The organism is Streptomyces sp. NPDC089919, from assembly GCF_040684615.1.
GTDB lineage: Bacteria > Actinomycetota > Actinomycetes > Streptomycetales > Streptomycetaceae > Streptomyces.
Genome location: NZ_JBFBGK010000076.1, coordinates 1 through 43,859, shown reverse-complemented (window position 1 = coordinate 43,859; position 43,859 = coordinate 1). Strand labels below are relative to the sequence as shown.

Below are 43,859 nucleotides of genomic sequence, written 5' to 3'. Positions count from 1 at the left end.
GCAGGGGGGACCCTGTGGGAGAGTAGGACGCCGCCGAACAATCATTGTGGGAAAGCCCCGCACCTTCTGGTGCGGGGCTTTTCTGCGTTCTGGGCCGAATAAGGAGGGGACGGCCAGGACGGTGCCGCCTAGGATCGGCCGCATGGATCACATCATCCGCGCCGTGCGCGCCGACGAGTGGGAGAAGGCCAAGGAGCTGCGGCTGGTGGCGCTGCGGGATCCGTTGGCCCGGCTCGCCTTCCACGAGACGTACGAGACCGCCCTCGAGCAGCCGGACTCCTTCTGGCAGGAGCGGACCGAGCGGGCGGCCGAGAGCGCCACCGTCCGGCAGTTCATCGCCGAGGCGCCGGACGGCAGCTGGGTCGGGTCGGTGACCGTGCTCGTGGAGCCGGCCGGGGTGCCGTCGCTCCTCGGTGACAGCGTGCCCGAGCAGGACCAGGCGATGATCGTGGGGGTCTTCGTCCGGGCCGAGAACCGGGGCAGCGGACTGACCGAGGCCCTTTTCGAGGCGGCGGTGGGCTGGTCCTGGGAGCTGGCCGAGCCGGTGGTGCGGCGCGTACGGCTCTACGTACACGAGGACAACCACCCGGCGGTCGGCTTCTACCGGCGGTTCGGCTTCGAGCCCACGGGGGTGACCCTGCCGGCGCCCACCAACCCCGACGAGCGGGAGCTGGAGCACGCGCTCACGCGCTGACCGGCTAGCCGACCGTCTCGGCGGTCAGGGCCGGCCAGCGCGAGCGGGCCTGCTCCCGGCTGCGCAGCAGGGCCAGCAGGGGCAGCGCGCCCGGGCCGGTGCCGGCCAGCAGCTCGGGGAGCTGGGGGAGCGGTGCCACGGCGGCCAGGTCGTCGAGGACCAGGGTCAGTGGTGGGTCGAGCCGACCGTCGGATGACCGTACGGCCATGCGGCGGCCGTGCTCGACCACGCTTGACGCGAGTGCGGTGAGCAGGGGCATCGCCCCGGGTGCCGTCCGGGGGTCCTCCACGGGCTCACCCACCAGGTAGAGCGTGCCCCCTTCGTCGAGGAACGATGCCAGCGTCAGCGAATCCGTTCTGTTCGGGGTGCAGGCGTCGCGGATGTGGATCGAGGACAGGCAGCCGAGCGCACGGGCCGTCAGTTCCCTGGCGATCTCGCGGCGTTCGGGATGCGCGGTGAGGGCGTTCTCGAGCTCGCCGGCCATGCCGGGGGCGGCCTTGGGGTGGGTGCGCAGGATGCGGACCGGTTCCTGGGTGCCGGAGCCCTGGGCCCAGCGGTGCAGCTGCTTGAAGGGGCGGTCCTCGAGGGCGGCGGCGTGCAGCCAGCTGCGCAGGAGCGTTTCCGCCGTGTCGGCGACCGCGGCGTCGATGCGGGCCTGGGGGCGTACCGGGGAGAGCAGGGCGGTGGCGCGGGCGGTGGCGGTGTCGCGGTCGGTGCAGCCGGTGCCGGGGTGCCAGTGCAGCCGGGCCGGGGTGTCGCACAGGTGGGAGGGGTCGTAGAGCAGGACCGGGCCGAGCTTGGCGCGGGCGTCCTTGGTGTCGGCCCACAGGGCGGGCGAGGAGGTGACGACCAGGGCGGCCCCCTCGGCCTCGGCGATCCGGCGGGCCGCGGCCCGGTGCCGGTCGGCCGGGCCGCCGTACAGGAGGCGGCTCTCGGAGCCGGCGGACCAGGGTTCGGCGGAGACGGGGGAGACCGGGGCGGCCTGGTCCCGGGCCCCGGGGGCGTAGCCGAAGCCGTAGCGGTAGGCCTCGTCGGTGGGTTCGGTACGGGGTTCGGGCGCGGGGGCCGGGACCACCGGTTCGGGCAGGGCCTTCTCGGTCGCGGCGGGCGCCGGTGGCGGGACCGCCCGCCGGGGCGCCGGGGCGCGGACCGCGGCCGGCTGGGCCGCGCTCTCCTCGGGTCCGGGGTCCTGCGGTGTCGGTGCGGCCTCCCGGCGGGCCGCGCGCCGGGCCTTGGAGCGGGCGAGGACACCGATGGTGAAGAGGGTCAGGACGAACAGCACCATCAGCTCGCTGATGAGCAGGCCCCAGAAGAGGCCCCAGCCCGAGAGGGCGGTCGGTGCGGTGTCGGGCCAGGCGGCGGCCAGGTCGTGCGGCCGGGTGGCCAGGGCCCGCATGGCCATCGGCGTACGGGTGAAGCTGACGGTGGCCGGCCAGGAGCCGCGGGCGAACAGCGCCGCGAGCCCGGTGGCCGACCAGACCAGCAGGGTCAGGCCCAGCAGGAAGGCCAGCAGGCCCACCAGCAGGGAGTCCGGGACGCCCCGTGCGGGCTCCGTGTCGTACCGCCCCCGTGCGCCGTGCCCCCGGCCGTCCCGCGGCATCTCACGCCACCGTGGATTCCGTGGAGCCGCCGTGCATCTGCTGCTCGATCAGCAAGGCTCTCTCCTCCGCTTCGAGTTCGGCCGCGAGCAGGTCCTCGGGCAGTCCCCGGTCGGCCGGGGCCGAAGACTCCGTCATGGCCCGGTCGGTGTAGACCAGCGGCCGTTCCGCCTCGGTGATCAGGTGTTTGACCACTTGGACGTTGCCGTTGACGTCCCAGACGGCGATGCCCGGGGTGAGGGTCGGGATGATCTCCACGGCCCATCGGGGCAGGCCGAGGACGCGTCCGGTGGCGCGGGCCTCGTCGGCTTTCTGGGCGTAGATGGTGCGGGTGGAGGCCATCTTGAGGATGGCCGCGGCCTCCCGGGCCGCCGCGCCGTCCACCACGTCGGAGAGGTGGTGGACGACGGCGACGAAGGACAGGCCGAGGCGGCGCCCGAACTTGAGCAGCCGCTGGAACAGCTGCGCCACGAAGGGCGAGTTGATGATGTGCCAGGCCTCCTCGACCAGGAAGATCCGTTTCTTCCGGTCGGGGCGGATCCAGGTGTGTTCCAGCCAGACGCCGACGATCGCCATGAGGATGGGCATGGCGATGGAGTTGCGGTCGATGTGGGACAGGTCGAAGACGATCAGCGGGGCGTCCAGGTCGATGCCGACGGTGGTCGGGCCGTCGAACATGCCCCGCAGGTCGCCGTCGACCAGCCGGTCGATGACCAGCGCGACGTCCAGGCCCCAGGCGCGCACGTCGTCTATGTCGACGTTCATGGCCTCCGCGGACTCCGCCTCGGGGTGGCGGAGTTGTTCCACGATGTCCGTCAGCACCGGCTGGCGGTCGAGGATGGTCTCGTTGACGTAGGCGTGGGCGACCTTGAGGGCGAAGCCGGCGCGCTCGTCCAGGCCGTGCCCCATCGCGACCTCGATGATGGTGCGCAGCAGGGCGAGCTGGCCGGTGGTGGTGATGGCCGGGTCGAGGGGGTTGAGGCGGATGCCGCCGTCGTTGGCCGCGACCGGGTCCAGCCGGATGGGGGTTATCCCCAGCTGTTCCGCGATCAGGTTCCATTCGCCGACGCCGTCCTCGCCCTGGGCGTCGAGGACGACGACCTGGCGGTCCCGGAAGCGGAGTTGGCGCAGGACGTAGGTCTTCTCCAGCGCGGACTTGCCGTTGCCGGACTCGCCGAGCACCAGCCAGTGCGGGGCCGGGAGCTGCTGGCCGTACAGCTGGAAGGGGTCGTAGATGTAGCCCTTGCCGCTGTAGACCTCGCGTCCGATGATGACGCCGGAGTCGCCGAGGCCGGGGGCCGCGGTGGGGAGGTAGACGGCCTGGGCCTGCCCGGTGGAGGTGCGGACGGGCAGCCGGGTGGTTTCGACCTTGCCGAAGAGGAAGCTGGTGAAGGCGTCCGTCAGCGCGGACAGCGGATCTCGCATGGCGGGTCTGCCCTCCAGCTAGCGTCGGATGCCGGTGGCGAACGGCAGGGTGTTCACGAAGGCGCGGTGGTGCTCGCGGTCGCACCATTCGAGCTTGAGGTACGACTTGCCGGCCGAGGCGCGGATGGTCCGCTTGTCGCGGGCGAGGGCTTCGGGCGATCGCGAGGACACCGTGATGTACCCGACCAGGTTGACCCCCGCCGCACCACTGGCGAGATCTTCACCCCTCTGGTCGAGCCGGCCGTGGGCGGCGATGTCGCGGGGGTCGACGGTGCGGTTCATCTTGGCGGCGCGGGAGGCGTCGGCCTCGTCGTTGGTCTTCTCGGTGAGCATGCGCTCGATGGCGACCTCGGTGGGCTCCAGGTCCATGGTGACGGCGACGGTGCGGATCACGTCGGGGGTGTGGACGAGCAGCGGGGCGAGGAAGTTCACGCCGACGGGGGTCATGGGCCATTCCTTCACCCAGGCCGTGGCGTGGCACCAGGGCGCGCGGGTCTGGGACTCGCGGGTCTTGGCCTGGAGGTAGGTGGGTTCGACGGCGTCCAGTTCGGCGGGCCAGGCGTTGCGCTTGGTCATGGCCTGGATGTGGTCGATGGGGTGGTCCGGGTCGTACATGGAGTGCACGAGGGAGGCGAGCCGGCCCTGGCCGAGGGGCTGGCGGACGCGGATGTCGGCCTCGGCGAGCCGGGCGCAGATGTCGGTGAGCTCGCGTGCCATGACGACGGCGAGGCCGGCGTCCTTGTCGACCTTGCGGCCGGCCCGGGGGGTGGCGGCGCGGGCCATGGCGTGGGCCTCGGCGGCGAGTTCGCGGGTGTAGTGCATGCAGGCGACGAGGTAGGCGCGGTGCTGCTCGCTGGAGGTGGAGACCATGGACTGGAGCTGGTCGTAGGAGTCGCGGAGCCAGCCGGGGGCCTGGGTGTCGCCGCGCTGGGCGACGTCCTTGGCGTGGGCGTCGGGGTCGGCGGGCAGGGTGCGGGCCAGCATCTGGAGGCGGGTGACGAAGCCGTCGCCGTTGGCGACGTGCTTGAGGAGGGTGCCGAAGCGGTCGACGAGGGCTTCCTGGTCCTCGCTGTCGCGCAGGCCGACGCCGGGGCCCTCGATCTCGATGGCGGCGGTGACGGTGCGCCGGTCGGCGTGGAGCAGGACGGCGATCTCGTCGGGGCCGAAGGGGGCGGCCAGCCAGCTGATGCGGCCGATGCCGGGCGGCGGGCCGACCTCGACCTCGGCGCCGTCGGCGGCGCGGGTGCCGGACTCCATGGCGGCCGAGCGGTAGGTGGTGCCGCGGCGCAGGCTGCGCTTGTAGCTGCGGTTGACCTCGAACCACTTGTAGAAGGTGCGGTGCTTGTACGGGACGTAGACCGCGGCCAGGGCGAGGACCGGGAAGCCGGCGAGGCAGACGATGCGGAGCATCAGCTGGGGGACGAGGAGTCCGCTCATCATGCCGAGGAAGGCGCCCGCGATGATCAGTGCGATCTCGCCGGTCTCGCGGTTCTTGCCGACGATCGCGTTCGGCCGGGCGCGGCCGATGAGATACGTGCGGCGGGGCGCGACCGGGTGGATCTGATGGGACTGGGTCGTCAACGCCCGTCACCTCCTGTGCCTGTGGTCCTGCTGGTGTGCGGGGTGTTCGCGCCGGAGCCGCGGGGCGGGGGTGCGGCGGAGGGGACAGTTCCGCCGCCGACCCCGGTCCCGCCGGAGGTGCCCCGGCTGCTGTGGGCCGCCACGCCGCCGGCGAGCGGGTTGGCGGGGCGTGGCTCGGCGCCGCCGGCCCGGTGGGCGCCGCCCCGGCTGCTGTGCGTCTTGATGCCCTGCGAGACGAGCGAGGCCGGGGAGCTGATGACGGCGGCTGCCTGGGCGCCGTCGGTGGCCTGCTTGCGGTTCGTACGGGCGGAGGCGATCTCGTCGCCGAAGCCGGGTACGAAACGGTAGATCATCGCGGAGGCGAAGATCGCGAGGAGGATGATGGCGAGTCCCGAGACGACGGCCGAGAAGGCGTCGGGGCCGTTCTCGCCGGCGAGGGCGCCGGCCAGGCCGAGCACGATCACGATGACCGGTTTGACCAGGATCACCGCGATCATGATGCCGGCCCAGCGGCGGACGTGTCCCCACATGTTGCGGTCGACGAGTCCGGCGTAGACGGCGGTTCCGAGCAGGGCGCCGACGTAGAGCAGGGCGGCCCGGATGACCAGCTCGAGCCAGAGGACGCCGGCGGCGAGCACGGTCACCAGGGAGACGACGATCAGCATGATCGGGCCGCCGCCGATGTCCTGGCCCTTCTTGAGGGCTTCGGTGAAGGAGCCGAAGAAGACGTCGGTCTGGCCGCCGGTGCCGCTGGCGATGACCTCGGTGACGCTGTCGGTGGCGGAGACCAGGGTGTAGAGGATCAGCGGGGTGAAGGCGGAGGCGAGGACGGTCAGCCACAGGAAGCCGATGGCCTCGGAGAGCGCGGTGGTCAGGGGCACGCCACGGACGGCCCGCTTGGCGACCGCGAGCAGCCACAGGACGAGCGTGAGGACGGTGGAGGCGGCGAAGACGACGGCGTACTGGCGCAGGAAGGCGGCGTTGGTGAAGTCGACGTCGGCGGTGCCCTTGATGGCCTCGCTGAGCTTGCCGACGATCCAGGCGCCGGCGTCCGCGCAGCCCTTGGCGAGGGAGGTGAGCGGGTCGACGGCGCTGTTGGGGTCGGGGGCGGGTGCGGGGGCCTTGTTGCCGGGCTGGCGGCCCTCGCAGATGTTGCGGGCCTGGCCGCCGAGGAGGCTGCACGGGTTGGGTGCGGTGGTGGCGGTCGGGGCGCCGCGCTCGGGCGGGGTCGGTGTCGGGGTGGGCGCGGCGGCGGCCCGGGACGCGAGCAGCACGAGGGTGCCCTGCAGGGCGGCGAGGGCGGTGAGTGCGGAGCGCAGCGGCCGGCGGGGGGCCGAGGGGCTGGCGGGCCTACCGGGCATAGGTGAACCCTCCGAATTCGTTGACCGCGCCGGCGATGTCGGCGGAGCCGGAGACGGGGTTGTCGCCGGTGACCGGGGTGGGCCCGGTGCGCTGGCTGGTGCCCAGGACCTTCCAGTCCGAGCCGTTCCACTTCAGCTTGACGGTGAGCGTGTACCAGGCGCTGGTGACGGGCTTGGTGGACTTGTCGCCGGTGAGCCCGAAGAGGCCGAGGGACCAGACGTCCACGTCGGCGGCGTCCTCGGCGTAGCGCAGGACCTTGGAGCCGACGGGGGTGGTGCGGCTGACGAAGGTGGCGCCGGCCGGGGCGGTGCCGTCGGCGGTGAGGCCGATCTGGTCGAAGAGGGCGCGCGAGTAGGTGGCGTCGTACGCGGCCTGGAGCGCGGTGAGGGAGCCTTCGTCGGCGACGGCGGCGATCAGGCGGTGCCGCTGGTCGGCCGGGTACATGCCGTCGGAACCGAGGACGGCGGCGTAGTTGGCGGCGGCGGACTGGGCGCCCTGCTCGGTGTGGGCGAAGCCGGCGGGGACGCCGTTGTGCCGGCCGGCGACGGGGCGTTCGCCGGTGGCGGCGGTGGAGCCGGCGGCGGGGGCCTTGGGGTCGGTGCTGCCGGGGTCGTCGGAGCCGCCGCCGTCGCCCTGGTTCGCGAACGCGATGGCGGCGATCAGCAGGACGAAGACGCCGACGACGGTGAGCAGGCCGCGGGAGGCGCGGGCCGGGCGGCGGGCGGTGCCGTAGGGGTCGCCGGGGGCGTCGGGCAGGCGGGTGCGGGTCTGTCCGGTGCCGCCCACCCGGTCGGTGTCGGCGTAGCCCGGTCCGTCGTCGTGGCTCATGCAGCCCCCGCCCCCTCAGCCGTGTCGTGGTACGACGGTAGCCGGGCTGGTTCCCGCGTGGGCGTGGAGTGGTGAGTCGTCATCAGGAAACGCAACCTCGGCCGGTGGGCGGTGGGCCTGCAAGGGGGAGATCGGGTGGGGGAGTGCGGGAGGCTGCGGGGGTGCCGCCCGGGGCGGCCGGTGGGGCCCGGCCCGTCGGGGCCGGGCCGTGGGCCCGCTAGACGGCCATCCCGTACACGATGGTGAAGAGGGTCCCGAGCGATCCGATGATGAACACCCCGGTCAGGCCGGCGACGATGAGGCCCTTGCCCTGTTCCGCGCTGAACGTGTCGCGCAGGGCGGTGGCGCCGATGCGCTGCTTGGCCGCGCCCCAGATGGCGATGCCGAGGCAGAGGAGGATCGCCACGGCCATGACCACCTCGATCATGACCTTCGCTTCGTTGCCGAGACTGCCGAACGGCCCCCAATTGGGGGCGATTCCGCCGATGATGGTGGTGATGTCGCCCTTTTCGGCTGCCAGGATCATGTAACTCACCGCCCCTGTTGGGTAGTTCCGTCAGCCCGTGCCCGTCGGCAGGGGTCACGCACTATCTTCGCTGATGAAACCGCCGTCGTATGTCGACTTGGCGGCTCTCTTTGTGCGAACTCTTGCCGGGCCGCTCGCCGGCCGCCGCTCCGACGCCCTGACCTGGGGCGCGGTCCGGTCGTATGCGAAGACACGTACGGTCACTGTGTGTATCACGCGGGTTGACGCCGGGCAATGAGGGCGAGTGGCGGGGTGCCGCCGCCCGTTCGGAGCAGCCGCGGGGCGTGCCGTTCGTCCGATGCGCTGACAAATGTCCGACATTCCGGCTGTCGTTCCATCGGTGTGCCCGGCGGCGGGGGATGCTCCGGGTGCTCCCGGCCGGAGCGCCTCGAGTGTTCGGTACCAAGAAGGAGCTACGTATGGGTCCTGTGACCAGGACGAGACGCCGCACCCGGCTCGTCGGCGGGCTGATCCTGCCGGTGGCGCTGGGTCTCGCGGGCCTCGCCTCGCCGGCGTTCGCCGAGACGGGTACGGGTACGTCGGCCACGGCGGCGGAGCAGCGGGCGGGCGGCGGCGGTGGCGACTGCCCCAAGCCGCGGCCGCGGCACGCGGCGGCCGGATCCGCCGCGCAGGCGGCGCCGGCCGGTGGCGGCGGGCACGGCTGTCCCGGGCCGCCCGGTCCGCCCGGGAAGCCCGGCAAGCCGGGTCCCCAGGGGCCGCCCGGACCGCGGGGCCCGAAGGGCGACAAGGGTGACAAGGGCGACACCGGGCAGACGGGCCCGCAGGGCCCGGCCGGGGCCCAGGGCCCGGTGGGCCCGGCGGGACCGCAGGGCATGCCCGGCCCGGCCGGCATGCAGGGTCCCCCCGGACAGGCGGGTCCGCCCGGACAGCAGGGCCCGGCGGGTCAGGCCGGTCCGCAGGGCCCTCAGGGGCCGACCGGTGCCACGGGTGCGACCGGTCCGACCGGTCCGACGGGGCCCACCGGTGCGACCGGCCCGTGCGTGGCCTACGACGGGCTGATGGACCAGAACTCGCAGGAGTTCGGGATCGCGCTCAAGGGCACCAAGACGTGGATCGGGCGTCGTGGCCGGGTGATGGGCGGTGGACTCGGCGACTTCGCGTGGCAGGACCTGTCGATCGCTCCCCACACCGACTATCCGTCCGGCGTGTGCGACGTGTCGATGACCCTGCAGGGCAATGACGTGTACGCGTACGCCATCACCACGGGCGGGGTGCTGTACCGGACCCACTGCAGCATCAACGGCATGGTCCCGCTGGTGTGCACCGAGCCGTGGGCGGCGGTCCAGGCGCCGCTGCCGTAGCGGCGGGCGGTACGGGCGGCGGTCGGCGGTACGGGCCGGCGCCGCCGGGGAGCGCGGGGCGCTCCCGGCCGGGGCACGAGCCGGCCGGGGGCGCCCCGCGCCGCGTCCGGGGTCGGCTCTAGCCGAACCAGACGCTCCGCTTGACCAGGAGGAAGGCCGTGTCGCCGGGCGGGATGATGCCCAGCTGCGGCCCGAAGCAGTACGGGTAGGCGAAGACCACGGCCGGGTTGTCGGTGTGGTTGGTGACCCGGCTGAAGTTGCCGAAGGTGTAGCAGCCGTGCGGCTCGTGGAAGGTGTAGCCGTTCAGGTGCAGTTCGTCGGAACCGGACGAGGCGTGGGCGGAGCCGCCGAGTCCGATGACGAGGACGGCAGCGGCCGCCAGGCTGCCGAGGGTCGAGATGAAGCGTCGCATGGGTCAAACCTCCGTGTGCGCCGGAAATTGACGATCAACTTCCGGTTGCGTCGCTCACGGTATGCGGGAGGATGCGGATGGTCACGGGGCGTGCGGAAGCGCCCCGGGGGCGCGTCCGGTGATCACGTGCGCACGGCCGTTCCGGTGAACGGCCCCCGCCTCCTGACGGGTGGTCAGGCGGCCCAGTGGCCGGGGCGGTCCAGGCCCGGCGGGATCCGGGTGGCGGCGTCGCCCCGGGCGGCGTTCAGCTGCGCCTGGGTGAGGAAGAGGGCCCCGGTCAGGTCCGCCCCGCGCAGGTCCGCGTCGCGCAGGTCCGCCCCGATCAGGTCGGCCTCGCGCAGGTCGGCCCCGGAGAGGTCGGCGGCGATCAGGTAGGCGCCGCGCAGGTTGGCGCCGCGCAGGGCCGCGCGGGCCAGTCGGGCGCCCATGAGGTCCGCGCCGCGGTGGTTGCGCTTCTTGCCGGGGACCTTCGCGCGGACCAGTTCGCTGCTCTCCAGCAGCAGTTCGCTGACCTGCCCGCGCAGGGCGGGTACGTCGGCGGCGGCCAGTTCGGCGGCCTGGCCGCGGGTCAGCTCCTCGATCCCGGCCCGGGCGCGCGCCAGGGCGGGGTGCACCGGCCGGGCGGCCGGCAGGGCCAGCGCCTCGGTGAGGTACCAGAGGAGTTCGTGGAGCTGCCGCATGACGGGGAAGACCTCGAACATCAGCCGGGACTCCTCGGGGTGCGCCCGCCAGTCCCGGCCGACGAAGGTGACCTGGGAGACCTTCTGTCCGGCGCCGAAGCAGTCGAAGACGGTGCAGCCCTTCCAGCCCTGTTCGCGCAGGGAGGTGTGGATGCCGCAGCGGAAGTCGGTGCGGAGGTTGCCGCAGGGGGTCCCGGCGCCCTTGTCGCGGGCGAAGTCGGCGGAGGCGGCGAAGGGCAGCGCGACGCAGCAGAGCCCGAAGCAGCTGCCGCAGTCGGCGCGCAGCCCGGCGAACCCGTCCGGGGCGGGCTGCGGAGAGGACTGCGGGGCGGACTTCGCGGCGGACTTCGGGGAGGGCTTCGGGGAGGGGGACATGGGACGGACGCTCCAGGTGAGACGGGATCGCCCCATTGTCCCCTGCGGGCCGCTCGATCTCCGTTGATCTCCTCGCGGGCCCGCGAAAGGATCTGTCCATGACAGAACTGATCGCCGTGGCCGTCATCACCGTCCTTGCCGTCATCAGTCCGGGCGCGGACTTCGCGATGGTCGTCCGCAACAGCTACCTCTACGGCCGCACCACCGGGCTCTTCGCCGCCGCGGGCGTGGGCTCGGGCGTGCTGGTGCACGTCACGTACACGATGCTGGGCGTGGGGCTGCTGATCGCCTCGTCCACCGCCCTGTTCACCGCCATCAAGCTGGCGGGCGCGGGCTACCTCGTCTACGTGGGCGTCCGGACCTTCCGGGCCCGCGCGGAGCTGACGGTGGACCTGGAGTCCAAGCCGCAGCTGACCGCGCTGGGCGCCCTGCGGACCGGCTTCCTGACCAACGTCCTCAACCCCAAGACCACGCTCTTCGTCGTCTCCACCTTCACCCAGGTCGTCGGCCCGGACACGCCCGTGTGGCGGCAGGCCGGCTACGGCCTCTTCATGGCCCTGGCGCACGTGGCGTGGTTCTCCGCGGTCGCGCTCTTCTTCTCCACCACCACCCTGCGCGACCGGATGCTCAAGGCCCAGAAGACGCTCAACCGGGCCATCGGGTCCGTCCTGGTGGGTCTGGGCGTGACCCTGGGCCTGGCCCGCTGAACCCTGGCGTCCGCGCCGTACCGGTGGGTAGCCTGCCGGGATGGCTGAGGCGTTCTACGAGCGGGTCGGCCCGCAGGAGTACGCGGCGTCCGCGTACACGCGCGGGCCCTGGGATGCGGGATCACAGCACGCCGGACCGCCGGCGGCGCTGCTGGGGCGGGCGCTCGAGGGCGGCCGGGAGGGACTGCGGCTGGCCCGGGTGACCTACGAGATCCTGCGGCCGGTGCCGATCGGGGCGCTGCGGGTGACCACCGAGGTGGTGCGGTCCGGGCGCAGTACCGAGATCGTCGAGGCGGCCCTGGTGCCCGAGGGGGCCGAGGGGCCGGTGATGCTGGCGCGCGGGCTGCGGATCCGGACGGCCGGGGAGCCGGGCCCGGCGGTGGCGCAGGGCCCCCAGGTCCCGCCACCCGGGGAGGCGGCCGGCACCCCCTTCTTCCCCGTGCCGTGGGACACCGGGTACCACACCGCCATGGAAGCCCGCTTCACCGAGGGCGCGTTCACCGAACTGGGCCCGGGCACCTGCTGGATGCGGATGCGGGTGCCGCTGGTGGCGGGGGACGAGCCCCGGCCGCTGGACCGGGTGCTGGTCGCGGCGGACTCGGGCAACGGCATCGGGAACGTCCTCGACTTCGGCCGGTACGTCTTCGTGAACCCGGACCTGACGGTGCACCTGCACCGGCACCCGGTCGGCGAGTGGGTCTGCGTCGAGGCGCGGACCAGCACCGACCCGGCCGGGATCGGCCTGGCGGACGCCCGGCTGCACGACGAGAAGGGCCCGATCGGCCGCAGCGCGCAGAGCCTCTTCATCACCCCCCGGTAGCGCCGCGGGTCCGCGCCGGCCCCCGGCGCGGGCCTTCCGGTGGAAATCCACGCCCCCGAGCCCCGTTTCCGGCCGGCGAACGGGCTGTCAGGACGCCCTGCATGAGGCAGTGTTGACGGGTGCGAAAGTTCTGGATGGCGGGCGGGATCGGGATCGGGCTGTGCCTGGGTTTCATCGGGCTGCTCGTCGTCGGCACGTACTCCGCGGCGGCGGGGGCGCTGGGCGGCGGCCGGTCCGTCGCGCTCGCCAAGGGCTCGGTGCCCGCGTTGTACGCCCCGCTGGTGCAGCGCTGGGGCAATCTGTGCCCGGCCCTCAACCCGGCGCTGCTGGCGGCGCAGTTGTACCAGGAGAGCGGCTGGAACCCGCGCGCGGTCAGCCCGGCCGACGCCCGGGGCATCGCGCAGTTCATCCCCGGTACCTGGGCCACCCACGGCATCGACGGCGACGGCGACGGCGACCGGGACATCTGGGACCCGGCGGACGCGATCCCCTCCGCGGCCTCGTACGACTGCGAACTGGCGGGCTACGTCAAGAAGGTGCCCGGGAACGTCAGCGACAACATGCTGGCCGCGTACAACGCCGGCGCCTACCGGGTCATCCAGTACCAGGGCGTCCCGCCGTACCGGGAGACCCGGGACTACGTGCGGATCATCCGCAGCCTGGAGAAGAGCTTCGCCGCCCCGGTCGGCCGGGTGGCGCCCTCCCAGCAGGCCGCCCAGGCCATCGACTTCGCCCAACGGCAGCTCGGCAAGCCCTACCTGTGGGGCGGCGAGGGCACCCCCGAGCAGAACGGCCGCTTCGACTGCTCCGGGCTCACCCAGGCCGCGTACCGGACGGTGGGCATCGAGCTGCCCCGGGTGGCCAACGACCAGTACAACGCCGGGCCGCACCCCTCGCGGGCCGAACTGCTCCCCGGTGACCTGGTCTTCTTCTCCGACGACCTGGCGGACTCCCGGGCCATCCACCACGTCGGCATCTACGTCGGCGGCGGCTACATGATCAACGCCCCCTACACCGGGGCGGTGATCCGCTTCGACAAGATGGACACCCCGGACTACTTCGGTGCCACTCGTGTCACCAAGGACGGTGCGGCGGCCCTGCCCGACCGTGCGGAGCAGGCGCAACGCTCCGTGAAGCCCAGGCCCTGAGCTGCGACGATGAGTCACTCTTCGATAACGTTGGGGTGATCATTCGGTGGAGAGTGGAACGTACGCGCCAGAACGGGCGTTCCCTGGTTACCGGGGGCTGTTCGCGGGGGTCGAAGGGGCGCACAAGGGCGTGCGCCCGCAGGGGACGAGGCAAGGGCAAGGGGCCGACGCACGATGGCTGGACTCGCGACGGGTGGGCCGAACCCCGATGTAAGCCTGCTCCACGACATCAACGGCATCGCCGCCAGTACCCCCGGCTGGGTCGACCGACTGGTCGCCGCGGTCGGCGAGTACGGCCTGATCGCCGCCCTGGTCCTGCTGGTGCTCTGGTGCTGGCGCGGCGCCCGGCGGCAGCCCGGGCCCGAGGCCACCGAATCCTTCGTCGCCCTGGTGTGGGCGCCGCTCGCGGCCGGTCTGGCGCTGCTGGTCAACATCCCGCTGCGGTCCTTCGTCGGCCGGCCCCGGCCCTTCGCGCACTACCCGGGCATCCACGTCCTGGCCTCCGGCCGGACCGGCTTCTCCTTCGTCAGCGACCACGCCACCCTCACCATGGCCCTGGGCGTCGGGCTCTTCGTGGCCCACCGGAAGTACGGCCTGATCGGGATCGGACTGGCCCTCCTGGAGGGCTTCTGCCGCGTCTACACGGGCGCGCACTACCCCACCGACGTGATCGGCGGCTTCGCGCTGGGCACCGCCGTGGTGCTGCTGTTCGCACCGCCCGCGATCTGGCTGCTCACCCCGGTGGTACGGGCCGTGGCCGGCTCGCCGCGGGCCGGCCGGCTGGTCCGGTCCCGGACCCTGCCGCCGCCCCGGCCGGTGGAACTGGCCGCGTCCCAGGGCGCGGAGGAGTACGTCCAGGAGCGCGACCTGGCCGCCTGAGGCCCCTCGGGACGGCCCGCCCGTCAGTGGGGTATGCCGGGTCAGGCGCGCAGGACGTACAGCAGCCCCGCGGCCAGCAGGCAGAGCAGGGCCGCGCCGAAGCAGGCGCGGACCGCCGTCCGGGGGCGGGTGCCGCTCAGCGTTCCTCCTCCGGGGCGGATTCCCCGGCCGCCTCGTCCCGCCGGTAGCGGGAGCGCAGCCACAGGCCGGTGGCCGCGGCCGCCGCGCCCGTGGTGCCGATGGCCAGCGCCACGTCGCCCGGCCCGTCGGCGGTGCCCACCGGCTTCCCGGACCGCCCGGCGGCGTGGCCGGGAGCGGCGGACAGCGCGAAGCCGAGCGCCAGCGCGTACACGGCGACGGTGAACTTGGGTCGCATGGGCCTCCGCCCTGTGGAGTGGTCCCCCTCCTGGCACCAGGGCATCCGGCCGGCCGGCGGTGCGCCAGCCGGCCCGGTCCGTCCGGGTGAGGCGGGGTCCTCCACGGGGGTGGGGGCCGGTGTCAGTGCGGCTGCCCCAGGTGGGCGGCGGCGTCCCGGCGGGCCAGGTCGCGGGAGCGGCGGGCCGGGCCGCGCCAGCCGCAGCTGCAGGAGGCCGTGCAGAAGGAGCCGCGCTCGGTGGTGGCGATGACGTGGGCCGGTTCCGCGGTCCCGGGGTCGCCGTGTCCGGCCGGCGGTCCCGCGGTGCAGGTCCGGGGCGGCGGCACGACGGCGCAGGGCACCGGCGGGGCGGAAAGCGGAAGGGACGGGGCGGGTGCGGGGTGCGGGTCCACGCCTCCACGGTACCTCTCCCGGCGGGCCCCCGGCCGTGACGGGGAACCCCGGACGTCGTTATCCGGAGCGGGTGGGGGCCTCGGTCGGACAGGGTTGGGCGTTGGGGGTTTGGCAGGCGATGGTGGTGCATCAGCACAGGCGCAGGGGTGGGGCGTTCGTCACCGGCGCGATGGTCGTGGCGCTGGCCCCGGGGCTCTCCGGATGTGGCGGCCAGCCGGATCCGGCCCCCGACGGGCGAGCGGTGGTGCGGGCCGCGGCCGACGTGCTGGCCCGGTCCGGCAGCGCCCGGGCCCGGACCGCGATGGAGATGGCCACCGGCGGCACCCGGGTCACCATCCGGGGCGAGGGCGGCGTGGACTTCCGGCACCGGATGGGGCAGCTGGTGGTGATGCTGCCGGACGACGCCGCGGGCAAGGCCGAGCACCGGCCGATCACCGAACTGCTCACCCCGGGCGCGCTGTACATGAAGAACCGGGGCGCGGGGGTGCCGGCCGACAAGTGGGTGCGGGTGGACACCACCTCCCTCTCGGACGGCAACCTGGTCACCGGCGGCGCCACCGACCCGGTGGCCGCGGCCGAGCTGCTGCGGGGCGTCCGGCAGGTCACCTTCGTCGGGGACACCGAGCTGGCCGGGACGAAGGTGCGGCACTACCGCGGGACCACCGACATCGCGCTGGCCGCGCGAGCGGCGTCACCGCACGCCCGGGGGGCGCTCCAGGCGGCGGCGAAAGGGTTCAGCACGGACACCGTGCCCTTCGACGCGTACGTCGACGAGGCGGGCCGGCTCCGGAAGGTCCGGCACCGTTTCAGCTATGTGAACAATGGCGTGATCGATGTCTCGTCGACGACGCTGCTCTACGGCTTCGGCACCCCGGTGACCGTCCAATTGCCCGCAAGCGGGGACATTTTCGCGGGGAAGATCGCCGAATAGCCGCTCCGGCGGGGGTCCGGCGCCCTCGGGGGTATCCGGAAATGGTCCATCCGTGTCATGCGCGGCCGGTGGCCGCCTCCCTACGCTGAGACTCCGACCGACGGCAGAGAGAGGTGAGTCGCGTGACACCGGCAGGCGGTGCGACCGTCCAGGACCACGTGGCCCTCGCCGAGATCGAGCTGTGCGGCGAGCTGATCATCGCGGCCTCCGCCGCTGCGGAGGACCGGCTCAGCCAGGACCGGATCGACGAGGTGCTGCTCGTGGGGAGCGCCTGAGCGCAGCACACCCGTGACAGGGGGAGGGGGCGCGGCCGGCCGGCCGCGCCCCCTCCTCGCGTCCGTAGCCGTCTCAGGTGCGCAGCAGCCGGGCGATCGCCTTGGTGGCCTCTTCGACCTTGGCGTCGATCTCGTCGCCGCCCTTGACCGCCGCGTCCGCGACGCAGTGGCGCAAATGCTCCTCCAGCAGTTGCAGGGCGAAGGACTGGAGCGCCTTCGTGCTGGCCGAAACCTGCGTGAGTATGTCGATGCAGTAGACGTCCTCGTCGACCAGTCGCTGCAGGCCCCGGATCTGCCCCTCGATGCGCCGCAGCCGCTTGAGGTGTTCGGCCTTCTGGTGGTGGTAGCCGTGGACGCCGTGGTCGTGACCGGCCGCCTCGGTGGGGCCGGCCGCCTCGGTGGTCGTCATCGTGTCTCCCGTGGTCCGGTCGGGGGTGCATACCCCTCATGGGTATATGGTACCGGCGCCTGCCCCAAGGGGCACGGCCCGTGCTCCTCACTCTGCCTGATGGAGGACACTCGGGAACGGCCGGTTAGCCGTGGCCGGAGGATGCGCCTAGCATCAGCCTGACCGAATCCGATGCACCCCGAGGACCTCACGTGCGATTTCGTCTGACCCCCAGGGAGACGAGCTTCTACGACATGTTCGCCGCATCCGCGGACAACATCGTCACGGGCTCCAAGCTCCTGATGGAACTGCTCGGTGCGGACTCGTCCGCCCGGGCCGAGATCGCGGAGCGGATGCGGGCAGCGGAGCACGCGGGCGACGACGCGACCCACGCGATCTTCCACCAGCTCAACTCCTCCTTCATCACGCCGTTCGACCGCGAGGACATCTACAACCTGGCGTCCTCGCTCGACGACATCATGGACTTCATGGAAGAGGCGGTCGACCTGGTCGTCCTCTACAACGTCGAAGAGCTCCCCAAGGGCGTCGAGCAGCAGATCGAGGTGCTGGCCCGGGCGGCCGAGCTGACCGCGGAGGCCATGCCGCACCTGCGCACGATGGACAACCTCACGGAGTACTGGATCGAGGTCAACCGCCTCGAGAACCAGGCCGACCAGATCCACCGCAAGCTGCTGGCCACGCTCTTCAACGGCAAGTACGACGCCATCGAGGTGCTGAAGCTCAAGCAGATCGTCGACGTGCTTGAAGAGGCTGCCGACGCGTTCGAGCACGTCGCGAACACGGTGGAGACCATCGCGGTCAAGGAGTCCTGAACCACGTGGACACCTTCGCGCTGGTCGTGACCATCGCTGTCGCGCTCGGCTTCACCTACACCAACGGCTTCCACGACTCCGCGAACGCCATCGCGACCTCCGTCTCGACCCGGGCGCTGACCCCGCGGGCGGCGCTGGCGATGGCGGCGGTGATGAACCTCGCGGGCGCCTTCCTCGGCAGCGGCGTGGCCAAGACCGTCAGCGAGGGCCTGATCGAGACCCCGCACGGCAACCGGGGCATGTGGATCCTCTTCGCGGCGCTGGTCGGCGCGATCGTCTGGAACCTGATCACCTGGTACTTCGGCCTCCCCTCGTCCTCCTCGCACGCCCTCTTCGGCGGCATGGTCGGCGCGGCGCTGGCGGGCGGCACCGACGTCATCTGGTCCGGGGTGGTCGAGAAGATCATCATCCCGATGTTCCTGTCGCCGGTGGTCGGCCTGATCGCCGGTTACCTGGTGATGGTCGCGATCATGTGGATGTTCCGCCGCGCCAACCCGCACAAGGCCAAGCGGGGCTTCCGCATCGCGCAGACCGTCTCGGCGGCCGGCATGGCCCTGGGCCACGGCCTCCAGGACGCCCAGAAGACGATGGGCATCGTGGTGATGGCCCTGGTCATCGCGGACGTGCAGGACTCCGGGGACCCGATCCCGGTCTGGGTGAAGATCGCCTGCGCCGTGATGCTGTCGCTCGGCACCTACGCGGGCGGCTGGCGCATCATGCGCACCCTGGGCCGCAAGATCATCGAGCTGGACCCGCCGCAGGGCTTCGCGGCCGAGACCACCGGTGCCTCGATCATGTTCATCAGCGCCTTCCTCTTCAAGGCGCCGATCTCCACCACCCACGTGATCACCTCGGCGATCATGGGCGTGGGCGCCACCAAGCGGGTCAACGCGGTCCGCTGGGGCGTGGCCAAGAACATCATCCTGGGCTGGTTCATCACCATGCCGGCCGCGGCCCTGGTCGCCGCGCTCAGCTTCTGGATCGTGGACCTCGCCTTCGTGTGACCCGCACGACCCCTGCCGTACGAGAGGGCCCCCGCCGGACGGATCCGGCGGGGGCCTTCTGCGTACGGCCGGTGGCCGGCCTGGTCAGCCGAGCAGCCGGTAGCCGAAGACCGCCCCGCCGGCCGCCTTCAGGCCGAGGTCGGCCAGGCCGACGGAGCCGGCGCCGGTGCCGGTGATGCCGTCGGCGCCCGCGGGCAGCTGCCACACCCGGCCGGCCCAGCGGGAGTCGCCCTGGCCGCCGGTGTAGAGCTCGGCCCGGCCGTCCCGGTCGGCGTCGACCAGGGCCACGGAGTTGCCGAACCGGTCGTCCTTCTGGGAGGTGCCGGGCACTCCGGGCGTTTCCTGGGTGAACTGCCGGGCGCCGGCGCCGGAGACCCCGGCGGGGCCGCCGCGCAGCACGGTCACCGCGCCGGAGGCGGTGGCGGCCGGGTCGGTGCCGGTCTCCTGGGGCGCGCCGACCGCGATGTCGTCGTAGCCGTCGCCGTCGGTGTCACCGATGGAGACGGACCGGCCCCAGTAGTCGTCCTTCTCGCTGGTGTCGGGGACCCCGGGACTGTCCTGGTTCAGGGTCTGGGGCTTCAGCTCGGCGCTGACGCCGCGGGGGCCGCCGTAGGTGACGGTGATGTGGCCGCCGGGGGCCCCGGGGGTGCCGAAGTGGGTGCCCGCGACGAAGTCCTGGTAGCCGTCCTTGTTGAGGTCGCCGAAGTCGCCGGTCTGGGTCAGGTGGTTGCCGTCGATGCTCGCGACCGGGACCAGGCCGGTACGGGAGCCCTTGTAGAGGGTGCCCTTGTGGTAGTCGAAGACCACCGCGTCGGCGATGCCGTCGCCGGTCATGTCGCCCACCCGGATGCGGTCGGCCCGGTTGTCGTCCAGCCGCGTGGTCTCGCGGTAGACGATCGAGGCCGGCTCGTTGGTGGCCCGGTCCAGGGGGCCCACCAGGACCGCCAGGACGGTGGTCTTACCGTCGTGTGCTTGGGCGAGCAGGTCGGCGATGCCGTCGCCGGTGACGTCACCGACCGCCTGCGGTCCGTACAGGTGCGCGCCGCCGGTGGTGAGGTTCCCCCACGGCAGCAGAGTGGTGTACCGGCCGGTGATGCCGTCCTTGCCGCCGCGCAGCACCATCGTGCCGCTCGGATTGGCGGGTGTCCCGGAGTCCCCGCTCTGGACGAGGAGATCGTCGTAGCCGTCGCCGTCCACGTCCCCCTGGCCGATCAGCTTGCCGAACTCGTCGTGGTAGGCCAACAGGCCCGGGACGCCCGGGGTGTCGCGGTGGATGAGCGAGGCCTTGCCCAGGCCGGTGGGGGAGCCGTACCGGACGGCGATCACGCCGGCCTTCTCGACTCCCGCGACGCGGGCCGCGTACGCGTCGGCCGCGAGGTCGGGGTAGCCGTCGCCGTTGAAGTCGGCGGTGGCCTCCGGAGTGGGTGTGACCAGCGGCTTGGCCAGGGGCCGCACGGCGGGGGCCGCTCCGGCCGCGGTCGTGGCGGCGCCGGTGAGGGCGAGGGTGGCGGCGGTGCAGGCGGCCGTCGCGAGCAGGGTGTGCCGGCGCATGGGGCGGGTGTTCCTTCGTGTCGGGGGTGGCGGTGGTCAGCCGGCGAAGCGGTAGCCGAAGTTGGACGGGCCGGTGGGGCCGCCGAAGGCGGTGAGGGCGAAGCTGGTGGCGCCGGCGCCGGTGATGCCGGTGCCGGGTGCGGTGGCCAGCTTCCAGACCCGGCCGGTGTAGCCGTCCTCGCCGTTGCCGCCCACGTACACCTCGGGCGTGCCGTTCTTGTCGGTGTCCAGGACCCGCACGGCCGAGCCGAAGTGGTCCTCCTTCTCCGAGGTGCTGGGCACACCCGCCGTGCCCTGGGTCAGGGACCGGCGGCCCACGGTGGTCACGCCGGTCGCGCTGCCGCGGAACACGTGCACCGCGCCCGCCTGCGCGATCGCGGTGGCACCGCTGCCGGAGTCCTTGTACGGGGCGCCGAGGACGATGTCCGCGAAGCCGTCGCCGTCGGTGTCGGTGACGGAGAGGGCGCCGCCCGCCAGACCGCCCGAGGGGACCTGGAGGCCGCCGGTCGCGCCGCTGAGCGTGAGGGTGCGGCCGGCCCGGGTGGCGTTCAGTCCGGTCGGGCCGCCGTAGTTGACGCTGAGGGTCGGCACGCCCGCGGGGAAGAGGGTGGCGACCAGGTCCAGGTAGCCGTCGCCGTTGACGTCGCCGAAGGCGGAGGTGCCGACGTTCGCCCAGTCCTTGCCCTGCTTGACGGTGCCGGCGGCCTTGACCAGGCCGGTCCTGGTGCCCTTGAGGACGACGCTGGTGGCCGAGTGGTTCGTCCACCAGCCGTCGACGGTCACGTCGGCCAGGCCGTCGCCGGTGATGTCCCCGACGAAGAGGGCCCGGGGGCCCGCGACCTTGTCCAGCTTCTCGATGTTGCGGAAGGTGTTGACCGCGGCCCGGCCGGTGCGCCGGTCGATCGGACCGTAGAGGGCGGTGAAGCCGTAGCCGCTGCGGCCGCCCAGGGCCCGGAAGACCAGGTCCGTCCGGTGGTCGCCGTTGATGTCGCCGGCCCCGAGGGCGCCGCCGAGGATCTTGGGGTCGGCGTCGGTGTAGGAGCCCTTGGGCAGGGTGGTGCCGGTGCCGGTGATGCCCTTGGCGCTGCCCCAGAGGATCGTGTTCGTCTCGATCCAGTTGAGCAGCAGGTCGTCGTAGCCGTCCCCGTCGAAGTCGCCGGTGGCGCTGACCTCGCGCCACTTGCCGTCGGCGGCCGGGTCGCCGGGGACGCCCTCGGTGGCCTGGCTGATGACGGAGTCGTACCGCAGGCCCGTCGGGGAGCCGTAGGCGACGGTGACCACGCCGGCCCGCTTGAGGCCGGCCACGGTGGCGGTGTGGGCGCCGATGGCGAGGTCGGGGTAGCCGTCGCCGTTGAAGTCGGCGGTTCGGGTCTTCGCCGGGGCCTTGGCCGCGGCGGGGGCCGCTCCGGCGGTGGTGGCGGCCACGCCGGTGAGGGCGAGGGCGGCGGCCGTGCAGGCGGCCGTCGCGAGCAGGGTGTGCCGGCTCATGGGGGTGTCTCCTTGGTGTGTGGGCGTGGCGGACGGGGCGGGTGCGGGGATCAGCCCGAGAAGTGGGCGCCGAACGAGGCGCCGCCGGTCGGCCCGCCGAGGGCGGCGAGGTTGAAGGAGGTCGCGCCGGTGCCGGTGACGCCGGTGCCGGGCGCGGTGGCGAGCTTCCAGACGCGGCCGGTGTAGCCGTCCTCGCCCTCGCCGCCGACGTACAGTTCGGGTGCGCCGTTGCGGTCCGCGTCCAGGACGCGCAGGCTGCGGCCGAAGCGGTCGGTGACCTCGGAGGTGCTGGGGACGCCCGCGGAGTTCTGGGTGAACGCCTTGGCGCCGGTGGTGGTGAGGCCGGTCGCGCTGCCCCGGAGCACCGTGACCGCGCCGGAGCCCCGGGTGGCCACGGCGTCCGTGCCGCTCTCGCCCGGCGCGCCGACGACGACGTCCGCGTATCCGTCCTGGTCGACGTCGGCGACGGCGAGGGACTCGCCGAAGTAGTCGTTGGCCTCGCCGACACCGGGCACGCCGGGGCTGTCCTGGGAGTACGTACGCGGGCTGAGGGTGGTGCTGACGCCCTTCGGGCCGCCGAACGTGACGGTGAACCGCTCCAGGGCGAAGCCCTTCCCGCCGTCGGTCACGGCACCGAGGCTGACGAAGTCGGGGTAGCCGTCCTTGTTGACGTCGCCGAAGTTGTCGCTCCCGTACTCCCGTTCGTTGATGACGGCGGTGGTGGAGCCGCCCTTGACCAGGCCGTCGGGGGTGCCCCGCAGGACCACCGTCTTGTAGAGCCCGGCCTGGGTGTTGCTGGTCGCGATGACGTCGGCGATGCCGTCGCCGGTCATGTCGCCCACCCGGAAGCCCATGACCCAGTAGTCCAGCAGACCGGTCGACTCGGTGGCCTTGGCCGGCTCGCCGGTACGGGCGAACGGGCCGAGGTCGATCCGGAGGCCCTGAGAGGCCGTGGAGAGGAGGTCCGGGTGGCCGTCGCCGTTCACGTCGCCGACGCCCATGGCCCCGATGTGCCGTCCCCCGACGCCTGCTCCGTCCGGGACCTCGGCCGAGGCCCCGGTGAGGCCCTTGGGGCTGCCCCAGAGGAGCAGGACCGTTCCTCCGATGCCCCCGGGCGGCGCCACGACCAGGTCGTCGTAGCCGTCGCCGTCGAAGTCGCCGAAGCCCTTGATGCGCTGCCACCGCCCGTTCGCGACGGGGGTGCCGGGCACGCCCGGGGTGGCCTGGCTGATGAACGAGGCCTGGGAGTTCTGGAAGCCGGTGGCCGACCCGTAGAGCACGGAGATCGCGCCGGCCTTCTTCAGGCCGTCCACGGTCGCGGTGGGGGCGCCGACGGCCAGGTCGGGGTAGCCGTCGCCGTTGAAGTCGGCCGTGGTGCGCGCGGCCGGGGCGGGTGCGGCGGGGGCCGCCGGGGCGGCGGTGGCCGGGGTCAGGGCGGCGACGGTGAGGACGGCCGCGCCGAGGGCGGCGAGACCGAGGGTGCGCTGGGGCATGGCGGGACTCCTGGCGTGCTGGGGACGGGCGGGGCGCGGCGGGGGTGCCGTCGCGGGGTGCCCCGTCGGGTGGGGCGGACGGTCAGCCGATGAGGCGGTAGCCGAAGTGGATGTGGGCGGTGGGGCCGCCGAGGGCGCCGGACCAGAGGCTGGTCGCGCCGGTGCCGGTCAGGCCGCCGGCGCCGGTGCGCAGCACCCAGACGCGGCCGGACCAGGTGTCCTCGCCGCGGCCGCCGACCAGGACCTCGGCGGTGCCGTCGCCGTCGGTGTCGGTGGCCAGCACGGCGCCGCCGAACTGGTCCTCCGCCTCCGAGGTGCTGGGGACGCCCGCGGTGTTCTGGGTGAGGGTGCGGGCGCCGGTGGTGGTGACGCCCTTCGGGCCGCCGCGCAGCACGGTGACCGCGCCCGCGGAGTGCACGGGCGTCCCGGCGGCGGTGGGCGACTCGCCCGGGGCGCCGATGACGACGTCCGGGTAGCCGTCGTGGTCGGTGTCGGTGACCGCGAGGGACTGGCCGAACCGGTCGTACGGGCTGTCGGTGCCGGGCACGCCGGGGCTCGCCTGGGTGTACCGGGCCGCCGGCCGGGTGGTGCTGACGCCCTGGGGGCCGCCGTACGTGACCCAGACGGTGCCGCCGGTGCGCGGGGCGGAGCCGGTCAGGGCGCCGCCGTCGCCGCCGACGAAGTCGGGGTAGCCGTCCTGGTCGAGGTCGCCGAAGGCACCGCCGGGGCCGGCGAGGGCGGTGCCGACCGGGAAGAGGCCGGTGGCGGTGTGGCGCAGGACGAGGCCGGCGGGCGCGGCCGGGTCCTTGGTGGCGGCGATGACCTCGGCGACCCCGTCCCCGGTCATGTCGCCGGCGTGGACGACGGTGGGGTGCAGGGTGCCGGTGCCGGTGAAGGAGGTGGCGGCGGGCTTGCCGGTGGTGCGGTCGACCGGGCCGGCCAGGTGGCGGACGCCGTAGGTGCGGACGCCGTTCCTGGTGGTGGAGCCGGCGGCGACGATGTCGGCGTACCCGTCGCCGGTGACGTCGGCCACGGCCACGCCGGTACTGGGGGCGCCCCCGGTGGGCAGGGTGGTGGGGGCGGCGACCAGGGTCGAGGCGCCGGTGACCCCGGCCGCGGAGCCCCACAGGACGAGGTAGCCCTCGGGGGTGCGGACGACGAGGTCGGTGTAGGCGTCGGCGTCGAGCCGGCCGGTGCCGGCGAGGTCGCCCCAGTGGGCGCCGGTGGTGAGGTCGCCGGGGATGCCGGGGGTGGCCTGGTTGAGGAAGGCGGCGCCGTCGGTGCGCAGGCCCTTCGCGGAGCCGTAGACGACCGTGATCCCGCCGGCGTCGGGCGTGAGGTAGCCGGGGGTGCCGTCGGTGCGGCGCGGGCCGGGCATGTCGGGGGCGGCGACGGCCACGTCGCCGTACCCGTCGCCGTTGAAGTCGGCCGCGGGCGCGGTCTTCGGGGCCGCCGGGGCCTGGTTCGCGTACGGGGTGGGGCCTGCGACGGCGGCGGGCCGGTGGCCGGCCGGCGGCTGCGCCAGGGCCGGTCCGGCGAGCACGCCCGGGACGAGTGCGGCGCACACGGCAGCCGTCGACAGCGCGCGCTTGCGCATGGATGAACCCCCCGATTCAACACCCGGCCGCGATGGCCGGCTCCGGCATCAGATCACATCGGAGGGGGCACCGCACAGGAGGAAGATCACGGGTCCGCGGGCACAACCCCGGGGGGTCCTCGGGGGTCGTAACAAGGCCGGAAACGTGGTGGGGCCCGCCCCCTTCCCAGGGGGCGGGCCCATCGCCTTGCGGTGGCACCGCCATGCAGCACCGCAGGACGTGTGTGGGGCTCCGGTCGGGCCGGAGCCGGTGCTCCGGCTTATCCGAAGCGGCCCGAGATGTAGTCCTCGGTGGCCTGGACGGACGGGTTCGAGAAGATCCGGTCCGTGTCGTCGATCTCGATGAGCTTGCCGGGCTGGCCGACCGCCGCGAGGTTGAAGAACGCGGTGCGGTCGGAGACGCGGGCGGCCTGCTGCATGTTGTGGGTCACGATGACGATGGTGAAGCGCTCCTTGAGCTCGCCGATCAGGTCCTCGATGGCGAGGGTGGAGATCGGGTCGAGTGCGGAGCAGGGCTCGTCCATCAGCAGGACCTGGGGCTCGACCGCGATGGCGCGGGCGATGCACAGGCGCTGCTGCTGGCCGCCGGAGAGGCCCGAACCGGGCTTGTTCAGGCGGTCCTTGACCTCGTTCCAGAGGTTGGCGCCCTTGAGGGAGCGCTCGACGATCTCCTCGAGCTCGGCCTTCTTGAAGCGGCCGTTGAGGCGCAGGCCCGCGGCCACGTTGTCGAAGATCGACATGGTGGGGAACGGGTTGGGGCGCTGGAAGACCATGCCGACCGTGCGGCGCACGGCGACCGGGTCCACGCCCTGGCCGTAGAGGTTCTCGTCGTCCAGCAGCACCTTGCCCTCGACGCGGCCGCCCGGGGTGACCTCGTGCATGCGGTTCAGGGTGCGCAGGAAGGTGGACTTGCCGCAGCCGGAGGGGCCGATGAAGGCGGTCACGGAGCGGGGCTCGACGGTCATCGAGATGTCGTCGATGGCCTTGTGCGAGCCGTAGAAGGCGGAGAGACCGGAGACGTCGATGCGCTTGGCCATGTGAATCACTGCTTCTTTCGTACGGCGCGGTCAGCGGCCGGTCTTCGGGGCCTTCCAGCGGGCGATGCCGCGGGCCACCAGGTTGAGGATCATGACGAAGGCGATCAGGACGAGGGCGCCGGCCCAGGCCCGGTCGAAGGAGTCGGCACTGCCGACCTTGTACTGCTCCCAGATGTAGAGGGGGAGCGAGGACTGGGCGCCTTCGAAGGGGTTGCTGTTGATCAGCTGCGAGCCGAAGACCAGCAGCATGATCGGCGCGGTCTCACCGGTGATGCGGGCGACGGCCAGCATCACGCCGGTGGCGATGCCGCCGATGGCCGTGGGCAGGACGACCTTGAGTATCGTCTTCCACTTCGGCACACCGAGGGCGTACGAGGCCTCGCGCAGCTCGTTCGGGACGAGCTTGAGCATCTCCTCGGTGGAGCGCACCACGACGGGCATCATCAGGATCGACAGGGCCAGCGAACCGGCGAAGCCGGAGGGCCCCTGCTTCAGCATCAGCGTCCAGGTCGTCAGGATGAAGAGGCCCGCGACGATGGACGGGATGCCGGTCATGACATCGACGAAGAAGGTGACGGCCCTGGCCAGCGGCCCCCGGCCGTACTCGACCAGGTAGACGGCGGTCAGCAGGCCGATGGGCGCGGCGACCGCGGTCGCCAGCAGCACCTGCTCGATGGTGCCGAGCAGGGCGTGGTAGACACCGCCGCCGGGCTCGATGCCGGCGACGCCGGCCATCGAGTGGCTGAGGAAGTAGCCGTCGAGCACCTTGATGCCGCGGCTGGCGGTGACCCAGATCAGGGAGAGCAGCGGCACCAGCGCGAGGACGAAGGACACCCAGACCACCGAGGTGGCCACGCGGTCCTTGGCCTGCCGGCGGTTCTCGATGACCGCGCTGGAGCCGTAGGTGATGGCGACGAACAGCAACGCGGAGATCAGACCCCACTGGATCTTGCTGTCGAGGCCGGCGACCGCGCCGATGCCGGTGCCGAGGAGGACCGAGACGGCGACGATGGCGAGCGGGGCCCAGCGGGGCAGGCCGCCTCGGGTGAGGCTGGCGGGGGCGGCGGACTTGCGCGACCCGGTGGGGCGCTGGTCCTGCAGTGCGTGGCTCATCAGGCGTTCGCCCCCGAGTACTCCTTGCGGCGCGCGATGATCATGCGAGCGGCGCCGTTGACCAGCAGGGTGAGGAGGAAGAGCACCAGGCCGGAGGCGATCAGCGCGTCCCGGCCGTACTCGTTGGCCTCGTCGAACTTGGCGGCGATGTTCTGGGCGAAGGTGCCGCCGCCCGGGTCGAGCACGTGGCCCGAGATCAGGAAGCTGGGGGAGAGCACGGTGGCGACGGCCATGGTCTCGCCGAGCGCGCGGCCGAGGCCGAGCATCGAGGCGGAGATGACGCCGGAGCGGCCGAAGGGCAGCACCGACATCCGGATGACCTCCCAGCGGGTGGCGCCGAGGGCCAGTGCGGCTTCCTCGTTCATCCGCGGGACCTGCTTGAAGACCTCGCGGCTGACGCTGGTCACGATGGGCAGGATCATGATCGCGAGCAGGATGCCGACGGTGAACAGGGAGCGGTCGACGCCCGCCTGGGTCTTGTCGAAGACGTACGTCCAGCCGAGGTACTCGTCCAGCCAGGAGGTCAGGCCCCCGAGGTACGGGACGAGGAAGAGGGCGCCCCAGATGCCGTAGACGATGGACGGTACGGCCGCCAGCAGGTCCACGACGTAGGCGAGCGGGGCGGCCAGCTTGCGCGGCGCGTAGTGCGAGATGAAGAGGGCGATGCCGACGGCGACCGGGACCGCGATGGCCATCGCGATCACCGAGCTGACGACGGTGCCGAAGAGGAGGACGGCGATGCCGAACTTCGGCGGCTCGCCGGTGGCGTTCCAGTCGAAGGTGGTGAGGAAGTTGCCCTCGTTCTTCGACAGCGCGAGGACCGCGCGGTAGGTGAGGAAGGCGGCGATCGACGCCATGATCACCAGGAGCAGGATGCCCGAGCCCTTGGAGAGGCCCAGGAATATCTTGTCGCCTGCGCGGCCGGTGCCGCTCCTGGAGACCGGCGGAGCTGCCGTGTCTGTCTGGGTGGATGTGTAAGCCATGATCTTTCCGGTCTGTGTGGGGACCTGGGCCCCCTGGCGGCGGTGCACCGGATGGGTCCGGCGGCCGGCCCGCTCCGGACGGGGAGCGGACCGGCTGCCGGGTTCGTGCTTAGGAGAGCGAGGCGACGACCTCGCGGACCTTCGCGTTGATCTCGGCCGGGATGGGGGCGTAGCCCTTCTCCGCGAGCATCTTCTGGCCGGCGTCGCTCGAGGTGTAGTTCAGGAAGGACTTCACCGTGGCGAGCGTCTCGGGCTTGTTGCCCTTGTCGCAGGCGATCTCGTAGGTGACCAGGACGATCGGGTACGCACCCTCGGCCTTGGTCGTGTAGTCCAGCTTCAGGGCCAGGTCCTTGCCGGTGCCCTCGATCTTGGCGGCGGCGATGGCCTTCGAGGCGTTCTCGGAGGTGGCCTTGGCCGGGGTGGCGGCACCGGTGTTGATGTCGACCGTCTTGATGCCCTGCGACGAGGCGTAGGACAGCTCGAAGTAGCCGATCGCGCCGTCGGTCTGCTTGACCTGGGCGGCGACGCCCGCGGAGCCGGAGGCGGCCTGGCCACCCGGGGCCGGCCACTTCTTCTCGGGCTCGTAGGCCCAGTCCGCGGCGGCGGTCTTGTTCAGGTACTTGCCCAGGTTCTGGGTGGTGCCCGAGTCCTCGGAGCGGTGGAAGGCCTGGATCGCCGTCGACGGGAGCTTGGCGCCCGGGTTCAGCTTCTTGATGGCCTCGTCGTCCCACTTCTTGATCTTGTCGTTGAAGATCTTGGCGAGGGTGGGGGCGTCGAGGACGAGGTTGTCCACGCCGGAGACGTTGTAACCGATGGCGATCGGGCCGCCGACCATCGGCAGGTTCACGCCCTGGCCGCCGGTGCAGACCTTCTTCGAGTCCTCGACCTCCTTGGGCTTCAGCGGCGAGTCGGAGCCCGCGAAGCCGACGGTGCCCTGGTTGAAGGCGACGATGCCCTCACCGGAGGAGGAGGCCTTGTAGTTCACCTCGACGCCGGGGCAGGTGGCCATGTAGCCGTTCACCCACAGGTCCATGGCGTTCTTCTGCGCGGAGGAGCCGGAGGCCAGCAGCTGGCCCTTGGCGCCCGCGCACTGCGAGGCGTCGCCGGTCGGGGCCGCGGCCTTGGTGGTGCCGTCCTTCGGCGAGGCGTTGTTGTCGTCCGAACCGCACGCCGTGAGGACCAGGGCGCCGGACACGACGAGGGCCCCGAGGGCGGAGGCACGAAGCCGGTTCTTGCGCTGAAGCTTCACTTTCGGGTGTTCCTTCCAGGAGCCGCCGACCGGCCTGAAGTTTCGGGGCGGCGTGCGAAGAGGAGTACGACTGTCGCGCGGCGGTCAGCGGTTCTTCGCCCGTGACCCGCACCGTGCACAGTCGAAATTAGGCAGATCAGGTGAAGCGGCCGACGGGGGTGAGTGAACGGACGGTGAACCGTGGCGGACGGCATGGTGCGCCCCGGCGGCTCCGCGCGCCGGTGCCTGCGGATACGCCCAGGCGCGGGTACGGGGGACGCCCGGCGGGCCGGGAGTGGCGGTTTCCAGCCACCCGGGACCCTGGTGCGGGCGGGGCGGTCCGGTCCGTCCGGCCGCCTCCCCGGCCACCGTACGGTCAGGCCGGCCGGGCCGCGAGGAAGGCGTCGACCAGCGGACGGTCGTGCGGGTGGGTCAGCCGCAGCCGGGCCGCGGCGGGCGGCAGCCACAGCAGCCGGTCCACCTCGACGGAGGGCACGAATCCGCCGTCGCCCGCCTCCGCGGCCCAGTAGTGGACGGTCTTGGGCTCGCCGGCCACCAGGTAACGGGCGGTGGGCAGCGGGGCGCCCAGCGTGCAGAGGTACCCGGTCTCCTCCAGCACCTCCCGGTGGGCGGCCCGCTCGGGGGTCTCGGCCCGCTTCAGCTTGCCCTTGGGGAAGGACCAGTCGTCGTACCGGGGCCGGTGCACCAGGCACAGCTCCGGCCCGCCGTCCGCGGCGGACCGGCGCCACAGCACGCAGCCCGCCGCGACCAGCGGCCTCATGCTCGGATCCCGGCCTCGTCGACCAGGGCGGCGCCGTCCGCGCCGTCCGGCTCCTCGGCCCGCCGCCACAGCCGCTGGAACTCGAAGCGGGCCGCCTCGACCTCGTGCCGCTGGTCGGCGTGGAGCACCCCCAGCGCGTAGGCGGTCGCCGGGGCGATCCGCGGGGTCTTCGCCGCGTGCGCGGCGGCGCCGGCCGCCTCGGCCGCGTCCCGGTGCCGGTCCAGGGCCAGGCCGGCCACGGTCAGCCGGGCGGTGTCCTCGGTCAGGGCCTCCTGGGCGTACCGGTGGATCCGCAGCAGGGTGCGGACCCGGTGCCAGGGTGCGTCCTGGCCCTCGTCGTCCACCAGCGCCTCGGCGTTGTACGGGTGCCCGGCGCGGACCAGCGGCAGCTCCGCCACCGCCACCGCCAGCCGGTCCGCCACCTGCGCGGACAGCGGTACGAGCACCTGGTCGGTGCGGCCCACGGCGGCGACCGGGTCCAGTGGGACCTCGGAGGCCAGCACGGCGACCGCGTCGGCCACCGCGTGGAAGCGCGAGGAGCCCAGCGCGTGCAGGGTCGCCGAGTGCGCCCGGGTGCGGGCCAGCGTGAGCTGCCGCTCCAGGAGCGCCGCGGCGCGCGCCGAGCCGACGGTGAGCGCCCCCCGCGCGGTGCCCCGGGGGGCCGGTACCTCCGGGCCGCCGGTGCCGGACAGCCGGTGCAGGGCGTCCAGCAGCCGGGTCAGCCGGGCCGCGTAGGCGTGCTCGTCGGCGAGCGTGGTGGACAGCCAGGTCAGCTCGGTGCGCAGACCGTCCGCCCAGCCGGTGTCGGCGACCGGCCGGTAGGTGGCCAGCGAGCCGCTGATCCGGCGGGCCGCGCCCCGCAGGACCCGGGCCGCCTCCACGCCCTCCGCCGCGTCCGCCCCGCTCTCCTCGTGCAGTCTCAGTCCGCGCAGGAAGGCCGTCGCCTGCGAGCGGAGATAGGCCCCGAGCACGTCCCCCGCGCTGGAGTCATGGTGTTGCTGAGCCACGCCGGCGCCTCCGGGCGTCTATGAGCATCTCCTGTACGTGCCGCAGCGGGGTTCCGTCCGCGTCGGTGCTGTGCCGGGTCCACTCCCCGTCCGGGCCCAGGTGCCAGGACGCGCTGGCGTCGGACATGCCGGTCTCCAGCAGCCGGTCCAGCGAGGCCCGGTGGGCCGGGTCGGTGACCCTGACCAGCGCTTCGATGCGCCGGTCGAGATTGCGGTGCATCATGTCGGCGCTGCCGAGCCAGATCTCCGGTTCGCCGCCGTTGGCGAAGCCGAAGAGCCGGGAGTGCTCCAGGAAGCGGCCGAGGACGGAGCGGACCCGGATGTTCTCCGAGAGTCCGGCCACGCCCGGTCGGATGGCGCAGATGCCGCGCACCCAGACGTCGATCGGCACCCCGGCCTGGGAGGCCCGGTACAGGGCGTCGATCAGGGCCTCGTCCACGATCGAGTTGACCTTGATGCGGACGTAGGCGGGGCGGCCGGCCTTGTGGTGGGCGGCTTCCTTGTTGATCCGCGAGATCAGTCCGTCGCGCAGCGACTTCGGGGCCACCAGCAGCCGGCGGTAGGTCTCCCGCCGGGAGTAGCCGGAGAGCCGGTTGAAGAGGTCCGAGAGGTCCGCGCCGACCTGCGGGTCGGCGGTGAGCAGGCCGAGGTCCTCGTAGAGCCGGGCCGTCTTGGGGTGGTAGTTGCCGGTGCCGACGTGGGAGTAGCGGCGCAGCAGCTCGCCCTCCTGGCGGACGACCAGGCTGAGCTTGCAGTGCGTCTTGAGGCCGACCAGGCCGTAGACGACGTGGCAGCCGGCCTCTTCGAGCTTGCGCGCCCACTTGATGTTGGCCTGCTCGTCGAAGCGGGCCTTGATCTCGACGAGGACCAGCACCTGCTTGCCGGACTCGGCGGCGTCGATCAGGGCGTCGACTATCGGCGAGTCGCCGGACGTGCGGTACAGCGTCTGCTTGATGGCGAGCACGTCCGGGTCGCCGGCGGCCTGTTCCAGGAAGGCCTGGACGGAGGTGGAGAAGCTGTCGTACGGGTGGTGCAGCAGGACGTCCCGCTCGCGCAGCGCGGCGAAGATGTCGGGCGCGGAGGCGGACTCGACCTCGGCGAGGTCCCGGTGGGTGCCGGCGACGAACTTCGGGTACTTGAGCTCGGGCCGGTCCAGCGAGGAGATGCCGAAGAGGCCGGTCAGGTCCAGGGGCCCGGGCAGCGGGTAGACCTCGGCCGGGCTGACCTTGAGCTCCTGCACCAGCAGGTCCAGGACGCCGGGGTCGATGGACTCCTCGACCTCCAGGCGGACCGGCGGGCCGAAGCGGCGCCGCATGAGCTCCTTCTCCAGGGCCTGGAGCAGGTTCTCCGCGTCGTCCTCCTCGACTTCGAGGTCTTCGTTGCGGGTGACCCGGAACATGTGGTGCGCCAGCACCTCCATGCCGGGGAACAGCTCCTCCAGGTGCGCGGCGATGACGTCCTCGATGGGGACGTAGCGCTGCGGCGAGGCCTCGAGGAAGCGGCTCAGCAGCGGCGGGACCTTGACCCGGGCGAAGTGCCGGTGGCCGCTGACCGGGTTGCGCACGACCACGGCCAGGTTGAGCGAGAGGCCGGAGATGTACGGGAAGGGGTGCGCGGGGTCGACGGCCAGCGGGGTGAGGACCGGGAAGATCTGGTTCTTGAAGAGGGTGAAGAGCCGGGCCTGTTCCTTCTCGGTGAGGTCGGGCCAGCGGATCAGGTGGATGCCCTCCTCGGCCAGGCCGGGGGAGATGTCGTGCTGGTAGCAGGCGGCGTGCCGGGCCATGAGCTCGCGCGAGCGGGTCCAGATCAGCTCCAGCACCTCGCGCGGCTGCAGGCCGGAGGCGGAGCGGGTGGCCACGCCGGTGGCGATGCGCCGCTTGAGGCCGGCGACCCGGACCATGAAGAACTCGTCGAGGTTGCTGGCGAAGATCGCGAGGAAGTTCGCCCGCTCCAGCAGGGGCGTGGCGGGGTCCTCGGCGAGTTCGAGCACGCGCTCGTTGAAGGCGAGCCAGCTGCGCTCGCGGTCGAGGAAGCGCCCGCTGGGCAGCTCGCCCGCCGAGCCGTCCTCCTCGTACGCGTCGAGATCGCCGTCCAGGTCGGGTTCCAGGTCGGACACGGCCGCGGACATGGTGTGCGGCCGGTGCGCGGCTATGGAACCGACGGAGGGCTGGGGGTGCTGGACCGGGACCTCGGCGCTGCTCTGCTGGCTCATACGTCCATTCTTCCGCGCAGGCGGCAGTACAGGCGCGCCGGAGGGGGCCGCGGTGAGGCGCAGGGGGGTGGTGCGGGCGCTGGTCGGGTGGGCGGTGGTCGAGGGGTGACGTAGTCCGTTGCTCTTGGACGGGTCGGCGACGGGCTCCATTCCGCGAGCGTCGCAAGGGTGTCTGAATGCCCGGTTAATGGCGTGTGGCTTGCAGGGGGCCCCCGGGGCAAGGCCGTGACCTGGCCGTCACCTGAACGGGTGCAGGGGCCCCCGACGTGCGCCTCAGGACTCGGTGCGGTACATGAGGTCGACCTCGTGGGTGGTGAAGCCCAGGCGCTCGTACACGGCCAGCGCGGCCGGGTTGTCGGCGTCGACGTAGAGCATGGCGGTGGGCAGCCCCGCGGCGGCGAGGTGGCGCAGACCGACGGCGGTCAGGGCCTTGCCGAGGCCGCCGCCCTGGGCGCCGGGCCGGACGCCGACCACGTACACCTCGCCGAGCCGCTCGGCGGCGTGGACCTTCGTCCAGTGGAAGCCGACCAGCTGCCCGTCCCGCTCGGCGAGGAAGAAGCCCTTGGCGTCGAACCAGGGCTGCGCCTTGCGGTCGTCGAGGTCGCGCTGGACCAGGGCGCCCTGCTCGGGGTGGTGGGCGAAGGCCTCGGCGTTGGCGGCCAGCCAGGCCGCGTCGTCCTGGCCGGGCACGAAGGTGCGGACGGTGACGCCCTCGGGGAAGGCCGGCTCGGCGATCGGCTCGCCCAACGGGCGCCGCAGCTGGCGCAGTTCGCGGAAGAGGGTGAGGCCCAGGACCTGGGCGAGGTGCCGGGCGGCGGACTTGCCGCCGTGCGCCCAGACCCGCAGCCGCTTGCCGGAGGCCGCCAACAGCGCGGTGCCCAGCGCCCGGCCGTGGCCGCGGCCGCGCATCGAGGGGTGGACGACCAGCTCGGCGGCCGGGGCCTCGACCGGGTCGGTGTCCTCCAGCTGGGCGTAGCCGGCCAGCCGGCCCTGCTCGGTGAGGAGGAAGTGGCGGATGCCCTCCCGCCGGCCGCCGGCGAGCTGGAGGCGGCCCTGTTCGGAGACGGCGGTGGTGCCGTCGGTGAGCGCGGCCTCCTCGATCAGGCCGAGCACGGCCTCGGCCTGCTCCCGCGTCAGTTCGTCGAGTTCCTGGATCTGTCGTCCGGGCTCCAGAGCCGTTGCTGCGTCAGTCATACGGGGAGCCTACGGCGAAGCGGCGGCGGGCGGCCGCAGCGCCCACTCGCAACCCTCTCGTAACCGGGGACCCCCTGTCGCGCTACGCGCGTTGACCGTAGGCTGCGACCGCGATTTCCGCACGTGACCTCCTATCGCACGCTGCTTCAAAGGGGAACAGATGACAGCGACGCCGCAACGGCACCGCCGCACCCGCCGGTTGACCCTCTCCGCCCTGGCCCTCACGGCCGGTGCCGGCGCCATGGTCGCGGCCGCACTGCCGGCCGGCGCCGCCGGTGGTGCCACCACCGCTCCCGCGGGCAAGGCCGCGGGCCGGTACGTCGACGTCCAGATGCTCAACATCAACGACCTCCACGGCAACCTCCAGCCCCCGCAGGGCTCCTCGGGCACCGTGACCGAGCGCCAGGCCGACGGCACCACCAAGGCCATACCGGCCGGTGGCGTGGAGTACCTGGCCACCAGCCTGCGCAAGGCGCGCGAGGGCCACCCGTTCTCCGTCACCGCCGCCGCCGGCGACATGATCGGCGCCAGCCCGCTGCTGTCCGGCCTCTTCCACGACGAGCCGACCGTCGAGGCGCTGAACAAGCTGAACCTGGACGTCACCAGCGTCGGCAACCACGAGTTCGACGAGGGCCGCCAGGAACTCCTGCGCATGGAGTACGGCGGCTGCCACCCGGTCGACGGCTGTTACGAGTACGGCAAGACCTACGAGGGCGCGAAGTTCCCGTACCTCGCGGCCAACGTCACGGACGTCAAGACCAAGCGTCCGCTGATGAGCCCGACCTGGGTGTGGAAGAAGGACGGCGTCAAGGTCGGCTTCATCGGCGTGACCCTCGAGGGCACCCCGGACGTGGTCACCGCCGAGGGCGTCAAGGGCCTCAAGTTCGGCGACGAGGTCGAGACGATCAACAAGTACGCCAAGGAGCTCGAGCGCCAGGGCGTGAAGTCCATCGTCGCGCTCATCCACGAGGGCGGCCTGCCCGCCTCGGCCGCGTACAACGACAGCTGCGAGAGCGGCGGCGGCATCTCCGGCGCCATCGTCGACATCGCGAAGAACGTCAGCCCGCAGGTCGACGCGCTGGTCACCGGCCACACCCACCAGGCCTACGCCTGCACCATCGCGGACCCGGCCGGCAACCCGCGCACGGTCACCTCGGCGGCCTCCTTCGGCCGGCTGTTCACCGAGACGAACCTGACGTACGACCGCGCCACCGGCGACATCGTGCGCCCGGCCGTGAAGACCGCCAACCGCCTGGTCGGCCGCGACCAGCCGAAGGCCGCGGACATGACCGAGCTGATCAACCGCTGGAACGCCCTGGCGGCCCCGATCGCCAACCGTCCGCAGGGCTTCATCTCCGCGGACATCGCGGGCCGCGGCTCGGACGCCTTCGAGAAGCCGCTCGGTGACGTCATCGCCGACGCGCAGCTCGAGGCGCTGGCCCCGGCGGCCAAGGGCGGCGCCCAGCTCGCCATCATGAACCCGGGTGGCATCCGCTCCGACCTGGCCTTCGCCAAGTCGGGCGACGAGGCCGCCGACGGCATCGTGACCTACGGCGAGGCCTTCACGGTCCAGCCGTTCACCAACATGATGAACGTGGTCGACCTGACCGGCGCGCAGCTCGTCACGGCGCTCCAGCAGCAGGTGTCCGGCCCGGTCAACGGCCCGGCCCCGAAGATCCTCCAGATCTCCAAGGGCCTGACCTACACCCTGGACATGACGAAGGCCGGCGCGGACCGGGTCGTCGTGGACTCCGTCAAGCTCAATGGCGCGGCCATCGACCCGGCGCGCACCTACCGCGTCGCGATGAACGAGTTCCTGGCGGGCGGCGGTGACGGCTTCACCGTCCTGAAGGAGCACAAGAACAAGCTGGTGGGCCTGTCCGACCTGGACGCCTTCAACGCCTACCTGACCGCGCACTCCTCGGAGGGCGCGCCGCTGGCCCCGCCGGTGGCGGACCGCATCACGGTCATCAAGTAACGAAGTCAGCTCCGGAGGGGGCGGCGGGCCGGCAACGGCGCGCCGCCCCTTCGGCGTTCCGGGTACGGAACGGCTGCGGAACGGGCGTCCGGGGCGGCCGGACGCTTGTGTGGGACATCTGTCCCGGACCATTCCCTCTTTGTCGTGTACCCGTCAGTATGAGCCCCGACCGGGGGACCGACGGGACCAGAGGGACGGACGATGAACCTGAACCGGCGCACGTTTCTGACCGGAGCCGCGGCGGCCGGCGCGGCCCTGACGCTCGGGACGGCCGGCCCGGCCCGGGCCGCCGCCACCGGCACCCGGGACTGGATGGGCGGGCTCGGCGACGCCACCCCGCTCCAGCGGATGACCGTCCCCGGTACCCACGACTCCGGCGCCCGCTTCGGCGGCCTCTACGTGGCCTGCCAGAACACCACCGTCGCCGAGCAGCTGGACTCCGGGATCCGCTTCCTCGACGTCCGCTGCCGGGTCACCGGCGGCTCCTTCGCCATCCACCACGCGGCCTTCTACCAGAACCTCATGTTCGGCGACGTGCTGGTGGCCTGCTGGAACTTCCTCGCCGCGCACCCCTCCGAGACCATCCTGATGCGGGTCAAGCAGGAGTACTCCTCGGAGAGCGACGCCACCTTCCGGGCCGTCTTCGACGACTACCTCGACAACCGCGGCTGGCGCCCGCTGTTCCGCCTCGACCCCGGCATCCCGCTGCTCGGCCAGGCCCGCGGCAAGGTCGTGCTGCTCGCCGACAACGGTGGACTGCCCGGGGTGCGGTACGCCTCCGGGGACTTCGACATCCAGGACGACTACAACGCCGAGCCGTTCAGCAAGCGCACCAAGATCGAGAACCAGTTCCGCAAGGCCGTCCAGCAGCCCGGCCGGCTCTTCATGAACTACACCAGCACCGCCGCGTACATGCCGCCGCGCTGGAACTCCGACCGGCTCAACCCGCAGGTGCACGCCTTCGTCGACGGCGGCGAACTGACCGGCCGCACCGGCCTGGGCATCGTCCCCATGGACTTCCCCAACACCCGCGGCGGCCTGGTCGAATCCCTGATCCGGCACAACGGCTGAGCGGTTACGGGACCTCCCCCGGAGGGGGTTACGGGACCTCCGGGGGCGGGGTCGGGGCGCCCGGGAGGCGGAGGACCGCCTCGGTGCCGCCGGCTTCGGCGCGGCGCAGTTCGGCCGTGCCGCCGGCGCCGGCGGCGGTCCGGGCCACGATCGACAGGCCCAGCCCGCTGCCCGGCAGCGCCCGGGCGGACGGCGAGCGCCAGAAGCGCTCGAAGACGTGCGGCAGCTCCTCCGCCGGGATGCCCGGCCCCTGGTCGCGCACGGTCAGCTCGCCCGCGTGCAGGGTCAGCTCGACCGTGCCGCCGGGCGGGCTGAACTTCACGGCGTTGTCCAGGACGTTGACCACCGCCCGCTCCAGCGCCGCGCCCTCGGCCCGGACGTACCAGGGCTCCAGCTCGGCGGTGAAGACCAGCTCGGGGCCGCGCAGCCGGACCCGGGAGAGCGCGCTGCCGGCGATCTCGTGCAGGGCGACCACCTCCAGGGCGCCGCGGGGCGCCGCGTCCGGCCGGGACAGCTCCTGGAGGTCGCCGATCAGCGCCGCCAGCTCGGTCATCTGCGCCTTGACGGAGGCCATCAGCTCGGCGCGGTCCGCCGGGGGCAGCGGGCGGCCGGTCTCCTCGCTGCGGGCCAGCAGCTCGATGTTGGTGCGCAGCGAGGTCAGCGGGGTCCGCAGCTCGTGCCCGGCGTCCGCGATCAGCTGCGCCTGCCGGTCCCGGGCCGAGGCCAGGGCGGCGGTCATGGAGTTGAAGGAGCGCGAGAGCCGGGCGATCTCGTCCTCGCCCTCGTCGGGGATCCGGACGGTCAGGTCCTCGGTGCGGGCGATGTGCTCGACCGCACCGGTCAGCTCGTCCACCGGCCGCAGCCCGGTCCGGGCCACCCACAGGCCGGCCGCCCCGGCCCCGACCACCCCTATCCCGCTGACGAAGAGCAGCACCCAGGCGAGGGTGTTGAGGGGCTTGTCGATGTCCCCCAGCGGCTTGGCGATCGACATGGCGAGCAGCTGCGCGCCGCCCGCCTGGTCGACCCGGGCGGCCAGCGTGTAGACCCGCATCTCGGTGCCGCCGGTGGTGGTCACGTCGTGCATGACCGACCGCCGCTCGCCCCGGGCCACCGCCAGGTCGGCGCCGGTCACCGGCAGCACGCCCTCGCCGTTGACCCAGCAGGCCGTGCCGTTGGGCAGGACGAGCTGCACGCTCGCGTTCAGGTTGCTGGCGAACCGGTCCCCGCCCGGCGGCCGGGACTGCTGGCAGCCGAGCTGGCTCTCCAGCACCTGGTTCGCCTTCGTGGCGGCGCTGTCGGTGCTGATGGCCCGCAGCGAGTCGTCCAGCTGCGCCCGCAGCTGGGTACGGACCATGAACCAGCAGGCCACCGCCACCGCGGCGACCGCCACCGCCACCGCGAGGGCCACCAGCAGGGCCAGCCGGGAGCGCAGCGGCAGGGCGCGGAAACGGGCCGCGGGCGCGCCGAGGAGCCCGGACGGGCTCATTCCGGGCCCCCGGCCTCGCCGGCGCGCAGGACGTAGCCCACACCCCGGACGGTGTGCACCAGCCGGGGCTCGCCGGCGGCCTCGGTCTTGCGGCGCAGGTACATCACGTACACGTCCAGGGAGTTGGAGCTGGGTTCGAAGTCGAAGCCCCAGACGGTCTTGAGGATCTGCTCCCGGGTCAGCACCTGGCGCGGGTGCGCCAGGAACATCTCGAGCAGGGTGAACTCGGTGCGGGTCAGCTCCACCGGCCGGCCGCCGCGGGTGACCTCCCGGGTCGCCGGGTCCATCCGCAGGTCGGCGAAGGTCAGCGCGTCCTCGGCGGCGGCGCCCTCGTCGGCCGGGGCGGCGTACCGGCTGCGGCGCAGCAGGGCGCGGATCCGGGCGAACAGCTCGTCCAGCTCGAAGGGCTTGACCAGGTAGTCGTCGGCGCCCGCGTCCAGCCCGGTGACCCGGTCGCCGACGGTGTCGCGGGCGGTCAGCATCAGGATGGGCGTGGTGACCCCGCCCGCGCGCAGCCGGCGGGCGGCGGTGAGGCCGTCCATCCGGGGCATCTGCACGTCCAGCACGATCAGCTCGGGCGCGTACCCGGCCGCCTTCTCCAGCGCGTCCAGGCCGTCCACGGCGCACTCGGTGCCGTACCCCTCGAAGGCGAGGCTGCGCCGCAGCGCCTCGCGGACGGCGGGCTCGTCGTCGACGATCAGGATGCGCTGCGGGTCGCCTTCGGCGGGGTTCATGGGGGTGAGGGGTCCTTCTGCGGGGGTGGGGACGGTGGGCGTCCTAGCGTGCCACGGGGGCGGGGCGGGGGTGGCCGCCCACGGTGCGCGGGTCCCCCGCTTCCTCCCGCCCCGGCCGGTCAGAAGCCGGTGCCGAAGAGGCCGCCGTCGTCGCCCTGGTCCTGGGACCGGTCCGAGCCGGAGTCGCCGGCGCCGCCGGAGCCGCCCTTGCGGAGCGAGCCGAGGTCGTCCTTGACGGTGTTGACCGGGATGGAGAAGCCGAGGCCGACGCTGCCGGCCGAGGACTGGCCGTTGGCGGGCGAGTAGATGGCCGAGTTGATGCCGATGACCTCGCCGTTCATGTTGAACAGCGGGCCGCCGGAGTTGCCCGGGTTGAGGGAGGCGTCGGTCTGCAGCGCCTTGTACGTGGTCTTCGACGAGCCGGTGTCGCCGTTGAACTGGCGGCCGCCGAACTCGAAGGGCCAGCCGCCGCCCTGCTGGTACTGCTGCTGGCGGCGGTCCTGGTCCTGGCCCTCGGACTTGGGGACGGTCACGTCCCGGTCCAGGGCGGAGACGATGCCGCTGGTGACGGTGCCGGTCAGGCCCTCGGGGGAGCCGACGGCCACCACCCGGTCGCCGACGTTCACCTTGGACGAGTCGCCGAACTTGGCCGGCTTGAGGCCGCTGACGCCCTCGATCTTGACGAGCGCGAGGTCCTTGTCGGGGTCGGTGCCGACCACCTTCGCCTTGTGGGTCTTGCCGTCGGAGGTCTTCACGGTGACCTCGGTGGCGCCGGCGACCACGTGGTTGTTGGTGACGATCTCGCCGTCGGCGGTGACCACCACGCCCGAGCCGGTGGACTTGCCGGAGCCGGTGGTCGCGTTCACCTCCACGACCGAGGGCATGACCTCCTTCGCGACGTCGCTCACGCTGCCGCTGCCGGAGTTGGCGGAGACGTTGGAGCCGGAGATGCCGCTGGAGTAGGAGGAGCCGCTGTTGAAGAACTTCTCGAAGCCGGCCGCGGTGCCGCCGCCGACCACGGCCGCGGCGATCGCCACCGCCGCGAGCAGGGCCACGGGCCGCTTGGCGCGGGCCACGGGGGCCGGGCCGCCGGCGGGCGCCGCCGCGCCCCATCCGGTGCCACCGGTGCCCCCGTGCCCGCCGTCGTGGGCGGCGGACCGCTGGGCGGTCTCGCCGGGGATGACCTGCGGCTGGTGTCCCGGGGCAAGCCCCGGCTCCACCGGAGCGGCTGCCGCCGCGCCCCACCCTGCGCCGGGCGCGGCCTGCGGCGCGGCCTGCGGTGCGGCCTGCGGCGCGGCCGGCGGGTAGGCCGGCGGCGGCGGGTAGCCGGCCTGGGTGTCGTGTGCCAGCCGGTCACGGCCCCGCTGCCAGTCGTCGCCGAAGACCGGCTGCTGCTGGGTCGGGTTCTCCTGGTGGTCGCCTTCGCGGCGGTGGCTCTCGGTCATGGGTATGACTCTGTCCGCCGTAGATGAGAGCTTCCTGAGTCCAGGCTGAGAAGGGCGACAGAAGGGTGTATGCCCCAAATAAGGGGCGGGGCGGACTTGCCGGCCTCACTGCCGGGTACGGCGGTCGTCCGTGGTGTGTGGGTCCCCCGCCCCTTGACGCCCCGTGGCCTGCGGGCCCTGCGGCAGGCCCACCCCTGGGACTTCGCGGCTTCGCCGTCGCCTGCGGCGATCCCAGGCCCGGGCCCGCCTCCGGACCAGCCTGCCACGGGGCGTCAAGGGGCTCCCCCACACACCACGGACGACCGCGGCACGCGTATCGGGCACGCGTGTCGGGCAGGCCGGACGACCGCGGCACGCGATGGGGGAGGGGGGTCAGCCGACCGGTTCGCAGCCGCAGGAGCGGCGGATCACCAGGGCCGAGGGGAACTGCTTCAGGCGCTCGCGGCGCGAGCCGGCCACCCGCAGGGCGTCGTCGAGGACCAGGTCCACGGCCGCCCGGGCCATGGCCGGCCGGTCCGAGGCGACGGTGGTCAGCGGCGGGTCGGTCAAGCCCGCTTCCTTGACGTCGTCGAAGCCGGCCACCGCCAGCTCCCCCGGTACGTCGATCCGCAGCTCGCGGGCGGCCCGCAGGACGCCGATGGCCTGGTCGTCGGTGGCGCAGAAGATCGCCGGCGGCCGGTCGGGGCCGGCCAGTACCTCCAGCGCGACCCGGTAGGCGTCGTAGCGGTTGTACGGGGCCTCGAAGAGCCGGCCCTCCACCGAGCGGCCCGACTCGAGCATGGCCCGGCGCCAGCCCTCGACGTGGTCGGCGACCGGGTCGCCGACCGAGGGGGTGTTCTCGATGCCGCCGATGCAGGCGACGTAGGCGTGGCCGTGCTCCAGCAGGTGGCGGGTGGCGAGCTGGGCGCCGCCGATGTCGTCGGTGACCACCGCGACGTCGTCGATCGCCTCGGGGCGTTCGTGGAGCAGGACGACCCGGGCGTCCCAGGCCTCGATCTCGCTGGCGGCCTGCTCGCTCATGCCCTGGCTGACCAGGATCAGGCCCGAGACCCGCATCCCGAGGAAGGCCCGGAGGTAGTGCACCTCGCGCTCGGTGCGGTAGTCGGAGTTGCCGACCAGGACCATCTTGCCGCGCTCGGCGGCGGCCTGTTCGACCGCGTGCGCCATCTCGGCGAAGAACGGCTGCCGGGCGTCCGGGACGATCATGCCTATGAGGTCGGTGCGGCGCGAGGCCATGGCCTGCGCCACCCGGTCGGGCCGGTACCCCAGTTCCTTGATCGCGGCGAGCACCCGCTCGCGCGTGGCCGGGGCGACCGGCCGGGGTCCGTTGTTGATCACATAGCTCACGACGGCGGTAGAGGTACCCGCCAGTCGCGCTACGTCGTCCCGCGTCACCTTGGCCACGCGCAGAATTCTACGCGGGGTGACCGCCCCGTGGGCAGGGCGTCTGCCCACCGGACGATCTTCCCGGCTCCCTCGAACGGCGTACCGGCCGCCCGGCCTGCCGGCGGGCGGCCGTCCGGCCTAGCGGCGGGCGTGCGCCCGGGTCCCGGCGGAGGCCTCCGCGGCGGCCTTGTTACGGGCCTCCTCGGCCGCGCGTTCGACCTTCTCGGGGGCGACGAAGCGGTAGCCGACGTTGCGGACCGTGCCGATCAGCGACTCGTGCTCGGGGCCCAGCTTGGCGCGCAGCCGCCGTACGTGGACGTCGACCGTGCGGGTGCCGCCGAAGTAGTCGTAGCCCCAGACCTCCTGGAGCAGCTGGGCGCGGGTGAAGACCCGGCCCGGGTGCTGGGCGAGGTACTTCAGGAGCTCGAACTCCTTGAAGGTCAGGTCCAGGACCCGGCCCTTGAGCTTGGCGGAGTACGTGGCCTCGTCGACCGAGAGGTCGCCGTTGCGGATCTCCATGGGGGAGTCGTCGCTGCCGATCTGCTGGCGGCCCATGGCCAGCCGCAGCCGGGCCTCGACCTCGGCCGGTCCGGCGGTGTCGAGCAGGACGTCGTCGATGCCCCAGTCGGCGGTGACGGCGGCCAGGCCGCCCTCGGTGACCACCAGCAGCAGCGGGCAGCCGGGCCCGGTGGAGCGCAGGAGCTGGCAGAGGGAGCGGACCTGCGGGAGGTCGCGGCGGCCGTCGATCAGGATCACGTCGGCGCCGGGGGTGTCCACCAGCGCTGGGCCCTCGGCGGGGGCGACGCGGACGTTGTGCAGGAGCAGGCCGAGGGCGGGCAGCACCTCGGTGGACGGCTGGAGGGCGTTGGTCAGCAGCAGGAGTGAGCTCATCCCCGACCACCTGCCCGGTTCATCGGTCGGTCGTGCGAGGTTCGCTGGCCCATCACGTCGGTTCCTCCTCGGTCCCGTCGAGGGTTCTGCGGCACTGCTTCGTACGTGTGGCGGCCCCGCGCCCTTGGGGTCCGCCGCCGGTCACCGTGTGGAACCTAGGATTCCACCGTTTCCGGAGTTCGTGCTGTGTTCAACGTGCTGAAAGCACAAAAGGACCCGGGGGCAACGTTGCCCGGATCCTCTGCCCAGCAGGATAGCCCACCGGCCTCCCCCTGAAGAGGCCCGATCCCACCCCGCGACTGTGGTCCCCACCACGCCCCTTGGATGCGCCCCCACGGCTACGCCCCGCCTACCCACTCCGTCCGCAGCCATCCCCTTACCAGCCCCGCCGGCGTTTGAGGCGACCGTCGCGGCAGCGGCGGTGCGGGGTCCGGGGCGCAGCCCCGCCGTCCCCTCACCAGCCTCGCCGGCGTTTGAGGCGATCGTCGCGGAGCGGCGGTGCGGGGGATCCGGGGGCGGCGCCCACCGGTTTCGGGAAGGGGCGGGGTGGGGCTGGCTCCGCGCAGCGGCCGGGCGCGGGCCCGGGAGCCGGGGGGGGGGCGCCCGCGGGGCGGGTTGGGCGGGTGC

The 43,859-nt window shown here is 73.0% G+C and carries 40 protein-coding genes; 12 read left to right on the top strand and 28 right to left on the bottom strand.

The genetic code is table 11. The annotated features are described in order from the left end of the window. Nucleotides 1-142: 142 nt before the first annotated feature. Nucleotides 143-694, top strand: coding sequence for a GNAT family N-acetyltransferase (locus AB0O40_RS26370; protein WP_365046557.1), 552 nt, complete (start codon nucleotides 143-145; stop codon nucleotides 692-694). Nucleotides 695-698: 4 nt separating this feature from the next. Here the strand turns inward: AB0O40_RS26370 and AB0O40_RS26365 are convergent, their stop codons facing one another. From AB0O40_RS26365 to AB0O40_RS26340, 6 genes are all read right to left on the bottom strand, one after another. Further along, nucleotides 699-2,294: a type VI secretion protein gene (locus AB0O40_RS26365; protein ID WP_365046555.1), complete on the bottom strand. Its 1,596-nt coding sequence runs from the start codon at nucleotides 2,292-2,294 to the stop codon at nucleotides 699-701. A gap of 1 nt (nucleotide 2,295) precedes the next feature. Then, nucleotides 2,296-3,717, bottom strand: coding sequence for an ATP-binding protein (locus AB0O40_RS26360; protein ID WP_365046552.1), 1,422 nt, complete (start codon nucleotides 3,715-3,717; stop codon nucleotides 2,296-2,298). A gap of 18 nt (nucleotides 3,718-3,735) precedes the next feature. Further along, on the bottom strand, nucleotides 3,736-5,298 hold the full coding sequence (locus AB0O40_RS26355; RefSeq protein ID WP_365046549.1) for an SCO6880 family protein: 1,563 nt from the start codon (nucleotides 5,296-5,298) through the stop codon (nucleotides 3,736-3,738). Further along, nucleotides 5,295-6,659, bottom strand: coding sequence for a hypothetical protein (locus AB0O40_RS26350; protein ID WP_365046546.1), 1,365 nt, complete (start codon nucleotides 6,657-6,659; stop codon nucleotides 5,295-5,297). Before AB0O40_RS26350 ends, AB0O40_RS26355 begins: the two co-directional genes overlap by 4 nt. Next, a complete protein-coding gene (locus AB0O40_RS26345; protein WP_365046543.1) occupies nucleotides 6,649-7,488 on the bottom strand; it encodes a hypothetical protein in 840 nt (279 codons plus the stop codon). The genes AB0O40_RS26350 and AB0O40_RS26345 overlap by 11 nt, the downstream gene beginning before the upstream one ends. Before the next feature lie 217 nt (nucleotides 7,489-7,705). After that, complete coding sequence (locus tag AB0O40_RS26340) at nucleotides 7,706-8,014, bottom strand: hypothetical protein (protein WP_008742356.1); 309 nt, start codon at nucleotides 8,012-8,014, stop codon at nucleotides 7,706-7,708. A gap of 419 nt (nucleotides 8,015-8,433) precedes the next feature. Here AB0O40_RS26340 and AB0O40_RS26335 point away from each other — a divergent pair, with 419 nt between their 5' ends. Next, nucleotides 8,434-9,336 (top strand): hypothetical protein, encoded by a 903-nt coding sequence (locus tag AB0O40_RS26335; protein WP_365046539.1) that lies wholly within the window; start codon nucleotides 8,434-8,436, stop codon nucleotides 9,334-9,336. A 118-nt stretch (nucleotides 9,337-9,454) separates the two neighbouring features. On the opposite strand, the gene AB0O40_RS26330 is transcribed toward AB0O40_RS26335, so the two are convergent. After that, on the bottom strand, nucleotides 9,455-9,748 hold the full coding sequence (locus tag AB0O40_RS26330; protein ID WP_365046537.1) for a hypothetical protein: 294 nt from the start codon (nucleotides 9,746-9,748) through the stop codon (nucleotides 9,455-9,457). A 173-nt stretch (nucleotides 9,749-9,921) separates the two neighbouring features. After that, on the bottom strand, nucleotides 9,922-10,803 hold the full coding sequence (locus tag AB0O40_RS26325; RefSeq protein WP_365046534.1) for a pentapeptide repeat-containing protein: 882 nt from the start codon (nucleotides 10,801-10,803) through the stop codon (nucleotides 9,922-9,924). Nucleotides 10,804-10,901: 98 nt separating this feature from the next. Here AB0O40_RS26325 and AB0O40_RS26320 point away from each other — a divergent pair, with 98 nt between their 5' ends. The 4 genes from AB0O40_RS26320 (at nucleotide 10,902) to AB0O40_RS26305 (ending at nucleotide 14,357) form a co-directional block, all read left to right on the top strand. Continuing rightward, entirely contained in the window at nucleotides 10,902-11,510 is a 609-nt protein-coding gene (locus AB0O40_RS26320) for a LysE family transporter (RefSeq protein WP_365046531.1), read from the top strand. A 40-nt stretch (nucleotides 11,511-11,550) separates the two neighbouring features. After that, the gene (locus AB0O40_RS26315) at nucleotides 11,551-12,330 is read left to right on the top strand and encodes a thioesterase family protein (RefSeq protein WP_365046528.1); all 780 of its coding nucleotides are present in this window, start codon (nucleotides 11,551-11,553) and stop codon (nucleotides 12,328-12,330) included. A 134-nt stretch (nucleotides 12,331-12,464) separates the two neighbouring features. Beyond that, nucleotides 12,465-13,478, top strand: coding sequence for a bifunctional lytic transglycosylase/C40 family peptidase (locus AB0O40_RS26310; RefSeq protein WP_365046560.1), 1,014 nt, complete (start codon nucleotides 12,465-12,467; stop codon nucleotides 13,476-13,478). A gap of 174 nt (nucleotides 13,479-13,652) precedes the next feature. After that, on the top strand, nucleotides 13,653-14,357 hold the full coding sequence (locus AB0O40_RS26305) for a phosphatase PAP2 family protein (RefSeq protein WP_365046525.1): 705 nt from the start codon (nucleotides 13,653-13,655) through the stop codon (nucleotides 14,355-14,357). Between the two features lie 136 nt (nucleotides 14,358-14,493). Here the strand turns inward: AB0O40_RS26305 and AB0O40_RS26300 are convergent, their stop codons facing one another. Both AB0O40_RS26300 and AB0O40_RS26295 read right to left on the bottom strand, forming a co-directional pair. After that, complete coding sequence (locus AB0O40_RS26300; protein ID WP_365046523.1) at nucleotides 14,494-14,733, bottom strand: hypothetical protein; 240 nt, start codon at nucleotides 14,731-14,733, stop codon at nucleotides 14,494-14,496. Nucleotides 14,734-14,855: 122 nt separating this feature from the next. Continuing rightward, nucleotides 14,856-15,125, bottom strand: a complete 270-nt coding sequence (locus AB0O40_RS26295; protein ID WP_365046565.1) for a hypothetical protein — start codon at nucleotides 15,123-15,125, stop codon at nucleotides 14,856-14,858. Nucleotides 15,126-15,244: 119 nt separating this feature from the next. Here AB0O40_RS26295 and AB0O40_RS26290 point away from each other — a divergent pair, with 119 nt between their 5' ends. Both AB0O40_RS26290 and AB0O40_RS26285 read left to right on the top strand, forming a co-directional pair. After that, entirely contained in the window at nucleotides 15,245-16,057 is an 813-nt protein-coding gene (locus tag AB0O40_RS26290; RefSeq protein WP_365046520.1) for a hypothetical protein, read from the top strand. A 122-nt stretch (nucleotides 16,058-16,179) separates the two neighbouring features. Then, nucleotides 16,180-16,332 (top strand): hypothetical protein, encoded by a 153-nt coding sequence (locus AB0O40_RS26285; protein WP_365046562.1) that lies wholly within the window; start codon nucleotides 16,180-16,182, stop codon nucleotides 16,330-16,332. Nucleotides 16,333-16,405: 73 nt separating this feature from the next. Here AB0O40_RS26285 and AB0O40_RS26280 read toward each other — a convergent pair whose 3' ends face one another. Further along, nucleotides 16,406-16,741: a metal-sensitive transcriptional regulator gene (locus AB0O40_RS26280; protein WP_365046517.1), complete on the bottom strand. Its 336-nt coding sequence runs from the start codon at nucleotides 16,739-16,741 to the stop codon at nucleotides 16,406-16,408. A 191-nt stretch (nucleotides 16,742-16,932) separates the two neighbouring features. Between AB0O40_RS26280 and AB0O40_RS26275 the strand changes: the two genes are divergently transcribed. Both AB0O40_RS26275 and AB0O40_RS26270 read left to right on the top strand, forming a co-directional pair. Next, nucleotides 16,933-17,553 (top strand): DUF47 family protein, encoded by a 621-nt coding sequence (locus AB0O40_RS26275; RefSeq protein WP_365046515.1) that lies wholly within the window; start codon nucleotides 16,933-16,935, stop codon nucleotides 17,551-17,553. A gap of 5 nt (nucleotides 17,554-17,558) precedes the next feature. Next, complete coding sequence (locus AB0O40_RS26270; protein ID WP_365046512.1) at nucleotides 17,559-18,557, top strand: inorganic phosphate transporter; 999 nt, start codon at nucleotides 17,559-17,561, stop codon at nucleotides 18,555-18,557. An 84-nt stretch (nucleotides 18,558-18,641) separates the two neighbouring features. On the opposite strand, the gene AB0O40_RS26265 is transcribed toward AB0O40_RS26270, so the two are convergent. From AB0O40_RS26265 to mshD, 12 genes are all read right to left on the bottom strand, one after another. After that, complete coding sequence (locus AB0O40_RS26265) at nucleotides 18,642-20,108, bottom strand: VCBS repeat-containing protein (protein WP_365046510.1); 1,467 nt, start codon at nucleotides 20,106-20,108, stop codon at nucleotides 18,642-18,644. Between the two features lie 36 nt (nucleotides 20,109-20,144). Then, nucleotides 20,145-21,596: an FG-GAP repeat protein gene (locus AB0O40_RS26260; protein WP_365046507.1), complete on the bottom strand. Its 1,452-nt coding sequence runs from the start codon at nucleotides 21,594-21,596 to the stop codon at nucleotides 20,145-20,147. Between the two features lie 50 nt (nucleotides 21,597-21,646). Beyond that, nucleotides 21,647-23,089, bottom strand: coding sequence for an FG-GAP-like repeat-containing protein (locus AB0O40_RS26255; RefSeq protein WP_365046505.1), 1,443 nt, complete (start codon nucleotides 23,087-23,089; stop codon nucleotides 21,647-21,649). Nucleotides 23,090-23,171: 82 nt separating this feature from the next. Then, complete coding sequence (locus AB0O40_RS26250) at nucleotides 23,172-24,686, bottom strand: FG-GAP and VCBS repeat-containing protein (protein ID WP_365046502.1); 1,515 nt, start codon at nucleotides 24,684-24,686, stop codon at nucleotides 23,172-23,174. 260 nt (nucleotides 24,687-24,946) lie between these two features. Beyond that, the gene (gene pstB / locus AB0O40_RS26245) at nucleotides 24,947-25,723 is read right to left on the bottom strand and encodes a phosphate ABC transporter ATP-binding protein PstB (RefSeq protein WP_365046499.1); all 777 of its coding nucleotides are present in this window, start codon (nucleotides 25,721-25,723) and stop codon (nucleotides 24,947-24,949) included. A gap of 30 nt (nucleotides 25,724-25,753) precedes the next feature. Further along, nucleotides 25,754-26,836, bottom strand: a complete 1,083-nt coding sequence (gene pstA / locus AB0O40_RS26240) for a phosphate ABC transporter permease PstA (RefSeq protein WP_365046496.1) — start codon at nucleotides 26,834-26,836, stop codon at nucleotides 25,754-25,756. Continuing rightward, entirely contained in the window at nucleotides 26,836-27,819 is a 984-nt protein-coding gene (gene pstC, locus AB0O40_RS26235; protein ID WP_365046493.1) for a phosphate ABC transporter permease subunit PstC, read from the bottom strand. The genes pstA and pstC overlap by 1 nt, the downstream gene beginning before the upstream one ends. Nucleotides 27,820-27,928: 109 nt before the next feature. Further along, nucleotides 27,929-29,068, bottom strand: a complete 1,140-nt coding sequence (gene pstS / locus AB0O40_RS26230; RefSeq protein WP_365046490.1) for a phosphate ABC transporter substrate-binding protein PstS — start codon at nucleotides 29,066-29,068, stop codon at nucleotides 27,929-27,931. A gap of 355 nt (nucleotides 29,069-29,423) precedes the next feature. Then, complete coding sequence (locus AB0O40_RS26225; RefSeq protein ID WP_365046487.1) at nucleotides 29,424-29,828, bottom strand: NUDIX hydrolase; 405 nt, start codon at nucleotides 29,826-29,828, stop codon at nucleotides 29,424-29,426. Further along, nucleotides 29,825-30,835 (bottom strand): CHAD domain-containing protein, encoded by a 1,011-nt coding sequence (locus AB0O40_RS26220; RefSeq protein WP_365046484.1) that lies wholly within the window; start codon nucleotides 30,833-30,835, stop codon nucleotides 29,825-29,827. Before AB0O40_RS26220 ends, AB0O40_RS26225 begins: the two co-directional genes overlap by 4 nt. Next, entirely contained in the window at nucleotides 30,816-33,047 is a 2,232-nt protein-coding gene (locus AB0O40_RS26215) for an RNA degradosome polyphosphate kinase (RefSeq protein WP_365046481.1), read from the bottom strand. Before AB0O40_RS26215 ends, AB0O40_RS26220 begins: the two co-directional genes overlap by 20 nt. A 273-nt stretch (nucleotides 33,048-33,320) precedes the next feature. Continuing rightward, nucleotides 33,321-34,241 carry a mycothiol synthase gene (mshD, locus tag AB0O40_RS26210; protein WP_365046478.1) on the bottom strand — a complete coding sequence of 307 codons (921 nt, stop codon included), beginning with the start codon at nucleotides 34,239-34,241 and terminating at the stop codon, nucleotides 33,321-33,323. Between the two features lie 160 nt (nucleotides 34,242-34,401). Between mshD and AB0O40_RS26205 the strand changes: the two genes are divergently transcribed. After that, on the top strand, nucleotides 34,402-36,219 hold the full coding sequence (locus tag AB0O40_RS26205; RefSeq protein WP_365046475.1) for a 5'-nucleotidase C-terminal domain-containing protein: 1,818 nt from the start codon (nucleotides 34,402-34,404) through the stop codon (nucleotides 36,217-36,219). A 201-nt stretch (nucleotides 36,220-36,420) separates the two neighbouring features. Further along, complete coding sequence (locus AB0O40_RS26200) at nucleotides 36,421-37,290, top strand: phosphatidylinositol-specific phospholipase C (protein ID WP_365046472.1); 870 nt, start codon at nucleotides 36,421-36,423, stop codon at nucleotides 37,288-37,290. A 28-nt stretch (nucleotides 37,291-37,318) separates the two neighbouring features. Here AB0O40_RS26200 and AB0O40_RS26195 read toward each other — a convergent pair whose 3' ends face one another. The 5 genes from AB0O40_RS26195 to AB0O40_RS26175 all read right to left on the bottom strand — a co-directional run bounded on the left by AB0O40_RS26195 (nucleotide 37,319) and on the right by AB0O40_RS26175 (nucleotide 43,232). Then, nucleotides 37,319-38,776, bottom strand: coding sequence for a HAMP domain-containing sensor histidine kinase (locus AB0O40_RS26195; RefSeq protein ID WP_365046470.1), 1,458 nt, complete (start codon nucleotides 38,774-38,776; stop codon nucleotides 37,319-37,321). Continuing rightward, nucleotides 38,773-39,510: a response regulator transcription factor gene (locus AB0O40_RS26190; protein ID WP_365046468.1), complete on the bottom strand. Its 738-nt coding sequence runs from the start codon at nucleotides 39,508-39,510 to the stop codon at nucleotides 38,773-38,775. The genes AB0O40_RS26195 and AB0O40_RS26190 overlap by 4 nt, the downstream gene beginning before the upstream one ends. Before the next feature lie 119 nt (nucleotides 39,511-39,629). After that, nucleotides 39,630-40,955 (bottom strand): trypsin-like peptidase domain-containing protein, encoded by a 1,326-nt coding sequence (locus AB0O40_RS26185; protein WP_365046466.1) that lies wholly within the window; start codon nucleotides 40,953-40,955, stop codon nucleotides 39,630-39,632. Nucleotides 40,956-41,327: 372 nt separating this feature from the next. Further along, the gene (locus AB0O40_RS26180) at nucleotides 41,328-42,359 is read right to left on the bottom strand and encodes a LacI family DNA-binding transcriptional regulator (RefSeq protein ID WP_365046465.1); all 1,032 of its coding nucleotides are present in this window, start codon (nucleotides 42,357-42,359) and stop codon (nucleotides 41,328-41,330) included. A gap of 120 nt (nucleotides 42,360-42,479) precedes the next feature. Continuing rightward, nucleotides 42,480-43,232 (bottom strand): response regulator transcription factor, encoded by a 753-nt coding sequence (locus AB0O40_RS26175; RefSeq protein WP_365046463.1) that lies wholly within the window; start codon nucleotides 43,230-43,232, stop codon nucleotides 42,480-42,482. Nucleotides 43,233-43,859 lie beyond the last annotated feature (627 nt).

Coding starts and splice junctions, on each gene's coding strand:
- AB0O40_RS26370 (WP_365046557.1), top strand. CDS start 143: ATGGATCACATCATCCGCGCCGTGCGCGCCGACGAGTGGGAGAAGGCC.
- AB0O40_RS26365 (WP_365046555.1), bottom strand. CDS start 2,294: ATGCCGCGGGACGGCCGGGGGCACGGCGCACGGGGGCGGTACGACACG.
- AB0O40_RS26360 (WP_365046552.1), bottom strand. CDS start 3,717: ATGCGAGATCCGCTGTCCGCGCTGACGGACGCCTTCACCAGCTTCCTC.
- AB0O40_RS26350 (WP_365046546.1), bottom strand. CDS start 6,659: ATGCCCGGTAGGCCCGCCAGCCCCTCGGCCCCCCGCCGGCCGCTGCGC.
- AB0O40_RS26345 (WP_365046543.1), bottom strand. CDS start 7,488: ATGAGCCACGACGACGGACCGGGCTACGCCGACACCGACCGGGTGGGC.
- AB0O40_RS26340 (WP_008742356.1), bottom strand. CDS start 8,014: ATGATCCTGGCAGCCGAAAAGGGCGACATCACCACCATCATCGGCGGA.
- AB0O40_RS26335 (WP_365046539.1), top strand. CDS start 8,434: ATGGGTCCTGTGACCAGGACGAGACGCCGCACCCGGCTCGTCGGCGGG.
- AB0O40_RS26330 (WP_365046537.1), bottom strand. CDS start 9,748: ATGCGACGCTTCATCTCGACCCTCGGCAGCCTGGCGGCCGCTGCCGTC.
- AB0O40_RS26325 (WP_365046534.1), bottom strand. CDS start 10,803: ATGTCCCCCTCCCCGAAGCCCTCCCCGAAGTCCGCCGCGAAGTCCGCC.
- AB0O40_RS26320 (WP_365046531.1), top strand. CDS start 10,902: ATGACAGAACTGATCGCCGTGGCCGTCATCACCGTCCTTGCCGTCATC.
- AB0O40_RS26315 (WP_365046528.1), top strand. CDS start 11,551: ATGGCTGAGGCGTTCTACGAGCGGGTCGGCCCGCAGGAGTACGCGGCG.
- AB0O40_RS26310 (WP_365046560.1), top strand. CDS start 12,465: ATGGCGGGCGGGATCGGGATCGGGCTGTGCCTGGGTTTCATCGGGCTG.
- AB0O40_RS26305 (WP_365046525.1), top strand. CDS start 13,653: ATGGCTGGACTCGCGACGGGTGGGCCGAACCCCGATGTAAGCCTGCTC.
- AB0O40_RS26300 (WP_365046523.1), bottom strand. CDS start 14,733: ATGCGACCCAAGTTCACCGTCGCCGTGTACGCGCTGGCGCTCGGCTTC.
- AB0O40_RS26290 (WP_365046520.1), top strand. CDS start 15,245: ATGGTGGTGCATCAGCACAGGCGCAGGGGTGGGGCGTTCGTCACCGGC.
- AB0O40_RS26280 (WP_365046517.1), bottom strand. CDS start 16,741: ATGACGACCACCGAGGCGGCCGGCCCCACCGAGGCGGCCGGTCACGAC.
- AB0O40_RS26265 (WP_365046510.1), bottom strand. CDS start 20,108: ATGCGCCGGCACACCCTGCTCGCGACGGCCGCCTGCACCGCCGCCACC.
- AB0O40_RS26260 (WP_365046507.1), bottom strand. CDS start 21,596: ATGAGCCGGCACACCCTGCTCGCGACGGCCGCCTGCACGGCCGCCGCC.
- AB0O40_RS26255 (WP_365046505.1), bottom strand. CDS start 23,089: ATGCCCCAGCGCACCCTCGGTCTCGCCGCCCTCGGCGCGGCCGTCCTC.
- AB0O40_RS26250 (WP_365046502.1), bottom strand. CDS start 24,686: ATGCGCAAGCGCGCGCTGTCGACGGCTGCCGTGTGCGCCGCACTCGTC.
- pstB (WP_365046499.1), bottom strand. CDS start 25,723: ATGGCCAAGCGCATCGACGTCTCCGGTCTCTCCGCCTTCTACGGCTCG.
- pstA (WP_365046496.1), bottom strand. CDS start 26,836: ATGAGCCACGCACTGCAGGACCAGCGCCCCACCGGGTCGCGCAAGTCC.
- pstC (WP_365046493.1), bottom strand. CDS start 27,819: ATGGCTTACACATCCACCCAGACAGACACGGCAGCTCCGCCGGTCTCC.
- AB0O40_RS26225 (WP_365046487.1), bottom strand. CDS start 29,828: ATGAGGCCGCTGGTCGCGGCGGGCTGCGTGCTGTGGCGCCGGTCCGCC.
- AB0O40_RS26215 (WP_365046481.1), bottom strand. CDS start 33,047: ATGAGCCAGCAGAGCAGCGCCGAGGTCCCGGTCCAGCACCCCCAGCCC.
- mshD (WP_365046478.1), bottom strand. CDS start 34,241: ATGACTGACGCAGCAACGGCTCTGGAGCCCGGACGACAGATCCAGGAA.
- AB0O40_RS26205 (WP_365046475.1), top strand. CDS start 34,402: ATGACAGCGACGCCGCAACGGCACCGCCGCACCCGCCGGTTGACCCTC.
- AB0O40_RS26200 (WP_365046472.1), top strand. CDS start 36,421: ATGAACCTGAACCGGCGCACGTTTCTGACCGGAGCCGCGGCGGCCGGC.
- AB0O40_RS26195 (WP_365046470.1), bottom strand. CDS start 38,776: ATGAGCCCGTCCGGGCTCCTCGGCGCGCCCGCGGCCCGTTTCCGCGCC.
- AB0O40_RS26190 (WP_365046468.1), bottom strand. CDS start 39,510: ATGAACCCCGCCGAAGGCGACCCGCAGCGCATCCTGATCGTCGACGAC.
- AB0O40_RS26185 (WP_365046466.1), bottom strand. CDS start 40,955: ATGACCGAGAGCCACCGCCGCGAAGGCGACCACCAGGAGAACCCGACC.
- AB0O40_RS26175 (WP_365046463.1), bottom strand. CDS start 43,232: ATGAGCTCACTCCTGCTGCTGACCAACGCCCTCCAGCCGTCCACCGAG.